General features: G+C 52.3%; 53 protein-coding genes. 15 read left to right on the top strand and 38 right to left on the bottom strand.

Annotated features, from left to right (window positions below):
- Positions 1 to 71 precede the first annotated feature (71 nt).
- Together QZQ08_RS03090 and QZQ08_RS03085 are read right to left on the bottom strand one after the other, a co-directional pair.
- Entirely contained in the window at positions 72 to 884 is an 813-nt protein-coding gene (locus QZQ08_RS03090) for a hypothetical protein (protein ID WP_296327700.1), read from the bottom strand.
- A complete protein-coding gene (locus QZQ08_RS03085; RefSeq protein WP_296327686.1) occupies positions 884 to 2,383 on the bottom strand; it encodes a class I adenylate-forming enzyme family protein in 1,500 nt (499 codons plus the stop codon). The genes QZQ08_RS03090 and QZQ08_RS03085 overlap by 1 nt, the downstream gene beginning before the upstream one ends.
- Before the next feature lie 154 nt (positions 2,384 to 2,537).
- Between QZQ08_RS03085 and QZQ08_RS03080 the strand changes: the two genes are divergently transcribed.
- The gene (locus QZQ08_RS03080) at positions 2,538 to 2,933 is read left to right on the top strand and encodes a thioesterase family protein (protein ID WP_296327683.1); all 396 of its coding nucleotides are present in this window, start codon (positions 2,538 to 2,540) and stop codon (positions 2,931 to 2,933) included.
- Here the strand turns inward: QZQ08_RS03080 and QZQ08_RS03075 are convergent, their stop codons facing one another.
- The 7 genes from QZQ08_RS03075 to QZQ08_RS03045 all read right to left on the bottom strand — a co-directional run bounded on the left by QZQ08_RS03075 (position 2,934) and on the right by QZQ08_RS03045 (position 11,689).
- Positions 2,934 to 3,755, bottom strand: coding sequence for a bifunctional 5,10-methylenetetrahydrofolate dehydrogenase/5,10-methenyltetrahydrofolate cyclohydrolase (locus QZQ08_RS03075; protein ID WP_296327680.1), 822 nt, complete (start codon positions 3,753 to 3,755; stop codon positions 2,934 to 2,936).
- A gap of 147 nt (positions 3,756 to 3,902) precedes the next feature.
- Positions 3,903 to 5,921, bottom strand: a complete 2,019-nt coding sequence (locus tag QZQ08_RS03070) for a penicillin-binding protein (protein WP_296327677.1) — start codon at positions 5,919 to 5,921, stop codon at positions 3,903 to 3,905.
- 167 nt (positions 5,922 to 6,088) lie between these two features.
- Positions 6,089 to 7,297 carry an FtsW/RodA/SpoVE family cell cycle protein gene (locus tag QZQ08_RS03065; RefSeq protein ID WP_296327674.1) on the bottom strand — a complete coding sequence of 403 codons (1,209 nt, stop codon included), beginning with the start codon at positions 7,295 to 7,297 and terminating at the stop codon, positions 6,089 to 6,091.
- Between the two features lie 15 nt (positions 7,298 to 7,312).
- Positions 7,313 to 7,951 carry a tRNA (guanosine(46)-N7)-methyltransferase TrmB gene (trmB, locus tag QZQ08_RS03060; RefSeq protein WP_296327672.1) on the bottom strand — a complete coding sequence of 213 codons (639 nt, stop codon included), beginning with the start codon at positions 7,949 to 7,951 and terminating at the stop codon, positions 7,313 to 7,315.
- A 145-nt stretch (positions 7,952 to 8,096) separates the two neighbouring features.
- The gene (locus QZQ08_RS03055) at positions 8,097 to 9,977 is read right to left on the bottom strand and encodes a sigma-54-dependent Fis family transcriptional regulator (protein WP_296327669.1); all 1,881 of its coding nucleotides are present in this window, start codon (positions 9,975 to 9,977) and stop codon (positions 8,097 to 8,099) included.
- A gap of 20 nt (positions 9,978 to 9,997) precedes the next feature.
- Positions 9,998 to 10,696 (bottom strand): C40 family peptidase, encoded by a 699-nt coding sequence (locus tag QZQ08_RS03050; protein WP_296327666.1) that lies wholly within the window; start codon positions 10,694 to 10,696, stop codon positions 9,998 to 10,000.
- An 84-nt stretch (positions 10,697 to 10,780) separates the two neighbouring features.
- Positions 10,781 to 11,689, bottom strand: a complete 909-nt coding sequence (locus QZQ08_RS03045) for a radical SAM protein (protein WP_296327662.1) — start codon at positions 11,687 to 11,689, stop codon at positions 10,781 to 10,783.
- Between the two features lie 283 nt (positions 11,690 to 11,972).
- On the opposite strand from QZQ08_RS03045, the gene rsxC reads away from it, so the two are divergent.
- The 12 genes from rsxC to amrS all read left to right on the top strand — a co-directional run bounded on the left by rsxC (position 11,973) and on the right by amrS (position 22,227).
- Positions 11,973 to 13,340: an electron transport complex subunit RsxC gene (gene rsxC / locus QZQ08_RS03040; RefSeq protein ID WP_296327660.1), complete on the top strand. Its 1,368-nt coding sequence runs from the start codon at positions 11,973 to 11,975 to the stop codon at positions 13,338 to 13,340.
- A 26-nt stretch (positions 13,341 to 13,366) separates the two neighbouring features.
- Positions 13,367 to 14,377, top strand: a complete 1,011-nt coding sequence (locus tag QZQ08_RS03035) for an RnfABCDGE type electron transport complex subunit D (protein ID WP_296327656.1) — start codon at positions 13,367 to 13,369, stop codon at positions 14,375 to 14,377.
- Positions 14,374 to 14,943 carry an RnfABCDGE type electron transport complex subunit G gene (locus QZQ08_RS03030; protein WP_296327653.1) on the top strand — a complete coding sequence of 190 codons (570 nt, stop codon included), beginning with the start codon at positions 14,374 to 14,376 and terminating at the stop codon, positions 14,941 to 14,943. The genes QZQ08_RS03035 and QZQ08_RS03030 overlap by 4 nt, the downstream gene beginning before the upstream one ends.
- A gap of 5 nt (positions 14,944 to 14,948) precedes the next feature.
- A complete protein-coding gene (gene rsxE, locus QZQ08_RS03025; RefSeq protein WP_014128056.1) occupies positions 14,949 to 15,542 on the top strand; it encodes an electron transport complex subunit RsxE in 594 nt (197 codons plus the stop codon).
- Positions 15,542 to 16,120 (top strand): electron transport complex protein RnfA, encoded by a 579-nt coding sequence (locus QZQ08_RS03020; protein ID WP_009015078.1) that lies wholly within the window; start codon positions 15,542 to 15,544, stop codon positions 16,118 to 16,120. The genes rsxE and QZQ08_RS03020 overlap by 1 nt, the downstream gene beginning before the upstream one ends.
- A 17-nt stretch (positions 16,121 to 16,137) precedes the next feature.
- Positions 16,138 to 17,043: an RnfABCDGE type electron transport complex subunit B gene (locus QZQ08_RS03015; RefSeq protein ID WP_296327645.1), complete on the top strand. Its 906-nt coding sequence runs from the start codon at positions 16,138 to 16,140 to the stop codon at positions 17,041 to 17,043.
- A 48-nt stretch (positions 17,044 to 17,091) separates the two neighbouring features.
- Positions 17,092 to 18,084 (top strand): FAD:protein FMN transferase, encoded by a 993-nt coding sequence (locus QZQ08_RS03010; protein ID WP_296327641.1) that lies wholly within the window; start codon positions 17,092 to 17,094, stop codon positions 18,082 to 18,084.
- Positions 18,085 to 18,095: 11 nt separating this feature from the next.
- The gene (locus QZQ08_RS03005) at positions 18,096 to 18,473 is read left to right on the top strand and encodes a NusG domain II-containing protein (RefSeq protein WP_296327638.1); all 378 of its coding nucleotides are present in this window, start codon (positions 18,096 to 18,098) and stop codon (positions 18,471 to 18,473) included.
- The gene (locus tag QZQ08_RS03000; RefSeq protein WP_296327636.1) at positions 18,454 to 18,987 is read left to right on the top strand and encodes a Gx transporter family protein; all 534 of its coding nucleotides are present in this window, start codon (positions 18,454 to 18,456) and stop codon (positions 18,985 to 18,987) included. The genes QZQ08_RS03005 and QZQ08_RS03000 overlap by 20 nt, the downstream gene beginning before the upstream one ends.
- A 13-nt stretch (positions 18,988 to 19,000) precedes the next feature.
- Complete coding sequence (locus QZQ08_RS02995; protein WP_296360042.1) at positions 19,001 to 19,639, top strand: uracil-DNA glycosylase family protein; 639 nt, start codon at positions 19,001 to 19,003, stop codon at positions 19,637 to 19,639.
- Between the two features lie 206 nt (positions 19,640 to 19,845).
- Positions 19,846 to 21,240, top strand: a complete 1,395-nt coding sequence (gene amrA / locus QZQ08_RS02990) for an AmmeMemoRadiSam system protein A (protein ID WP_296327630.1) — start codon at positions 19,846 to 19,848, stop codon at positions 21,238 to 21,240.
- A 150-nt stretch (positions 21,241 to 21,390) separates the two neighbouring features.
- A complete protein-coding gene (gene amrS, locus QZQ08_RS02985) occupies positions 21,391 to 22,227 on the top strand; it encodes an AmmeMemoRadiSam system radical SAM enzyme (protein WP_296327627.1) in 837 nt (278 codons plus the stop codon).
- Positions 22,228 to 22,286: 59 nt separating this feature from the next.
- On the opposite strand, the gene QZQ08_RS02980 is transcribed toward amrS, so the two are convergent.
- The 21 genes from QZQ08_RS02980 to QZQ08_RS02880 all read right to left on the bottom strand — a co-directional run bounded on the left by QZQ08_RS02980 (position 22,287) and on the right by QZQ08_RS02880 (position 45,939).
- Complete coding sequence (locus tag QZQ08_RS02980) at positions 22,287 to 23,708, bottom strand: HAMP domain-containing sensor histidine kinase (RefSeq protein ID WP_296327624.1); 1,422 nt, start codon at positions 23,706 to 23,708, stop codon at positions 22,287 to 22,289.
- 25 nt (positions 23,709 to 23,733) lie between these two features.
- Complete coding sequence (locus QZQ08_RS02975; protein WP_296327621.1) at positions 23,734 to 24,408, bottom strand: response regulator transcription factor; 675 nt, start codon at positions 24,406 to 24,408, stop codon at positions 23,734 to 23,736.
- A 451-nt stretch (positions 24,409 to 24,859) separates the two neighbouring features.
- On the bottom strand, positions 24,860 to 26,320 hold the full coding sequence (locus tag QZQ08_RS02970; protein ID WP_296327696.1) for a GDSL-type esterase/lipase family protein: 1,461 nt from the start codon (positions 26,318 to 26,320) through the stop codon (positions 24,860 to 24,862).
- A gap of 451 nt (positions 26,321 to 26,771) precedes the next feature.
- The gene (locus tag QZQ08_RS02965; protein ID WP_009015089.1) at positions 26,772 to 27,401 is read right to left on the bottom strand and encodes a V-type ATP synthase subunit D; all 630 of its coding nucleotides are present in this window, start codon (positions 27,399 to 27,401) and stop codon (positions 26,772 to 26,774) included.
- Positions 27,402 to 27,404: 3 nt separating this feature from the next.
- The gene (locus QZQ08_RS02960) at positions 27,405 to 28,796 is read right to left on the bottom strand and encodes a V-type ATP synthase subunit B (RefSeq protein WP_009015090.1); all 1,392 of its coding nucleotides are present in this window, start codon (positions 28,794 to 28,796) and stop codon (positions 27,405 to 27,407) included.
- Complete coding sequence (locus tag QZQ08_RS02955; protein ID WP_296327608.1) at positions 28,789 to 30,561, bottom strand: V-type ATP synthase subunit A; 1,773 nt, start codon at positions 30,559 to 30,561, stop codon at positions 28,789 to 28,791. The genes QZQ08_RS02960 and QZQ08_RS02955 overlap by 8 nt, the downstream gene beginning before the upstream one ends.
- Positions 30,562 to 30,572: 11 nt before the next feature.
- Entirely contained in the window at positions 30,573 to 30,899 is a 327-nt protein-coding gene (locus tag QZQ08_RS02950; RefSeq protein WP_009015092.1) for a V-type ATP synthase subunit F, read from the bottom strand.
- Between the two features lie 25 nt (positions 30,900 to 30,924).
- Positions 30,925 to 31,920, bottom strand: a complete 996-nt coding sequence (locus tag QZQ08_RS02945; RefSeq protein WP_296327597.1) for a V-type ATPase subunit — start codon at positions 31,918 to 31,920, stop codon at positions 30,925 to 30,927.
- A gap of 1 nt (position 31,921) precedes the next feature.
- Entirely contained in the window at positions 31,922 to 32,530 is a 609-nt protein-coding gene (locus tag QZQ08_RS02940) for a V-type ATP synthase subunit E (protein WP_296327594.1), read from the bottom strand.
- Between the two features lie 17 nt (positions 32,531 to 32,547).
- Positions 32,548 to 33,024: a V-type ATP synthase subunit K gene (locus tag QZQ08_RS02935; protein WP_296327591.1), complete on the bottom strand. Its 477-nt coding sequence runs from the start codon at positions 33,022 to 33,024 to the stop codon at positions 32,548 to 32,550.
- A 24-nt stretch (positions 33,025 to 33,048) separates the two neighbouring features.
- Positions 33,049 to 34,893 carry a V-type ATP synthase subunit I gene (locus tag QZQ08_RS02930; protein ID WP_296327588.1) on the bottom strand — a complete coding sequence of 615 codons (1,845 nt, stop codon included), beginning with the start codon at positions 34,891 to 34,893 and terminating at the stop codon, positions 33,049 to 33,051.
- 5 nt (positions 34,894 to 34,898) lie between these two features.
- Positions 34,899 to 35,210 (bottom strand): hypothetical protein, encoded by a 312-nt coding sequence (locus QZQ08_RS02925; RefSeq protein WP_296327585.1) that lies wholly within the window; start codon positions 35,208 to 35,210, stop codon positions 34,899 to 34,901.
- A 351-nt stretch (positions 35,211 to 35,561) separates the two neighbouring features.
- On the bottom strand, positions 35,562 to 36,236 hold the full coding sequence (locus QZQ08_RS02920) for an energy-coupling factor transporter transmembrane component T (protein WP_296327583.1): 675 nt from the start codon (positions 36,234 to 36,236) through the stop codon (positions 35,562 to 35,564).
- The gene (locus tag QZQ08_RS02915; RefSeq protein ID WP_296327580.1) at positions 36,233 to 37,045 is read right to left on the bottom strand and encodes an energy-coupling factor ABC transporter ATP-binding protein; all 813 of its coding nucleotides are present in this window, start codon (positions 37,043 to 37,045) and stop codon (positions 36,233 to 36,235) included. Before QZQ08_RS02915 ends, QZQ08_RS02920 begins: the two co-directional genes overlap by 4 nt.
- Entirely contained in the window at positions 37,038 to 37,904 is an 867-nt protein-coding gene (locus QZQ08_RS02910) for an energy-coupling factor ABC transporter ATP-binding protein (RefSeq protein WP_296327577.1), read from the bottom strand. The genes QZQ08_RS02915 and QZQ08_RS02910 overlap by 8 nt, the downstream gene beginning before the upstream one ends.
- Entirely contained in the window at positions 37,897 to 38,466 is a 570-nt protein-coding gene (locus QZQ08_RS02905) for a tryptophan transporter (RefSeq protein WP_296327574.1), read from the bottom strand. The genes QZQ08_RS02910 and QZQ08_RS02905 overlap by 8 nt, the downstream gene beginning before the upstream one ends.
- A gap of 172 nt (positions 38,467 to 38,638) precedes the next feature.
- Positions 38,639 to 39,979 carry a pyruvate carboxylase subunit B gene (locus QZQ08_RS02900; protein ID WP_296327571.1) on the bottom strand — a complete coding sequence of 447 codons (1,341 nt, stop codon included), beginning with the start codon at positions 39,977 to 39,979 and terminating at the stop codon, positions 38,639 to 38,641.
- Between the two features lie 87 nt (positions 39,980 to 40,066).
- Complete coding sequence (locus QZQ08_RS02895) at positions 40,067 to 41,107, bottom strand: lactonase family protein (RefSeq protein ID WP_296327568.1); 1,041 nt, start codon at positions 41,105 to 41,107, stop codon at positions 40,067 to 40,069.
- Between the two features lie 25 nt (positions 41,108 to 41,132).
- On the bottom strand, positions 41,133 to 42,386 hold the full coding sequence (locus QZQ08_RS02890) for an SLC13 family permease (RefSeq protein WP_296327565.1): 1,254 nt from the start codon (positions 42,384 to 42,386) through the stop codon (positions 41,133 to 41,135).
- Positions 42,387 to 42,503: 117 nt separating this feature from the next.
- The gene (locus tag QZQ08_RS02885) at positions 42,504 to 44,777 is read right to left on the bottom strand and encodes a hydratase (RefSeq protein WP_296327562.1); all 2,274 of its coding nucleotides are present in this window, start codon (positions 44,775 to 44,777) and stop codon (positions 42,504 to 42,506) included.
- Positions 44,778 to 44,817: 40 nt separating this feature from the next.
- Positions 44,818 to 45,939, bottom strand: a complete 1,122-nt coding sequence (locus QZQ08_RS02880) for a 2-methylaconitate cis-trans isomerase PrpF family protein (protein ID WP_296327559.1) — start codon at positions 45,937 to 45,939, stop codon at positions 44,818 to 44,820.
- 88 nt (positions 45,940 to 46,027) lie between these two features.
- Between QZQ08_RS02880 and QZQ08_RS02875 the strand changes: the two genes are divergently transcribed.
- The gene (locus tag QZQ08_RS02875; RefSeq protein ID WP_296327557.1) at positions 46,028 to 46,891 is read left to right on the top strand and encodes a LysR family transcriptional regulator; all 864 of its coding nucleotides are present in this window, start codon (positions 46,028 to 46,030) and stop codon (positions 46,889 to 46,891) included.
- Positions 46,892 to 47,150: 259 nt separating this feature from the next.
- A complete protein-coding gene (locus QZQ08_RS02870; RefSeq protein ID WP_296327555.1) occupies positions 47,151 to 48,494 on the top strand; it encodes an MATE family efflux transporter in 1,344 nt (447 codons plus the stop codon).
- Between the two features lie 46 nt (positions 48,495 to 48,540).
- Here QZQ08_RS02870 and QZQ08_RS02865 read toward each other — a convergent pair whose 3' ends face one another.
- The 8 genes from QZQ08_RS02865 to rpsF all read right to left on the bottom strand — a co-directional run bounded on the left by QZQ08_RS02865 (position 48,541) and on the right by rpsF (position 56,309).
- Entirely contained in the window at positions 48,541 to 49,656 is a 1,116-nt protein-coding gene (locus tag QZQ08_RS02865) for an ABC transporter permease (protein WP_296327552.1), read from the bottom strand.
- Positions 49,653 to 50,762 (bottom strand): ABC transporter permease, encoded by a 1,110-nt coding sequence (locus tag QZQ08_RS02860; protein WP_296327693.1) that lies wholly within the window; start codon positions 50,760 to 50,762, stop codon positions 49,653 to 49,655. Before QZQ08_RS02860 ends, QZQ08_RS02865 begins: the two co-directional genes overlap by 4 nt.
- Complete coding sequence (locus tag QZQ08_RS02855; RefSeq protein WP_296327550.1) at positions 50,762 to 52,510, bottom strand: ATP-binding cassette domain-containing protein; 1,749 nt, start codon at positions 52,508 to 52,510, stop codon at positions 50,762 to 50,764. Before QZQ08_RS02855 ends, QZQ08_RS02860 begins: the two co-directional genes overlap by 1 nt.
- Positions 52,511 to 52,523: 13 nt before the next feature.
- Positions 52,524 to 53,552: an efflux RND transporter periplasmic adaptor subunit gene (locus QZQ08_RS02850; protein ID WP_296327546.1), complete on the bottom strand. Its 1,029-nt coding sequence runs from the start codon at positions 53,550 to 53,552 to the stop codon at positions 52,524 to 52,526.
- Entirely contained in the window at positions 53,533 to 55,140 is a 1,608-nt protein-coding gene (locus tag QZQ08_RS02845) for an efflux transporter outer membrane subunit (protein ID WP_296327544.1), read from the bottom strand. The genes QZQ08_RS02850 and QZQ08_RS02845 overlap by 20 nt, the downstream gene beginning before the upstream one ends.
- 171 nt (positions 55,141 to 55,311) lie before the next feature.
- Positions 55,312 to 55,548 carry a 30S ribosomal protein S18 gene (gene rpsR, locus QZQ08_RS02840; RefSeq protein ID WP_026385409.1) on the bottom strand — a complete coding sequence of 79 codons (237 nt, stop codon included), beginning with the start codon at positions 55,546 to 55,548 and terminating at the stop codon, positions 55,312 to 55,314.
- A 17-nt stretch (positions 55,549 to 55,565) separates the two neighbouring features.
- Positions 55,566 to 56,006 (bottom strand): single-stranded DNA-binding protein, encoded by a 441-nt coding sequence (locus QZQ08_RS02835; RefSeq protein WP_296327541.1) that lies wholly within the window; start codon positions 56,004 to 56,006, stop codon positions 55,566 to 55,568.
- A gap of 18 nt (positions 56,007 to 56,024) precedes the next feature.
- The gene (gene rpsF / locus QZQ08_RS02830) at positions 56,025 to 56,309 is read right to left on the bottom strand and encodes a 30S ribosomal protein S6 (RefSeq protein ID WP_009015739.1); all 285 of its coding nucleotides are present in this window, start codon (positions 56,307 to 56,309) and stop codon (positions 56,025 to 56,027) included.
- Positions 56,310 to 56,520 lie beyond the last annotated feature (211 nt).

The following is a 56,520-nucleotide window of genomic DNA, read 5'->3' as shown; positions in this document are numbered from 1 at the left end:
CCCCTTTATTTTGCAAGGACTATTTTTCCCTACCGAGAAACATTTTACGCTTAGGGTGGGCAGTGAATTTTTCAGGACAAGTTGGTCTCATCGCTTTGTTTCTTTTCTAACGCTTCGAGGGCTTTTTCCCTGCGTCGTTTCCGGAAGTAAACAGATCCTAACCCACCTAAGACCCCAATCAGGACAATCCATCCTGCCGCTTTCATGGGATTTAGATAGGTCACGGAGGCATCAAGATCGGAATCTTCACCCAAGGGCAGACGCCACATAAGGACCCTGCCGTCCTCACTGACGCTCGTTGCGTTGGCACTGTCGACACGGGTCGGCAGCTTCAGGATGAAGCGCAGGTCAAACTGACTCATGATGCTGCGCAGGATTCCCGCCGTACGGGGGTCTTTCATCGCCTCACGGGGGCTGAGCTGGACGGTTCTGTGAACGCTCACTGTATCAAAAAGAAATCCCCCATGATAGGTCACAACAGGCGCATGCCGTTCTGCTGGAAGGGCAGGGCGCAGGCCCTTATCCTCGGGCCCCGATTCAGCAGCCCCGTTATTTTTCACGGCATACTGAGCCGCATGGGACCACGTTTCAAAGTCATAGGTCCGCAGCAGCTTGGATTCCTTGATGTCCGAAAGCTGATTGTAGTGACGATGGGCGACAAACCCCTTATATTCACCTTCATCGACTTTTTGGACTGTATAACCATCTTTTTTGAAGTCCTCTTCAAAGGTCTCCGCCGTTGGCTGAAGGATGGGAAGCGTGACGAGCTTGGCCGTAAGATCCGCCGCTCCTAAGCGGGAAAGTTCTACCGTAATCTCTCCACGGGCACATCCTGTCAGGAGAAGGGACGCGGCGAGCGCCATGAGGACAAGGAACCGTTTCATCACAGGGCCCTCCCGGCAAACTTGTTTTTCGACAGGATGGCCACGGTCTCATCGCGCAGGACATTCTTGCGAACCTTGCCCAAAGCTGTTTTGGGAAGGGACTCAACAAGAAAATACTCCCGCGGCACCTTATAAGGGGCAATGCGGCCAATTAGGTACTGGCGCAGGGCCTTCTTATCAATGGTCTCTCCTTCCCGCGAAACCACATAAAGACAGATGGACTGACCCCGCAGGGCATCAGGGATGCCAATGACGGAACACTCCTCCACGCCAGGATAGGCACTTACAACCTCTTCAATTTCCCGCGGGTACACATTTTCACCGCTTGAAATAATCATATCTTTGACGCGATCGACAAGGAAGATAAAACCATCTTCATCCATGTACCCTACGTCACCGGTATGAAGCCAGCCATCCTTTTCAATGGCCTTAGCCGTCGCTTCCGGTAGATTGAGATAGCCAAGCATGACATTGGGACCCTTAACAAGAAGTTCCCCCCGTTCAAAATGAGGGATTTCCTCCCCATGGGCATTGATGATCTTTGCCTCAACATGGGCAATGGTCGGGCCAATAGAACCGGCCTTGACCTTATGGGGCAGGTTGACGGAGACAACCGGGGAGGCTTCAGAAAGGCCATATCCCTCAAGGACGGGACGGCCGAACTTAAGGGCAAAACTGCGGGCGAGGTCGAGCCCCAAAGGAGCCCCGCCGCTGATGAAATAACGGACAGAATCGACAGAATCAAGATCACGGCTCTCATGAAGAAGACGGTACACGGCTGGCACGCCAGTAAACATCGTTACACCGTACTGCTTTACAAGCCGCATGGCCGCCTTGAACTGGTAGACTGCCTGGATGACGATCCGTCCGCCGCGAAGCAGGGGACCGGCCACGCATACAGTCCAGGCAAAACAGTGATACATAGGAAGGACGCACAAGGCCGTATCATCTGCTGTCAAAGGAATCGATTCCATAAAATCACGGGCATTGGCGTAAAGGTTCCCGTGGCTGAGCATGGCCCCTTTAGGTTTGCCCGTCGTTCCCGATGTATAGATGATGGTCGACGGATCGTGTTCCGTAAGGGATACGGGCACAAATTCCCGGTCGGGCGCATGAAGCAGCTCATCAAAGGTAAGCTGCTTCAAAGGCGGGGCAGAAAGCTCCTGCAGCGGTTCCTCAAGAGGCAGCTTTTCCTTTACGACAAGAAGCTTCATTGCTGTATCCTTGACGATATAGGCAATCTCCCTCGGCACCAGCTGAAAATTAATGGGAACGATGACGCCGCCAGCCTTGATGACAGCAAAATAGGTGACAACGAATTCCAGGCAGTTCTTGCTGACAAGGCCGACACGGTCCCCCTTTTTTACACCCAGGGCTTCAAAATAAGCGGCCCAGCGCTCCACCAGGTCCTGAAACTCACCATAGGTAACGCTGCGATCCTGGTCAATGATGGCTTCCCGCTCCTTGGGATGATGGGCAAAAATATCGTGGAACAACATGGTTCTCCCTCCTTATGGCATAAAGGCAGGCCCCTATCTCCATGCCTTGCGGAAACAGGGGGGAATGCTCCCCCCTCCCTTGCCTAAACACCTAAAAATGAATACAATGATAACGAATGGATTTTAAAAATATTGCAGAAAGAAGTGGATCATTATGACAGAATTTCGGATTGGTGCCGCTGCTGAAGCAACGGTCATGGTCATGCACACAAACACAGCAAAAGCCATGAAGAGCGGCAGTCTCGATGTCTTTGCTACACCGGCCCTGGTTGCCCTTATGGAACAGGCTGCCTGCAACTTGGTGGAACCCCTTCTCGATGAGGATACGACAAGTGTCGGCATCAGTCTCAACATCTCCCATGACGCGGCAACCGCTGTTGGCCGCAGGGTAACAGCCAAGGCCGTTCTTGTCGGTGTCGACGGGCGCAAGCTTTCCTTTAAGCTCACGGCTTCCGACGAACACGGCATCATTGGACAAGGATCCCATGAACGCTTCCTGGTCAAAAAGGAAAAATTCATGAATAAGCTCAAGACAAGATACGACAGCTGATCAAAGGTTCCGCGTCAGGGTCTCCATGACCATGAGATTGCTGAGGACCCCGACCCCACCAGGAACAGGCGTATAAGCAGCCGCCTTCTTGAGCTTTGCCCCTTCAGAAATATCGCCCACCATTTTCCCATCAAGGGAAGAGAGCCCAATATCGACAAGGACGCAGTTTTCACGAACCATATCTTCGGTGATAAAGTTTGGTTTGCCAACGGCGCTCAAAATCACATCTGCCTGACTGAGAATGTTAGGCAGATTTTTCGTTTTGGAACGGCATACGGTGACTGTCGCATGGCGATCGACGAGCATGAGCGTGAGCGGACGGCCAACCACATCACCGTACCCCACCATGACGACCCGTTTGCCCACAAGGGGGATATGATAATAGTCAAGCAGGGCAATACAGGCCCGCGGCGTACAGGGGCCCCAAGGACTGATGCCCAGATAAAATTCTCCACTGTTCAGGGGATGGAGGCAGTCCATATCCTTTTTGGGATCAAGGCAGCTCATGAGAGCCATCTGCTTGATTTGAGGCGGTACCGGCATAAGGGGCAGGATTCCCGTCACAGCCGGATCATCGCTGAGGGCCCGAAGGGCGGCCTCAGCCTCCTGTTGAGTCACGCTCTCGGGCAATTCCACATCCCGCGTCCTAACGCCCAGGCTTTCAGCGCATTTCAAGAGACTCCGCTTATAGACATGGGCCGGTGCATTGTTTCCTATGATAAAAGTGGCCAAGGTTGCTTCGCATTCGGAAAACCGGGAGACCAGTTTTTCTCGAATCGCGTCAGCCACGGGCTTACCTTTAAGGACAAGCTGTCGTTTCACGTTGATTCATCCTTTCTTCGGGAATGAGGAGAGCAGCCCTCTCCCCATAAAAAAGACTGCAACAGTTTCCTCTAAGAAGACTGTTGCAGTCTGATAAGAATCCACCTGATTTTATTCTACTACAAGGAGCCCCACTGTGACAACGCTTTACCGGAACCAAACCGTTACAGCATCCCCTTCATGGAGAGTTGTCCCCGGCGGCGGGGATTGCTTGAAGCTGGTTCCGCTGCCAATGGGCAGGAGCTTGAGGCCGCCCTTTTGAAGGATCTCCATCGTCTCCCGCAGGGACCAGCCGGCAAGGTTGGGCAGGCGAACTGCCTTTTCCCCGCTGGGAACAAGACTGGGCAGGGCCCCTTCCTTTCCGTCATCCTTTTCTGCAAGTGAATCCATGGTCTTAAGATTGGCCTTATTGCTCGGCTGGACACCTTGAGCCACAAGAATCTGCTGCAGCGTATCACGGAAAATCGGTGCTGAGACCTGGGCCCCATAATAGGCACCTTTTGGAGAGTCGATCATGATGATCATGGCATAGCGAGGATTGTCACTGGGAACAAAGCCCACAAAGGAAGCAATATAGACACCGGGGATATACCCTCCTTTGGGAGAAAGCTTTTCTGCGGTTCCCGTCTTGCCTGCAATCTTGTAGCCTTTGATCTGGGCCGATTTGCCGCCCCCTTCAGAAACAACCTTTTCCATCATGGCCCGCATCTGGGAGGCCACTTCCGGCGTAATGACCTGACGGTCTACTTGGGTCTTGTTTTCCTTGATGACCTTGCCATCAGGGCTGGTCACTTTCTTTACGACATAAGGGCGGACGAGGTTTCCACCGTTTGCAATGGCGCAGATGGCCCGTAGCATCTGAAGCGGTGTGACAGCAATCCCCTGACCGATTCCCATGGTAGCGACATCAGAGGGAACCATGTCCTTTGGATTATAAAGGATTCCCACTTCTTCGCCCGGTACATCCGTTCCCGTAGCCTCACCAAAGCCAAAGCGCTTGGCATACTCGGTTTCCTTTTCTCCGCCGAGCTTGAGTCCCAGGGAAGCCATGCCCGTATTGACAGAAAACTTGATGATATCCTCGAACTTGATATTGCCCAATCCACGGCCGTCCCAGTTACGGATGCGCCGTCCGCCGACATCGATGGATCCTTCATCATGAAAGGGTGTCTCCGGCGTAATGATTTTTTCCATAAGGCCGGCGGAACCCATAATGGGTTTAAAGACGGACCCAGGCTCATAAATGATTCCTACGCCGCGGTTCATATAGGCCTCACTGGACGCGTCGTCAAAGTGATTGGGATCGAAAGTCGGCCGGCTTGCCATTCCCAAGATTTCTCCCGTATTGGGATCCATAAGGATTGCCGCGGCGCTTGCCGCCTTTGTCTTTTTGATGGCTTCGTCAAGTCCGCGCTCCAAGATGAACTGCATGCGTGCGTCAATGGTCAGCTGTACGGTATTCTTTCGCTGGATCTGGACCTCATTCAGGCCGGACGGTCCAATGAGGTTGCCCTTGGCATCCGTGTAATTGGTCTGCTTTTCCTTGACGCCGCGCAGATACGTATCCATGGAAGCTTCCACGCCTTCAAGCCCTTTATCATCGATTCCGACAAATCCGATGACTTGAGCGGCAAGGTTATCCTTGGGATAATACCGCTTGCTTTCCTCCTTGAAGTGAAATCCAGGGATTTTTTCTTCATCCAGTACCTCAGAAACTTCCTGGGCAACGCGGGGATCCAAGGTTCGTTTCACCCATAAGAACATTTTCTGCTTATCAGTAAAAAGTTCCATGAGCTCTGAAGCAGGCATCTGCAGAATGGGGGAAAGACGATTAGCAGCCACCTGCCGCACATCCCGAACCGGCATCTTGCCCTTTGGCCAGCGGTCAGGATCGTCAACCAGTTCCTGGGGATTGACGTAAAGTGACCGAGAAGCCACACTCACGGCCAGTTCTTCACCATTACGGTCTACAATGCTCCCGCGGGGCACAATTTCAAGGTTTTCTCCACTGATCTGATTCAGGGCCCAGTGGGCAAGAAAATCCTTTTGGACAAACTGCAGGTTCACAAGCTGCAGGATAATGGCACCGACAAACAAGACCATGGCAAGGCTCAAGATGCGGCTGCGTTCCTGTCCCTGCTTCAAGGTCCCGCGATCCCTTTCCAATGTTAGGATCCGGCGGCTGCGTTCATGCGCGGCAGACGCTGAAAAAGCACGGTCAGTTTCCGAGGGCTGCCTTCTTCGTCCCGAAGGACGGTTCCACTGAGGGAAGGAAGGACCCTCAGGCGCCTTTTTCTGCTTCTTTTTGCGGAAAAAATTGAAAAATGGGTGCTTCATTTTTTCCACCTGTCTTTCTGATAGCGCGGCGTTCCCACAAAGGGAGGCCGATGCGAATGACGGAGGGGAAAGGTCGGCGGGGCTTCCTTTTCTTCCCGGCGCACTTCGTCATGATAGACAGAGAAAACAAGCCCCATAGCAAGGAGTGTCGTGACAAGACTCGTTCCCCCATAACTGATAAAGGACAGCGGCACCCCAATGACTGGCAGGATCCCACAGACCATGGCCATATTGGCAAAGGCCTGTCCAACGACAAGGAAATTGACGCCCATAACAAGGAGAAATCCTTGATGGTCGTGCGTCCGGCGCGCTACCGTATAGATTACATAACCAAGCATGAGAAAAAGGACAATGAGGACGAACGCCCCTAAAAAACCGTGTTCCTGACAAAATACGGAAAAAGCAAAATCCGTGTGGGCTTCAGGAAGATAAAAATATTTTCCCAGTCCCTGGCCAGGCCCAAGACCGCCAAGTCCACCGCTGCCAATAGCGACTTTGGACTGGACCATTTGGTACCCGAGACCTTGGGGGTCACGAAAAGGATCGAGCCAGACATAAATGCGGTTCAGCCGGTAGGGAGCTATAACGACGCCGACAACGGCGCCCACTGCACCGATAAGGATCGTCCCAATGACCATGAGGGTTGGCAGCCCAGCAAGAACATAGAGGAAAAAGGCAATGGCAATCAAAATGGCACTGGTTCCCATATCAGGCTGCTTGAAAACAAGGAGGCCAATGATGGCTACAGCAAAGGAAAAACGATTCACAAGAGAAGGTTTTTTCCCTTGTTCCATGACCTTTCCGAGGTAAGCGGCACCTAAAAGGATGATGGCAAGCTTAGCCAATTCCGAAGGCTGGAAACTGACGGGACCAAGGGACAGCCAGCGCTGGGCCCCCTTAGCCGTATGACCGGCCAAATCAACGGCGACGAGCAAAACGATATTGATAAAGGCAATCACCATTTCCGCCCGCCGTCCCAGGAGTCGATGATAGTCCATTTTCCAGCCCAACCATCCCATTAAAAACAGGCCGATGACCCCAAAGAGAAGATATCTTGCGATATAGCCGCTGAAATACCCTTTTCCATAGCCCATCATAGCAAAGCTGGCACTATAGACATTGAGGGCGCCGGCTATCATCAAGGCCATGATGAGGATCACCATCGCGATCTTGGGATTTTTGAAGATGCATTTCTCCTTCATCATCCAATTCCTTTCCCACTAAAAAACAACTTCGCAGAAATTGATATTCTTTCCCAAGGCACTGAAGCGCTGTTCATACTCTGTCTGTGCTTCGTTAAGGATCTCCGTATGGTGGAGGTCCCTGCTTACGGTGAGAAGGGGAAGGCCAAATTCCTTGAATTCTTCCAAGGAAAACTCAAAAAGCGCATCGTTATCGGTCTTGAACCGCAGATGCCCAGCAGGTTTGAGGATGGTCTTATAAAGAGCAAGGAAACTGCGGTAAGTAAGGCGCCGTTTTGCATGACGGGCCTTGGGCCAGGGATCGCTGAAGTTAAGGTAGAGCCCCTCTACTTCCCCTTTTTCGAACCAGTCAAGCAGATGGGCTGCGTCAGCCCGCAGGATACGGGCATTATCAAGTTCCAGGTCCCGCAGTTTTTTCACGGCATAGTAACAGACATCCCGCTGGGTTTCAATGCCAAGGTAGGCATTTTCCGGATGAAGTTGGGCCATTTGACTGATAAACTGCCCCTTTCCACAGCCAATTTCAAGGAAAAGGGGTTTATCGCCCAGAAGGACACGCCATTTCCCCTTGTATGCCTCGAGACCGTCCTCGAGCAGTTCTTTTCCTTTATAGTCTTCCAGGGCCTGGGATATCCAGGGCTTTTTTCGTAAACGCATGGGTTTGGGCTCCTCCTTAGGGTGATCTTATCCTGGCTTTTTGCAGCCATTTACAAGGCATTCACAAAAAGCACGAAAAGATGCGTTTTGTTGATCGCAAAGCGCACCTTTCCCGGGACAGATGCGTCCCTATACTGTCCTTGATTTATTTTTTGGGACCTAGGTCGTATTTTTTCAAGTAGCGGTAAAGTGTCACGCGGCTGACCCCAAGCATAATGGCCAGTTTGCTGATGTTGCCGCCGGCCTGTTTCCAGCTTGCGACAAAGGCATCCTTATCATGCTTCCAGGATTTTTCAATGCGGTGTTCCCCAGGCAGCTTGATATGGCTGGCGTCGATGACACTGCCTGCCGTATGGAAGAAGGCCTGTTCAATGACCCCTTGGAGCTGCTTGATGTTGCCCGGCCAGTGGCAGCTATTGAGGAGTTCCATGGCCTCGTGGGAAAGCGTCTTGGTAGGCATGCTGTGACGAGCCGCCATTTCTGTTAGGATATGGTTGGCAATGACTTCCACATCTTCCACCCGTTCCCTCAGGGGCGGTACCCGGACGACGGTGCCAATGACCAGCTCGTAGAGACTCTTGGAAAAGAGTCCTTTATCGGTCAGACGTTTCAAGTTCGAATCGCAGGCCGCAATGATGCGGACATTGAATTTCCGGCGAACGCCTGTCTCCTTATTGAGAACACCGTTTTTCAAGGCATCGGCCAAGACATCTCCCAGCTTAGTCGGGAACTTTTCCACTTCATCAAGGAAGAGCGTTCCTCCATTGGCCAATTCCAAACTGCCGGCTGCCAGATGGCCCGTACCATCGGTCTTACCAAAAAATTCCTCTTCCAGTTCCTCTTCCGGTCCCTCGTGACCGCGCACCGTAATGAGCGGAGCCGCAGCGCGGGGACTTGCCTGATGGATGCCGTGGGCAAGGCGCTGCTTGCCCGTACCTGGTTCGCCTTGGAGGAGGATATTATTATCCCCGCGAGCGACACGGGCAGCCTTATGCTGCAAGGCTTGGAACTCGCTGGAATTGCCGACCATGCTGTAAAGGCTGTAGCGGGAGCTGTAACCCGTGGCGTGGGCAATGGTGGTCTTTAGATCCTCGATGGACATGGTGATGACAACGACACTGTCGACACGGCCGCCGTTATAGACGGGCAAGACGCTCGTCACATCTTCATAGGTGCGGTCCTGGGTAATCCACGTGATTTCCTTACGGATCGTCTTCTTGCCATCAAAACCTTTTTGTACAGGAATATGTTCATAGTTCAGGAAGACATCTTCCATGCGGGCCCCTTCATCCATACGCAGACGGGCCCGGTCATTGGCATAGCGCAGGGAGCCATCCCGATTGACCCAGAAAATGGCTGCAGGGATGTCTTCGGAGATGATGTTGCAGACCTTCCAATATTCAATCATCCTGAGGTAGTTTTCGACAGAATACTTCATGGTCATGAGCAGGCTGAGCAGGATGTCATAAGGCAGATCATTCTGGTCCAGGCTGAACATGGACAAAAAGTACCGGTTCTGTCCATCCACACTGATTGGCGCAGAGCAGGCATCACCGGAATGGCATTCGCGGACCCACATTTCCGGTCCGAACATCAGGAAGGGAACATTGTGGCTGCGGGCCACGGAAAGGCTCGACGTACCGCAGTCCTCTTCGAGGACGCGCATACCCTGGATATCATCAATGCTCCGCTGGAAAAACGGCAGGGCATAGTTCTTGAGGACATAGCCCTTTTCATCAACGATGATCATGGACAGATTATGGGAGTTGAAATACTGCTTATTCTGTTCAAAAAGTCCATCCACATAGGTCAGGACATCTTTGTGCAGCTCCAGCTGCCGGGCTAATTCATTTGCCGAAAGGCGCACACCATTTGCCGGCATCGTCTCATGGTTCTGTTTGCGGGCATCGCAGCGGCGCCACGATTCAGCGACCCACGGATGGACGTTGGGGTCAATGATGCCTTCTTCAATGAACTTATTATAATAACTCGTCAATTTTTCCTTATTGCGTCGTTCCCTAATCATGAACTTCCTCCCTCAACTTGTTAACGATAAGACCGATTCCCAGAAACAAGGACCCGTTTGGCACCATAGTAACGGGACCGCCAATATGGCTCGGAAAGGCTGCACAGACGGACCCCTTTCGACGAGGTTGCGCTCCAGAAGAGCCCATTGCCTGCATAGATCCCTACGTGGGAAGCCCCCGGTTCGTAAGTCGTAAAGAACACCAGGTCGCCGGGCTTTAGCTGCCGCATGGTCACGAAAAGTCCTTTTTCATACTGAAGGTCCGCCGTCCTCGGCAAGGCAGCCTTATGCTTTTTGAAGACATACTGAACAAACCCTGAACAGTCAAAGGCGCGCGGCGTGGTTCCTCCGAAACTGTAAGGAACGCCCTTATATTTGGAAGCAGTCTTTACCACATCCTTGCCCTTGACGCCATGGATTCCCTCTTTTTCAAAAGCAGCTTCATTGATGCGGAAATAGGTCTTGTCATCCACCTTTCCCGTAACAGGCAGCTTATGGGTCTTTTGGAAGACCCGCACCTGTTTTTCCAGGTCCCGGGAATATTTCCCCGTCAGCGGTGTCTTAAGGCCAAGGGTGTTCAGCTTGATTTGGACGGTCTTGACCTTCCATCCCTTATCCCCGATTTTGAGGGGGGCATTCTTCTTTGCAGCAAAGCCCAGCGACATCGGCAGGGCAATCATAGCAACGAGGAATGCAGCTAACAGTCTTCGCATTTTCATTTATAGACGCCTCTTTCCTAAAAGCTAGCTGAAAGGGGAACCTCTCCCCTATGGTAAAAAGGCCAACTGCCTCTTGAAATCTCCTTAATACTCCATATTAGTATAAACTTCCCAATCCGTCAATTTCGAAAGCTTTCCGATGGAAACATCAAGTTCCTGGATCAAGCGGTCCCGGTCTTTGGGAAGCGTGCCCTTGAGGGGGACATAATTGGAAATATGGTTGCTCCTAAATAGACAGTGACGGTCCGGCGGCAGCTCAATATGGCTGAGGAACGTCCTCACCTCTTCAGCCAAGCCACAAGGCGACAGCAGCTCAAACTTGCCTTCTTCAAACTCCCTTAACATCTGCGTTCCTTTATATAGGCGCAGGGTCAGGACGCTCAGCATGTCGGGCTGGATCTGGGATACTGCATATGCGGTCTTAAGGGCATGACGCGCAGATCCTGCCGCACCGCCGAGACCAGCGATGACCATCATGGACAGCTTCATACCGCTTCGTACGACTTTCTGTCCGGCCGCGATGGATTCTTCGGCGGTTACCCCCTTTTGAATCTGCTTCAGGAGCTGCGAGTCCCCTGTTTCAAGGCCAAAATAAAGCATCTTGAGCCCGGCCTTTCGGAGACGCAGCAGCTCTTCATCGCTCTTGCGGAGGATATCCTTTGGCCCCGCGTAGCTTGTGACGCGCTGGAGATTGGGAAACGTCGCATAAAGGCGGGCCAAAAGAGCAAGGAGCTTTTCCGTCGGAAGGACAAGGGCATCCCCATCAGCAAGGAAGATGCGCCGCACCTGCTCACCGGCATAGTGGGCGGCCATGGCAATCTGTCGCTCCACAGCCTCGTCCATATAGACCGAGAAGGGAACATCCTTATACATGGCACAGAACGTGCAGCGATTGTGGGCACAGCCCCGGGTGACACGAAGGATGAAACTGTTTGCTTCACTAGGGGGCCGGAAAACCGGCGTCTCATAATCATCAAAGTACAGTCCAAACATGAAGATTTCCTTTCTCACACAAAAAGTCTTCCAATAAATATAGTCAGTATATTCAAAGCATTATCGCAATTCTTACAGTTGTACAAGTCCACCTGTATCGTGTTCATTATTATAAACTATTTTACACTTTTTTACATTACGTTTTGTAAACTTTTTGAGAAAAATTTTCCGTCATAAGGGATATCTTATCCACAGGAGACTTCCTCCTTCTACTTGTAATTTACTTCTTAACCATATATAATTTTGTTTTGAAGTTGAACATGAAAGGTTAGAGGTGAACTACATGTCTACACAAGAAGCAACTTTTATGGGTGGTGTCCATGTACCTCCCAGCAAGTCCTTGACTGACAAAGTGGCCATCGAAAGATGTCCCGCACCTGACATGGTCTACATTCCTCTCTCCCAGCATATCGGCGCACCGGCCAAGCCGGTCGTCAAAGCAGGAGATAAGGTAACCCTAGGTCAGGTCATCGGTGAGGCAGGCGGTTTCGTCAGCACCAACATCCATGCCAGCGTCAGCGGCACGGTCCTGCGCATTGAAAATCGCTACATGCCCCAAGGGACGATTTCTCAGTGCGTCGTCATCAAGAACGACAAACTCGATACGCCCTGCGAAACCATCAAGGAACGCAGCGACGAGGAAATCACGCCGGATGTCATCCGCACGGCCTTGCGGGAAGGCGGTTCTGCCGGTCTTGGCGGGGCAACGTTCCCGACAGCTGTCAAGTACGCGCCGCCGAAAGAAGGGGCCCGTCCCATCGACACGATCCTGTTAAACGGCATCGAATGCGAACCCTTCATTACGGGTGACCATCGCATCATGCTCGAATGGGCTGATGAAATGATCCAAGGCCTGAAATATTTCATGATGGCCTCCGGTGCCCAAAAAGGCATTATCGGTATCGAAGACAATAAACCCGATGCCATCGCTCTTGTTAAGGAAAAAGTCGCTTCCGAACCGAACATCGAAGTCTGCGTCTGTGCAGAAAAGTATCCGGAAGGTTCCGAAAAACACCTGATCTACGCAGCTACTGGCCGTACGGTTCCTGACCGCGGACTGCCTGCCGATGTAGGCGTCATCGTCGATAATGTTGGTACTGCAGTTGCCTGCTACCGCATGGTGAAAAAGAACATCCCTCTTTATGAACGTGTCACGACCATCAGCGGTGACGGCGTCAATAAACCGGGCAACTACATCTGCCGCTTGGGCACGCTCTACAGCGATGCTGTAGAACTGGCTGCCGGCGGTCTCAAAGGCACTCCGGGCAAACTCATTTCCGGCGGGATGATGATGGGCTTTTCCACGCCAAGCCTCGATTACCCCATTGCTAAATGGTCCGGTGCAGTCCTTATCTTCAATTCCGAATCTCCTTTTGCTCAATATGTCGAACCCAGCCCCTGCGTCCATTGCGCTCGCTGCGTCGACGCCTGCCCCATGAAACTGGAACCGACGGAAATCGTTCAAGCTGTCAAGCGCCAGAACTGGGAAGAAGCAGAACGGTTCTCCTGCCATGCCTGCGTCGAATGCGGGTCCTGCGCCTTTGTCTGCCCTGCCCATATTCCTCTGGTCCAGTACATCCGCATGGGCAAACAGTTCATCAGGGGAAAAGGCCATGGCGGCCACAACCCGTTCTATAAACTGGATAAATAATTACGCGAAAGGACTGGATATTGATTATGGAACCTATTAAAGAGCCTACGCCATTGGTTCTTGTCACCTCCTCCCCGCATATGCACTGCGGGCTGACCATCGGCAAGTCCATGAGAGAAGTCATGTTGGCCCTTGTACCGGCTATCATTGCTTCTGTTTATTACTTCCGCATGAGCGCCGCCATTGTCATGGTGACTTGTGTTGTTTCTGCCATTGTCTTTGAAACCATCTGCAATAAAGTCATGCACAAGCCCAACACCGTACAGGACGGCAGTGCAGCCCTGACGGGCCTGCTCCTTGCAATGTGCCTGCCGGCCTCCATGCCGCCCCTGTTTGCGGCCATGGGCAGCATGTTCGCCATTGTTGTCGGCAAGGCTGTCTTCGGCGGCCTGGGCTGCAACATCTTCAACCCGGCCCACATCGGCCGTGCTATCCTGCTGGCTTCCTTCCCGCAGCAGATGACAAACTGGGTCCTTCCGGCTACGGCAGCTGCTTCCGACGCAGTCAGCACAGCCACCCCGCTTGCTGTCATGCGCGCCACGGAAAAAATCTGGCAGGCCGGCGGTGCAGCCAGTGCAGTCAAGCTTCCTGACCTCATGAACCTTTTCTGGGGCAATGTCGGCGGATCCCTTGGTGAAACCTGTGTACCGGCCCTCGTGCTTGGCGGTCTTTACCTCATCTACAAGAAACTCATTGATTGGCGTATCCCTGTCTTCTATCTCGTCACAGTTGCCATCCTGACGGGTGTGTACGGTGCCGTTATGGGCTACCCCAGCACCTTCCCCCTGTATCATCTGTTTGCCGGCGGTCTCATGATTGGCGCCTTCTTCATGGCAACTGACTGGGTCACGAGCCCGATTACCAAAAAAGGCAAGATCATCTATGCCATTGGCCTAGGCGTCCTGACCTCCCTGATCCGTCTGCGTGGCAGCTACACCGAAGGCGTCTGCTACTCCATCCTGATGATGAACATGGTTACCCCGATGATTGACCGGTTCGTCCGGAACGTATCCTTCGGAGGAGGTCTCAAAAAATGAGTAATTTCTTCGTAAAACTGACATCCACCCTTCTCATCACCTGCGCTGCCAGTGTTGCCCTCGTTGCTGGCGCCCATGAAGGGACCAAGGAAATCATTGCCAAAAAACACGAAGCTGATACGAAAGCAGCTTACAAGCAGGTCCTCCCTGACCTGGGTGACCTCCAAAAGGAAAAGGCCCCGGGAGACCTCATCAGCGACATTCAAAAATCCAGTAAAGGCGGCAAAGCCAACGGTTATATCTACACTGTCGATCCCAGCGGGTACGGCGGCAAGATCAAACTCATGGTCGGCATCGATGCCGAGAAAGGGACCATTACAGGCATCAAGGTCCTGAGCCATGCAGAAACCCCGGGTCTGGGTGCCCGCAGCACCGAACCGGAATGGCAGGCTCAGTTCAAAGGCAAATCCCTGAAAAATGACCTTGTTGTTACCAAACAAGATCCCACGAAGGACAATGACATCCGTGCCATCACGGCTGCCACCATCACTTCGAGAGCGGTCGTTACGGGCGTTAACGCGGCACGCGACCACTACATGAAGAATTTTGCTAACGGAAAGGGCTGATCGGCATGCTGTCAGATTTGACAAAAGGTATCATTAAAGAAAACCCGCTGTTTGTCCAGCTCCTGGGTGTTTGTCCCTCCCTGGCAACAAGCGGATCGTTGGAGAACGCGGTCGGTATGGGCTGTGCCTTTACCTTTGTCCTGTTCTTCTCCAACATCATCATTTCCCTGATCCGGAAACTCATTCCTGATCAGGTCCATATCCCGGCTTACATCGTCGTCATCGCATCCCTCGTAACCATCCTGGAAATGCTGATGAACGCCTTTGTTCCGGCCCTGTATGAATCCCTGGGCGTCTTCGTTCCCCTGATTGTAGTTAACTGCATCGTTTTGGGCCGTGCAGAAGCTTTTGCCTGCAAACACGGCGTTGTTTCCTCCGCCCTCGATGCCATCGGCATGGGCATTGGCTTTACTTTCGCCCTGAGCCTCATTGCCCTCTTCCGTGAACTCATCGGTTCCGGCAAACTCTTTGGTCATGTCGTGCTTGGCAGCGCCTACACCCCGGTCCTCATCTTCATCCTGCCGGCAGGTGCCTTCCTGACCATGGGCTTCGTCTTTGCTATGGTTAACTACTTCCGTCAGAAAGGAGATGCTCGTTAATGGGAGACAGTATCTTTGGAATCTTATTCAGTTCCATCTTCGTCAGCAACATCATCTTGTCCCGGTTCCTGGGCATGTGCTCCTTCTTGGGCGTTTCCAAGAACTTCAACAACTCCCTTGGCATGGGTGCAGCCGTAACCTTCGTTATGCTGCTTGCCACTATGCTTTCCTATGCCCTGTACCACCTCATCCTGGTGCCCTTCGACCTGACCTATTTGAAGACCCTCGTCTTCATCCTGTCCATTGCGACCTTGGTCCAGCTCGTTGAAATGTTCATGAAAAAGACGATGCCCGCCCTTCATAAGGCCATGGGGATTTACCTGCCCCTGATCACCACGAACTGCGCCATCTTGGGTATCGCCCTCATCAACGTTGAATCCAACTACAACTTCCTGCAGTCTGTTGCCAACTCCATCGGCACGTCCCTGGGTTACACCATGGCCATCCTGCTCTTCTCCTGCATCCGCGAAAAGCTCAATGAGGATATGATCCCCAGCTGCTTGAGAAACCTGCCGATTGCCTTGATTACGGCCGCCTGCATGTCCATCGCCATGATGGGAATGAGCGGTATTCATTGAGTTAGGAGCTGAAAGATATGGAAACTGCTGTTATTATCATTGCCATCCTGGGCGGCGTCTTCGGTGCCATCCTTGCCATCGCCGGCAAGAAACTGGCCGTTGAAGAAGATCCCCGTAAGGATGAAATCCTGGCCCTCCTGCCGGGCGCCAACTGCGGCGGCTGCGGCTATGCTGGCTGCGCTGCCATGGCAGATGCCATTGTCGCTGGCCAAGAAGAAGGTGCCATGAAGTGTGCAGCCTGTGCTGCTGAAAACAAAAAGGCCATCAAAGCGGTTATGGGCCTTGCAGCTGACGACGACGAAAACGCCGTCCGCATGATTCCCCGTCTCCACTGCAATGGCTGCAAAGAAAACCGCCCTGCCAAATACAAACGGGAAGGCGTTAAGAACTGCTTCCTCGCTGCGGCTACCGCCGGCGGCCCTGGCCAGTGCAACTTTGGCTGCTTTGGCTGCGGTGCCTGCGTCGACGCCTGCAGCTTCGGTGCCCTGTCCATGGGCGAAAATGGCCTGCCCCAATTCGACTATGATAAATGCGTTGGCTGCGGTGCCTGCGCCAGCACGTGCCCGCAGTTCCTCATCGAAATGATGAAAGCCTCGAACAAGGTCCTCGTCCAGTGCAACAACCGTGAAAAAGGCAAAGCCGCTATGACGGACTGCGGCGTTTCCTGCATCAGCTGCGGCCTGTGCGCCAAGAACTGCCCGAAACAAGCCATCACCATGGAAGACGGCGTCAATGGCAGTATCCCTGTCATCGATTACGACAAATGCGTTGGCTGCGGTCTGTGCGTACAGAAATGCCCACGCAAGTGCCTGGTCAAGGTTACGCCGCTTGAAGCTCCCCAGCCCTCAGCAAAAAGACCGGATCCGGTGGGCTGCGTTGCCTGCCAGACGGCAGAAAACCTCAACCAAGAAGCCCAGCAGTAAGCTAGGCACCATTTCAAAAAGAATGGATCTATGATGAGAAAAATATGGATGATTCTTTTAAGCAGCCTGTTTCTTCAAGGCTGCTTTTTTCAAGACCAAAACAGCATCATCCATCATGAGGACACGCGCTTCATGATGGATACCATCGTCACCATTGAAACAGCAGGGAAAAGTGAGGCCACCCTCAAAAGCGCAACCGACAAAGCTTTTGCCGCCTTCCAAGAAATTGCTGATGAAACGGATTCCTATGCGTCCCATGGTCCCGATGACCTTTATGCCATCAATGAAAAGGCAGGGATGGGTCCCCAAAAAGCGGCCCCCCACCTCCTTGCCATCCTAAAAAGCGCAGCTAGCCATCCCCATCAGGAACTTTCCCTCACCTTAGGTCCTGTCATCAAGATCTGGAATGACAGCCGCGAGAAAAAAATCGTGCCGTCCAAAGCTGAAATTGCTGAAGCCCTCACCCTGACCAAAGGCACCCGCGTCAGCATCGATGAAAAAGCGGGAACCCTTACCCTCATGCCAGGAACCCAGCTCGATCTGGGGGCCGTAGCAAAGGGGTACGCCGTAGAAGAAGCGGCCAAGGTCCTCCAGAAAGAAGGCGGCTTTCAAACCGCCCTCATCAACGCCGGCGGCAATATCAAGGTCCTTGGGGAAAAGCCTGATCATAAACCTTGGCGCATTGGCATCCAGGACCCGAAAGATCCGGAAAAGGTCCTGGGAACCCTTTCAGTTCCTCCCGGTACGGCCATTGCAACAAGCGGCGACTATCAGCGCTATTATGAAGTCAACGGCATCCGCTACCATCATATTCTCGATCCCCGGACAGGCTGGCCCAGCCGCAATGCCCATTCAGTCACGGTCGTCACCCAATCGGCCTTTTGGGCGGATTTTTATTCCACCCTGCTCTTTGTCATGACGCCCAAGGACGCCATGGCCCTTGTTGAAAACAATTTGTCCCTTGAAATGGTCTATCAAGACCTGGACGGAACGCTCTACATTTCCAGCGGACTCAAGGACCGCTTTGTCCAAGATCAATAAAGGAGGTTTTCATGCGCAAAAATGACGGACGGCTCATTGCCGTCATGGCTCTTGCAGCCGTACTCAGCTTTCTCTTCATCAATATGGCCCAGAAGGGAACCCATAAGGAACTGGTCATCCAAAAAGATCGGGCCGTCATCAAGCGCGTGGACCTGGGAAAAGTTACGGCTGATACGAAACTGACCATCGATGTGGATGACGGACAGATGATCATCGTCTATAATAAGGAGGGAGCTTGGGTTGAATCATCACCCTGCCCCGATAAAATCTGCATCAAGGAAGGCCGGATCCAGAAACCGGGAGAAACCATTGCCTGCGTCCCGGAAAAAGTGCTTCTGACCCTCCAAAGTACTGCAAAGGAGCGTGAACATGATGCCATCCTCCGCTAAGAGGTTCAGTGCCCACGACCTGACCCAGCTTGGGATCCTTTTGGCAGCGGCCATTGCCCTGCGCTTTGCCGAATCAACCGTAGCCTACCTGCTGCCTTTGCCGGGAGCCCATTTGGGCCTTGCCAATGCCGTGACCATCATCGTCCTCTACCTCTACGGAACGGAACGGACGGCCCTTTTTCTGGCAGCGAGGATCCTTTTGACAGGCCTCCTTTTTACCGGCCTTTTTTCCCCAGGCTTCAGCATTGGCCTTGCCGGTGCGGTCCTAAGTTTTCTTTTCATGGCCCTTGCCGTCCAGAAGGATTGGTTTTCCACCGTCGGCGTTGGCGTCCTCGGTGCCTTCACCCATAATTGCGGTCAAATCCTTGCGGCCATGGTGCTCATGCAGAGCACGGCCCTAGTGAGCTACCTGCCCTTTCTCATCGGAATTGGAATTCCTACGGGCATCTTTACGGGACTTGTTGCGGGCATTTTCCTGAAGCGGGTCCCACCCAACGAATGCCTGCGCAAATAAGGAGGTCTTTTTGATGGAGGAACTGGACGTACTCCAAAGAAAAATGGAAGATTGTACAGCCTGTCCCCTGCGCGGTGACTGTATTGCTCCGGTTGGCTGGTTTGGGGATCCCCACAGTCCCCTTGTCATTGTCGGCGAAGGACCGGGCGGCGTCGAGGATGACTATGGCTGTCCCCTTATCGGCCCCAGCGGGCAGCTCCTGGATAAGGCGCTCTGGTCCGTCAAGATTACGCGGGACCATGTCCTTACAACCAACGTCATCAAGTGCCGGCCCAGGAACAACCGGACACCGACGCCGGAAGAAGCTGCCTTCTGTGCCCATCGTATCCTTGACGAAGAGCTGCGCCTTGTTGCACCCAAAGTCATCATCGCCTTGGGCGGCGTAGCCCTCAAATACTTCAAGGGGCCCGAAGCCCGCATCACGAGGGAGCGAGGTCAATGGTTCCGAACAAACCAAGGCTTTGACGCCATTGCCACCTTCCATCCGTCCTACCTCCTGCGCCTATCGGGGAAAGCCCAGATTGACGCCAAGTGGCAGGTCTTCCATGACCTTGAAGCGGCAAAGGCCAAAGTCCTCGAAGCCGTCCCCGATTATCCCTTTTGTTCCGAACATCCAATCAATCTCTTTGCCCGCTTCCGCAAGCGGGAATAAATGTAGAAGAGGCAGGAAATCCGTAAAGATTTCCTGCCTCTTTTTCACACTTTATGCCATCTTTCTTGAATACTCATTCCCCCCTTGGTCCGTCTCCTTCATCTGTTCAAAAGGCCTTTCGCTCTTTCTAAAGCGAAAGGGCCTTTTTTCGTGCTACAATAAAAAAAAGCGCCTTCCGGCGCCCACAGGAAAGGAAGGGTATTGCTATGATTATTGCAGCCTACGCGGTTCCCCATCCGCCCATCATTATCCCTGAAATCGGGAAAGGGGAAGAAAAGAAGATTGCCCGTACGAGTGCCGCCTATGATGCGATCATGGAGGAAGCTGCATCCTTTCATGCCGATACGCTCGTCATCACAAGTCCTCATGCCGATGCCTATATGGAATACTTTGCCATTTCCCCAGGAACGGAGGCCGAAGGAAGTTTTGGGCAGTTTGGCGCTCCTCAAGTCCGCATCAACGTGAGCTATGACAAAGCCCTGGCGGCTGCAATCAGTGACAGGGCAGAACGCAAGGGCCTTGCCGCAGGGCTCCTGGGAACGCGTCACCCGGAGCTTGATCATGGGACCCTCCTGCCGCTTTACTTTTACCAAAAACATGGCGATGTAAACGCCCTGAAGATTGTCCGTATTGGCCTATCCGGCCTTTCTCCGGAAGCCCACTATACCTTGGGAAAGACCATCGCCGAAGCCGCGTCCGCCCTGAAACGCCGGGTCATTTTCATTGCCAGCGGGGATCTATCCCACAAGCTCCGGGAAGATGGCCCTTACGGCTATGCCCCGGAAGGCCCCCTTTGGGACAAGGCCTGCCTGGCTTTTCTTGAAAAAGCGGATTTTCTCTCCCTGCTCACCATGGACCCCACCTTTTCAAAGAAAGCTGCCGAATGCGGGCTCCGTTCTTTTTGGATCATGGCAGGCGTCTTGGACGGCCTTGCCGTTTCCCCGACACGTCACTCCTACGAGGGCATTTTTGGTGTCGGCTACGGTGTTGTGGGCTTTTCCGTCACAGGGGTCAATCCCGAGCGCCAGCTGGCAGGAGTCCTGCAGCAGCGGCTTGCAGAAAAGCGAAAAGCCCAAAAGCAGCGGGAAGACCCTTATATGACCCTTGCCCGCAGGAGCGTTGAAACAATTGTCACAACGGGGCATCCCCTGCCTTTGCCGGATCACCTCCCAGAAGCACTGACAGGTACCCGTCACGGTGTTTTTGTGTCCCTCCACCTTTATGGAAACCTTAGGGGATGCATTGGGACCATTGCTCCGACGAAGGAAAACACGGCCCTTGAAATCATAGCAAATAGCATCAGCGCTGCCCTAGATGATCCCCGCTTTCCTGCAGTACGCAAAGAGGAACTGCCGGACCTTGTCTATTCCGTCGATATTCTTGGCGTCCCAGAACGAGCAGCAGATGAATCCGCCCTTGACCCCAAACGCTATGGCATCATCACCGAAAGCCTCGATGGAACGCGCCGGGGGCTCCTTCTTCCCAATCTTGACGGTGTGGAAAGTGTTTCCCAACAGGTCCAGATTGCCCGGCAAAAAGGCGGCATCAGCGCCGCAGAACCCATCTCCCTCTACCGCTTCACGGTGACGCGCCACGCCTAGGCACCCGTCCTTCAGGAAAAGGAGATTGCCTCTTTAAAATGCCTTTTAAGTCTTTTTTCTTTTTGTACGACCCATTTGTCATATTTTCTCATTTCGCTCCTCAGAAATGAAATATGAGCCTTTAGGAGGCTTTACAAAGGAGGTGTTTTCGTGAAGTCTGCCATCCTTACCTGTTCCCTTTGTCATCATCACTGCCGCCTTGCTGATGGTGAGATTGGCTTTTGCCGCGCACGGCAGCACCAACAGGGGCGCCTGATCAGCCTGTCCTATGGAAGGCTCACCAGTCTTGCCCTTGATCCCATCGAGAAAAAACCCCTCTATCACTTCCACCCGGGAACGCCCATCCTTTCTGCCGGCAGTTTTGGCTGCAATCTTGCCTGCCCGTTCTGCCAGAACCACGAAATCTCCCAACATGGCAGGGAAACCACCCGTCTTGTCCTGGCCCCAGAAGAACTTGCTGCCCTTGCTGAAAAAATGCATAAAGAAAGAGGCAGTATCGGCCTTGCTTTTACCTATAACGAACCGCTCATGAACCTGGAATATGTAATGGATACCTTTCGGCTCATCAAGGAAAAAGACCTTGCAACAGTCCTTGTTACAAATGGCAGTCTTGACCCTGCTCACTTTCATGATCTGCTGCCTCTTACAGACGCCATGAACATCGATCTCAAATGCTTTACCGAAGAAGGCTGCCGCAGTCTTTCGGGAAACCTTGCGGAAACGAAAGAAAACATTGCTCAGGCCGTCCGTTTCGGGACCCATGTGGAGCTGACGACCCTCATTGTTCCCGGATTAAACGATCAGCGCCTTGAGATGAAAGAAGAAGCCCAATGGATTGCCTCCCTTTCCCCAGAGATTCCCCTCCATCTGACCCGTTATTTTCCCCGCTATCATGCCTGCCGCCCGGAGACCTCCCTATCCTGTCTTGAAGCGCTTTCCTATGAGGCAAAACAATTCCTCACATGGGTCCACCTTGGAAATGTATAGCCGCTCCCTTAATCAAAAAGACTGCACAGGAACTTTCCTGTACAGTCTTTTTTACTGCTTTATCTCTTAAAAACAAGATAAAAAGTGCTCCCCACACCAGGCGTGCTTTCGGCATAGGTCCGGCAGTCCAGGAGCTTTGCGGCCGCAGCCACAAAGGATAGGCCCAGGCCCAATCCGGCATTCAGCTTCCGACTGCGTGACGCATCCGCTTGATAGAGACGGTCCCAGATTTTTTTCAAGGTAGATTCATCCATCCCCACCCCATCATCGGATACGGTCAAAAAAACCTCGTTTCCTTTTCCATACAAGCAGACCTTGATCCGCGAGCGGGTAAACTTCATGGCATTATCCAGATAATTGATGAAAATCCTCATAAAAAGCGATTGATCCGTAGGCACCGTAATATTCGGCTCGATATGGACATCCCATGTAATATCCCTGCTTTCCGGAAGTTTCTGGTAGTCAGTTACGATATCGGTCACATAGGCTGAGATATTAAGGGGCGAGAGGGGAACGGACCGCCTGTTGCCAAGTCGGGTCAGTTCGAGGAGCTGGCCAATCATACGGTTCATATGACGAGCCTGATCAAAGATCCTGCCCATTTCCTTTTTTGCTTCTTCCACGTTTTCCGCGTAATCCTTGCCGAATTCACTTTCCGCCATAATGACAGCAATGGGCGTCCTGAGCTCATGGGAAACATCGGAAGTGAAGCGTTTTTCCCTGCCCATGAGATCCTCGATCTGATCAAGCATGTGGTTCATGGTGCGTCCCATCTGATGGATTTCGTCACTGCCTTCACCAACAGGAAGCCGCTGAGATAGATCCCCCGTTTCCCCGATGGCCCGGGCTGCCCTGCTCATAGAGGCAACAGGCGCAAAAGAACGGCGGACAATCCGGTAGCCCCCTACGATGACAAAAAGTAAAAAGAGGGGAAAGAAAACCAGATAGGTCATAATCAGGTTCTGCCACCTGCTGGAAGCGGCTTCTCCGGACATGATGCCCCGGACCCACAAATGATGCCCATATTTTTCTCCCGGCACAAAGGGTCCCTGACGCGGCTGCTGGAGATCAAGCCCCATGCCCGTCAAGGAGTTATCCGTCCGATCATCCCGTCCCTCCCGCGGAGGCCGGACCGGAATATCCACATACCGGTATTCCACATCTCCAACCTTGATGGATTGGGGCCCTTCCCCAAAATGAGGGTGCTCCTGAGGAAACCCTTCCGGCATGCCGCCATAGACAATCTTATCTTCATGGTTATGGATGGACAGATAGACATTCCGCTCATAGACATCGAAAGCTTTTTCGTTGCGCGAGGCCCGGACCGTCACGTCCAGGAGCACTTTATCCATCTCCTTGATTTCAAGGTACTTGGCCATCTGAAACCCGCTCATGGTCACAAGCAGGAGCAGCAACCCTAAAAATAGGGTATAGTAGGCCGTAACCTTGATGGAAACGGGCATATCCTTTAAAAAATGCATGACAGAAGCCGAAAAGGAAACAATCTTATTCCTTAAGGACATAACCGGCACCTCGTACGGTGTGAAGGAGCTTAGGTTCAAAATCATGGTCGATTTTCTTCCGTAAAGTCTTGATGTACACATCAACCATGTTGGAAGCCCCTTCATAGGAAAAATCCCATGCATGTTCCAGGATCTTATCCCGAGACAGTACAATCCCTTGGTTCCGAAGCAGGTACTCGAGCACGGAAAATTCCTTAGGCGTCAGCGCAATCGGTTTTCCGCCGCGGGTAACCGTATGGGCACTCTCTGATAGGACAAGATCGGACAGCTGCAATTCATTCTTGGGAACCGCCGTCCCTCCAGAGCGGCGCAGGAGGGCTCGAACCCGGGCAAGAAGCTCTGAAAATTCAAAGGGTTTGACCAAATAATCATCCCCTCCGGCGTCAAGGCCCTTGACCTTATCTTCCGTCCCATCAAGGGCGGTAAGGAAAAGGACCGGCACGGTCACGTCTTTTTCCCGCAGCGTGCGGACAAAGGTCAGGCCATCCATTTCGGGCATGAGGATGTCCACAATGAGCAGGTCGTATTCGGCCAGTGCTACGAACTCCAGGGCATCACGGCCATTTTCCGCTTGATCGACGGAATAGCCTTCAATCTTGAGCCGCTTGGCAATGATCTGATTTAAAGAAGGTTCATCTTCTATAACAAGGATTTTCATGGGATTCCTCCTTTCCGAGATTGGGGATCTGCAAAAAGAAATCTGCTATGATAGGATAAAACACTTGAATAATGTCTTATTCTACACCCTTTTCGTGAAAAAAAGATGAAAATCATCGCGATGATATCAGTTGCACAAAAAAATGAGCCCCCAACATGGGGACTCCGGATATGGGGATGGTAATCCGAGCGGGGAAGCTCCGGACTACCGGGGAAAAATAGAGGCTTATATGACAAGAAAAAGAAACGCCGGAGAGGAGTCACCAACGGATCCATGCTGCAGGGTCTGGAGTCACCCTGCTTTCTTGCCTTCCTCTGGAATCTATTATAAAAGAGAAAAATGAAAGTTTCATGAATAGACGGATAAAAATAGGAAAAAATAGGAAATAACATAAACAATCGACATAATCTCTCCTATGCGGGAAATCCCCGCGTCAGTGCTCCACCAGCGGCTATTCTTCTCCAAATTGGGCCAGGACCTTTTCCCACTGTTCATTGACCGCCTCTGCCATTAATTTCTTTCCGGGCGGATCGAGGTGAATGCCATCAAGGCCGAGTTCCGTCGGAAGGTCCGCCCCTTCAGGGATCTTTCCTGCAAGATCGATATGGATCTGGGTCCTAATATAAGCGTTGACAGCAGCAAAGCGTTCCTTCCAATCCTCAGCCGTCGGCTCATTGAAGGCCCGGGCAATATTCTGAGGATTGATAGGCGGCAAGGTCATGAAAATGGGATGGATCCCGTTTTGTTCACATTTTCCCTTGATGGCGGCAAGATCGGAAATGACATCATCTGGATCCATCCCGGCCCGCAGGCTGTTGGTTCCGGTCATGATGATGAGATAGCGGGGATGGAAAGGCAGGACATCATCATCAAAGCGGGCCAAAGTGGCCGCGCTTGTATCCCCGCTTTGGGCCAAGTTGATGGAATCAAACTTCAAATAGTGCTGGAAGCTGTATTCCCAATCGCTCGGCGAATAGGAAAGGTTCCCACCGCCATGGTAGATACTGTCGCCCAAAGTCGCAACCTCCCAATGGGCAGAGGGATCTGTCTCCATTTTCTGGGGTTCAGAAAACACACCAAGGGGCTGACCGTTGTCATCAAGGGCACGGACCCGCCAGTAAAGGGGGTAGGAAGCCATGCGCTTTGTATCGTCATACCAATCAAAGCCTGTCGCCTTGCCCCGCCCTAGGGTAATCGCCGCGTCTGCCCGCTGATCTGGACGCTCCGGCAAGCGGCTGAGGATCTCCACTTCGTAGTTTCGGGCCCCTTGGACAGGAATCCAGTTATAAACGGGATAAAGGAGGGTTGTCCCTATGCCTTCATTGAAACGGTTGGTCGGGACTGGCCGCTGGAGGGAAGGCGTTCGGGGATCCACATAGACCGTTTCCCACGCGGAAAATGGAGTAATCGGGACACGGTCCAAATTAAGGGCACGGACCCGAAATTCAAAATGGTCAGCCGTATAGTCGTCAGGAAGGACGGCATTATAGCCATTAATAAAGACATATCCATCAGTCTGGAACACAGTACCATCCTTGGCAAGCTGAACCTCATAAACCACGGCATCATCCGCCTTTTCCCATCGCAGGACCGGTTTTAATGAACTGGGATGGTCCTTGGGAAAATGGCTCAGGATATAGGGGGCTTCGCCGTAGGGCGTGGTCACTTGGTTTGACACAGCAATCTCTCCCGTACCTGAACTCCGGATGGTTTCTGGGCTTGGCAGGACGACAAGTGTTGCTGAGGCCTCCTTGATGGCGCCTTTGGGTTCACTCCCGGCTTCTGCACAATTTTCATAAAGTTCTTTTCCAGAGAAAGAAATCTCCTTGAAGCAAGGCAGATACCGGTAGACACCCGATACGACGATAAACATCATGATGATGACTAGTAGGATCTGCTGGGTTCGTTTCATCACAAATACGAGCTGGCATTCCCCTTCATAGGGAAAAGATGGCTCGCCTCACCTCTCTTTCCAAAATGATTGTCAAGGGCAATCAAGCCCACAGGATGAATTTGCTTTCTTGCTCCAACCGGCCTCCTATTTCTGTCGTGGTGAAGCGGCTCTGCAAAATAACGCTGCGCTTCCAGGAAGGCGGGAAAAGGCCGTTGCCTTCCTCAGCAACCCCTTCATCTTTACACCGGTGCAAAAAGGAACATGATAGATTGGGCAAAAAAGCGCCTGCATCAAATATCTAGGGTACCAGCAAGGTGACAGGCAGCCCCGCTTTCCTTCAGATTCCCTAGATTGGATGATTCCATTGTAACGGTTCCCCTAGGTTCCGTCCAATACTTCCTCCTGCCGAACATCCATACGAGTAAGGCATAAAAAAAGAAGGGCCCCTGCTGCCTGCAGGGGGCCCTCCTTATTTAGCCATGATTTCCTTGGCTTTCATGAGGCGTACCGTACTGGCACGTTCGTTTTCCGAAAGCTTCATGGTAATATACTTGATATTTTCCTGCATTTCCGGAATCATGACATATTCCAGGGCATTGACGCGCCGCCGAGTCTTTTCTATTTCATCGGCGAGCATATTGCAGGTCTTTTCCACCTCAGCAAGCTCTAACAGATCAGGCAGGTACGAGGTAAGATTCACGACGGCATTATCAAGTTCTGCCGACGTAAAGGTGAAGGCATAGGGCACGCGGGTCTCATCATCCGTTGTTGCGCCCGTATATTTGATGGTCGGGACGTCAACGCTCATGACGTTTTTCGTCCCCACTTCAAATTCAGCGCTCCGTGCCGGATAAAGAAGGGCTTCACTCATATAGAGAGAACCCATTTGGGCCTTTGCCTGGACAAAATGCTGGGAGACATCGGACAGGGCTTTTTCCATCTTCTGTCTGAGTTCATGATTGCGCCGGATGTAAAGCATGAACTGACGCACCATTTCGTCCCGTTTGTCCTTTAGGAGCTTATGCCCCCGCACTGCCGTCGCGAGCCGCTTCTTGAGGCGGGTCAGCTCCATTCGTGTCGGGTTCACAGTTGTAGCCATGGGTTATTCCCCCTCAGAGCCATCCGCAGGTTTATAGTACTTATCCAAGTATTCGTCACGGATACGTTTCAGTTCGCCCTTCGGCAGGATGCCCAGAAGCTTCCAGCCAATGTCGAGGGTTTCCTCGATGGAGCGGTTGGTTTCATATCCCTGGGAAACGTATTCTCGTTCAAAAGCGTCGGCAAACTTTGCATAAAGCTTATCTACGCGGCTCAGGGCAGAATCACCAAGGATCGTGGCCAGTTCCTTTGCCGATTTCCCACGGGAATAGGCGGCAAAAAGCTGGTTCATTGTATCCGCATGATCTTCACGGGTCTTACCCTTGCCAACGCCCTTATCCTTCAGTCGGGACAGGGACGGCAGGACGTCAATCGGCGGTTTGAGTCCTTTCCGATACAATTCTCGGGAAAGGATGATCTGACCTTCCGTAATATAACCCGTAAGGTCAGGGATTGGATGGGTCTTGTCGTCTTCCGGCATGGACAGGATCGGAATCATCGTAATGGACCCCTTCTTGCCGCGGATCTTACCAGCCCGTTCGTACATGGTGGCAAGGTCCGTATAAAGGTAGCCCGGATAGCCGCGGCGGCCCGGAACTTCCTTACGGGCAGCAGAGACTTCACGCAGGGCATCGGCATAGTTGGTAATGTCCGTAATGATGACAAGCACATGCATGTCCATCTCAAAAGCCAGATATTCAGCTGCCGTAATGGCCATACGCGGCGTGGAAATACGTTCGACAGCCGGGTCATTGGCAAGGTTGATGAACATAACGGCACGACTCAGGGCACCGGTACGGTTGAAGTCTTCCATGAAGAAGTTGGCTTCTTCGAAGGTAATCCCGACGGCCGCAAAGACAACGGCGAATTTTTCATCCTTGCCGAGGACCTTGGCCTGACGGGCAATCTGGGCAGCCAGCTGGGCATGGGGCAGACCGGAACCGGAGAAAACCGGCAGTTTCTGACCGCGTACCAACGTGTTCAGGCCGTCGATGGCACTGACGCCAGTCTGGATAAATTCGGCCGGATAGTCACGGGCAGCGGGGTTCATCGGAGCCCCGTTGATATCGAGATATTCCTGGGGAATGATCTTGGGCCCACCATCAATAGGGTTACCCATACCGTCGAAGACGCGGCCCAGCATATCCGGCGAAACGCCGAGCTGGATCCCGTGTCCTACGAAACGAGCCTTGGCCGTGGAAGCCTGCAGACCCTGAGAGCTTTCAAACAGCTGGACCAAGGCACGGTCTCCGTCAATCACAAGGACACGGCCGCTGCGGACTTCGCCGTTTGCCTGATGGATTTCCACCAGTTCGTCATACTTGACGCCGGCTACATGGTCCACGGTCATCAGGGGGCCGACGACTTCCCGGATCGTCTTATAATCTTTACGCATTGTCGCCACCCTCTTCCGTCAGATCGGCAAAGGCCTGATCCAAATCTTTGAACAGCTGGGCAAACTTCTCATCCCGTTCGCTTTCAGGAATATACTTGGCACGGCCAATCTGTTCCCGGACGGGCATATCGATGATACGGTCCAGCGCAATATGTTTGCCAGAAAGGTCCAAGGCCTTCTGGTACCACGTAATGATCAGTTTCAGCATATCATACTGTTTTTCCAAGGAAGTGTAGGTATCCACTTCATGGAAAGAGTTCTGGTGAAGGAAGTCTTCACGGATGGAACGCGCACATTCCATGGTGATGCGGTCCTTGAAGCCCAAGGCATCGATACCGACCAAGCGGACGATTTCATTGAGGTTGGCTTCTTCCTGAAGGATTTCCATGGTTGTTCCGACAAGCTTTGACCAGTCGGGAGCCACTTTGGCATCGTAATACTTGCGCAGGCGGTCCGAATAAAGGGAATAGCTCTGCAGCCAGTCAATGGCCGGGAAGTGGCGCGCATAGGCAAGGGCCGAAGACAGGCACCAGAAGACCTTGACAATACGGAGCGTCGCCTGGGAAACAGGTTCAGAAATATCACCGCCCGGAGGCGATACAGCGCCGATGGCCGATACAGCCCCAACACGCTCATCTTTACCCATGCATTCCACTTCGCCTGCCCGTTCATAGAACTCAGCCAAACGGGAAGCAAGGTAAGCCGGGTAGCCTTCTTCACCTGGCATTTCTTCCAGACGGGAGGACATTTCACGGAGGGCTTCTGCCCACCGAGACGTGGAGTCAGCCATAATGGCGACCTTATAGCCCATGTCACGGAAATATTCCGCCAGCGTAATGCCCGTGTAGATGGAAGCTTCACGCGCGGCAACCGGCATATCGGATGTGTTGGCAATAAGGACCGTCCGTTTCATCAAGGGAAGGCCCGTTCTCGGGTCATTCAGTTCCGGGAATTCGTTCAGTACGTCCGTCATTTCGTTGCCCCGTTCACCGCAGCCGACGTAAACGATGATATCGGCGTCAGCCCACTTGGCAAGCTGGTGCTGCGTAACGGTCTTGCCCGAACCAAAAGGTCCCGGAATGGCTGCCACACCGCCTTTGGCAATCGGGAACAGCGTATCGATAACGCGCTGACCTGTGACCATCGGTTCATCAGGAGCCAGTTTCGATTTGTAAGGACGGGCCTTACGGACAGGCCAGGTCTGGAGCATAGGATATTCCTTGACGGTTCCATCAGCTTCCTTTAATTTATAGACCGGTTCCGTAATGGTTGCTTCACCGCTAAAGACCCATTCCACAACGCCGCTCTTACCAGGCGGCACCATGATTTTATGAAGGACGGCCGGGGTTTCCTGGACCGTACCGATGACATCACCGCCGGAAACTTCGTCGCCTGCTTTGGCCACAGGGACAAACGCCCATTTCTTTTCCCGATTCAGTTTCGGTACATCGATGCCGCGGGTAATGCGGTCGCCTTCTGATTGATAAATGACTTCCAGCGGGCGCTGGATGCCGTCAAAAATACTTTCGATCAAGCCTGGGGCCAGTTCCACGGACAGCGGGGAACCTGTCGATTCCACCGGTTCACCCGGGCCAAGGCCGGCCGTTTCTTCATAGACTTCGATGGAAGCCTTATCGTCTCTTAATTCGATGACCTCGCCGATCAGTCGCTTTTCACTGACGCGGACCACATCATACAGTTCCACGTCCTTCATGCCTTCAGCAACGATCAACGGGCCGGATACTTTCACGATCCTTCCGCTCATCGGTTATCTCCCTACCCTTCTTTGAATAGAATATCGGCACCAACGGCTTTTTCCACATTTTCCTTGACCCGCTTCATGCCAAGCCCCAAGGACTTGCTGCCAGCAGGAATCGGAATGATGGCCGGGAAGGTCGCCGTAGCATATTCATCAATGACATCGGCCGCAAGACTTGCTGCCATTTCTGTAATGTAAATGACGACGTACCCTTCATCTGCCAGTGTGTGGAGCCGCCGTTTGATCTGGTCCGGCTCTTGTTCATAAAATACATCAAAGCCTACTGCCTTGAAGATCATAACGGAGCTGGGATCACCGACAACAGCAATCTTATTCTTATCCATATCTTTCCTCCCAAGCTTCGCGATCTTATGCGTAGATTTCAGGCAGCTCTGCTTCAAAGCCGCCGGCAAGAGCCCCAAAAATCAGGCGCAGGGCCTCGGCTTCAGCCTCGCGGGCAAATAGATACCCCACAATAGGCCCCAAGGAGTCCGTCTCCCATTTAGCGAGCCGGATGATCTGCATCTTGCCTTCCTGCATACGGCGGGCAATGATGCCGAGTTCTCCCGTCTGGGCAAATTCGTTGATGGCCTGGACGAGGTCCGCGCCATGGGCGCCCTGATTGAGGCGTGCCCCAAGCTGTTCAGGCGGCGTATCAAGGCACTCTTCAAATACAGTCCGGGGAATCTCACCGGCGTCGACAAGGACGAGACGGAGCTGGCTGAACTCCCAATGGAGATTCTGGGCCCGGATCAGGCTCAGTGTATTTTGGAAATCGGCCCACAGGGAGAAATATGCCCGAATGAATCCTTTTTCGTGCTTTTCGTCCATGACCGCCTTGGCATGGCGGAACATAGCCCCATCCACCATAGCACTGAAGACAAGGGGATCGGCCTCACGGCCAAGTTCCGCCTCGATTTCATTCAGCGTATCGCAGTAAACTGGGGGCAGATCCTCGTAGTACTTGGTCTGGATCATGTCCTTTAGCGTATCAAGAGGGAAGTTTCCCCCGTCACGAAGGATCTCGTCGGCACTTATCCCCAAAAGGCGGGCCTTCAAAAGGGCCTTGATATTATGGGTATCGACGGGCAGGAGGAAAAGTCCTGTCAGCTCCGGATCAGGCGTCAGTTCCTTGATTCGTTTCCGCGTCAGCTGAAGCTGACCGCGGATAATGAAATCGATCTCGCCCGTGGCCAGTTCCTGCTCCGTTGCCGCGTTTTCACCGTAACCGGTTTCCAAAAGAAGTTTCTGTGCTTCCTTCGTAGAACCGGCTTCAGCAATGCGGCGCAGCTGGGATGCCGATAACAAATGAGTGGAAAGGACACTGATCCGGCCCAGGGCAAATTCAAAACTGGGCTGGGCCATGTTACTTCACCTCCGCGTCAAACAGGATTCCTGCTACGCGATATTCCTCCTCGCTGCGTACATCTCTCAGGAGCGTGGCGAAAGAACCATCGTAGTCACAATCCTTCCCTCGGATGAGGACCCCTTCCTTAAAGGAAGCAGCCTCGCTGTCCAAGGTCATTTCACCTTTCTTTCCCTGGTCCACAAGGGTCTTGTTGATCTTGGAAAGAAAACCATTTTCATAGACTGCGCGGTCCTTAGCGGGTACAACCAGCGTTTCCGTTCCTTCCACATCACTTTGGGTGACGATGGCAAGGATCAGCTTTTCCCAGGCTTCTTGGGGAAGCTGGGACAAGCGAAGCGCTGCTTGGTCAAAGGCTTCCTGGATGACGGCCCGATGAGCGGCAAGACTGTCCTTGCGGCTCTTGAGGTCAGCAATCAGCATGAGACGGCCGGCCGCTTCCTTGGCATCTGCCTGGGCCTTTACTTCAATCTCCGCTGCGGATTCCTTTGCTTTCCCGAGGATACGGCTCTTTTCCGCTTCTGCTTTTTGCTTTGCTTCCGCTTCAATCGCCGCCGCGCCCTGTCTAGCTTCTTCTTCTATCTTTTCAATGATTTTGTTGCCTGCCACGACGCGTCCACCTCTCTTTACAGTTTTACACCGTTGACCATGATGAAGGAAATCAGAAGGCTCAATACGGCATACGTTTCAACCATAGCGGTCAGGATGATGCCTTTACCAGTTTCTTCCGGACGTTTTGCCGTCAGGTAGATACCGGAAGCGGCAACCTTGCCCTGATAGATTCCGGAAAGCAGGCCGCCAATGCCCATCGGCAGACCAGCAAAGAGAAGGGACAGTCCCTGATAAAGGGTGAGGTCCTTCGGAGTTCCGCTGACAAGACCAATATTCATGATGATGACAAACCCAATCAACAGACCATAAATGCCCTGCGTACCAGGAAGAGCCTGGAGTACGAGGACCTTACCGAACTTATCCGGGTCTTCACTGACAACACCGCTGGCAGCCTGGCCGGCAATCCCGACACCCATGGCGCTGCCAACGCCGGCAAGAGCAGCCGCAATGGCGGCACCGCAGATGGCAAGAGCTGTTCCTAAACTAATCATGATTCATATCCTCCTTAAATTGGCTTATTTCACGATATCCGTGTATTTGGTGCGAAGCGCCAGCGGGACAAACGCGCGGCCGCCTGCTTCATAGAACTTACCAAAGAATTCAATGTACTGCAGCCGGGAGCTGTGAACAAAAGCACCCAGGATGTTGATGATGATATTGAAGAAATGACCGCCTACAAGGACGACCACGGCTGCCGCCGTTCCCACAGGTCCAGCTGCAATGAGCATCTGGGCGACCGTATTGATGACCATAGCAATGACGCCCGTTGCAAGGCCTAAGGCAAAAATACGGGAATAGCTCAAGAGGTCACTGAGGTAGCCGCTGATGTTATAAAGGCTCAGGACACCGCCAATAAGACGGCTCACGATACCCTTCTTATCCCGCCCCCCAAATAGGACGATGATGGCAGCGCCCAGAAGGGCGATATCCTTTCCGATACTGCCCGGTACGAACGGCATGAGGAAAAGACCTGTAAAGAGGATGAGCCAGCTGAACTGGTCACAGACAGCCCCCATGATATCGCCATCGCGAATCAGGAGATATGCCTTGGTCAGCATTCCCAGTGCCAGATGAAGGATGCCAAGGCCAAAGCAGAGGGCAAGCATCTTCAGGGGTTCATTCATAGGAACAAAAAGCAGCGGATGCCATTCCAGGCCAAACCAGCCGCCAAAAAGAGCCCCCCAGATAATGGTCGAAATACTGCCAAAAAGGCAGACCATAACGAGCTGACCGCCCAATCCCTGAGGTTTCACTTTCTTCATGACAAGATAAAGCAAGATCGTCAGGACAAGACCGTAGCCTGCATCAGAAAGCATCATTCCAAAGAAGATGAAATGGAACGGTGCCATAAGAAAATCAGGGTCGAGGGTTCCGGCCTTAGGAAGGGAATAAAGCCCAATGACGGATTCATAAGGCGCCACAAGCTTATTGTTTTCAAGGACCGTCGGCGGAATTTCACCTTCTTCAGGATCCCGGAAGGCCAGCTGGTAAGCATCCGTTACCCCACTGATGACCTTTTCCACATGAGATTGCCTGTCCCCGCGGATCCAGCCCGTCAGTACAAAGGCACGTTCTGTTTCGATACCGCCATCGGCAAGGCGGTCCTTTTCCGCGCTCAGCTGATCATAATAAAGCTCAACGGAGGCTTTTTCCTTGGCCGCTTCCTTGGCTTCAAACCGCAGTTTTTCGGCTTCAATTTCCCGGCCCTTTGCCTCTTCCGCCAGCTCGTTTGCCACATCCCGGGCAAGGCCGCTGCGCTTAGGAAGAACGGCTTCCGTAAATTCATGGTCCTTGAGGAGATGTTTGACCCCTTCTTCCGCATCCTTGTGAGCAAGGACAACGAGGGCCTGTCCATCGGGGGCAAGGCCATAGGCCTTCATTTCCGCAAGAAGCGGTGCGAGACCTTCCCGAACAGCGTCCACTTCCTTATCGGGCACAAACCCCACAAATAGGCGAGTATCTTCCGTAAAGCTCAGCTGTTCCAAGGGAATATCAAGATCCAGCCAAGGATTCAGGCTCTCTATTTGGGTACGGAGGGCGGCCGCTTCACTGTCAAGGGAGGCCACCCGGTTAGCCAAAGTATCCACCCGTTCCGTGACCTTCTCACCCGTTTGACTGGGCTTTAGGAAAGCGTCATAGGATAGCTCCGCCCGCTTGGGAAAAAGACCTCCTTTGGCCCCGTTCTGCGCCATAAAACGCAGGACCTGACCGGTCTTTTCCAATTGGGCGCTCACCTCTTCAGCGCCTTCAAGGCCTTTTTTCTCACCTTCGGATTCAATCATGACACTGCCGTCTTTCTGCAGAGCCATGAGCAGAGCGTCGCGATCTTGCTTGAGCGCATAAAGCGTCCATTTTTTCATTTTGACTAGCATTCGATCACGACCTTTTCCATAATGTACTTCACCGCTTTATCAAGACGGGCACGGGCAGCCTCTGCCTTCTGCCGGTCTTCTTCGGCCTTTTGGGCGACAAAGGCATCGGCCTGCTCATGGGCCTTTGCTTCTGCTTCCGAAACGGTCTTCTGCGCAGCTTCACGGGCCTTTGCCACCAGGGTGTCAGCTTCCTTCCGGGCTTCCTCCTGGGCTTCGCGCAAAAGAACACGGGCAGCTGCCGTCTTTTCCTTCTTCAGTTCATCAGCAGCCTTTTCCGCGGCTTTGATATCTTCTAACATGGACATGGTCTCACCACCTTTGCTCCATTAATGTGCAGATAAAAACTGTACATTTTCCCCCACTTCCTCGCAAAAAGAAGATGAAAAACATAACAGCTTATTCCATTATACAATATTTCAGTCAAGAATTGTCAAAAATTCTTTGGATTTTTTAAAATAATTCTGTTTTAAGAACTTGTATCAAATTCCAAGATTCCTATCCATCGCGATAAGGTCCGAAAGACAGTGGAAAAAACGTTACGACCTCGCACTCCATCTTATTTTTTTAAGCCAATTGTTCACAAAAAATCCATAAAAAAACTGCCGCTTCACGCAGCAGTTTTTGATCCATAAAGAAATGATCCCGTTTCGGCAGGGTCAAAGACCTACACGGTGACTCCACAGCGGATAGGCACACAGGAACACGGTCACAAGGAGCATGAGATAATCCCATACGCCCAGTTTCATGGGCCGACGATTCCGGTACGTATTGGGGCCAAAGCCCTTGAGTTCCATGGAAAGGGCAAGCGTATCCGACTTGGCAACAGCTCGCATGACAAGAGGTTTGACAACAGCCAGGTAGGCAAAAAGACGTTTCAAGGCATTGCCGCGATTGGAATAACCCCGGCAGGACTGGGCATCAAGGGTGATGGCACTGTCTGACAGGAAATCCGGTACAAAGCGCAGGGCGGTCGTAAGCATGAAAGCATACTCATAGGGCATGTGGAACTTTTCTACAAGGGCCTGGGCAATATCCTGGATCTTTGTTGATGCCAAAAGGCAGAGGAAAGCCGTTGTCATAACAAACATCCGCAGGCCGCCCGTCAAGGCCACTTCAAGGCTCGAGCCAAAAAGCATCTGGAAGATGATCATGAGAGCCGTAAAGACCGTCAAGGTTCCGATGGCCGCCATGGTAGCGCGGTCCCGTTTGATATAAAGAAGGATGACAAGTTCCAGGGCAAGGATCATGGCAACAGCCGGGATGGGAAGCAAAAAGACCCAGGCTGTGACAGCAAGGACGAGGATGAGGCGCGTAAATGCGGTCAGTTTCATTTTCCCTCGCCTCCTTTCAGCGCAAGCTTGCTGCAGAGTTCCTCCGGCGTCGTCACGCCCGTCACTTTCATTTGCGCACAGATGCGGGAAAGAATGGGCTGTTTCAGTCCCCAAGCCTCAATGGGGCGTTTGCCGTCAAAAAGCTCCTCTGTATGGCCGTCATAGACGAGGTCCCCGTGGGACAGGACAAGGGCCCGTGTCGTATAGGTCCGAGCAATATCCATATCGTGGGTAATGAGGATAAGTGTCATATGGCGCTCCTGCTGAAGTCTGCCAAGATAGGCCATCATGTGGCGCTTTTCCTGTTCATCCTGTCCGTTGGTGATTTCATCAAGAATCAAAGTCTTAGGCTGGAGCGCAAGGGCCGTTGCAACGCCAAGGCGGCGTTTCTGACCAAAGGAAAGGGCCCGCGGATAACGATCCAAAAACGGCGTCAGTCCCATGGCTTCCACGGCCTCCCGCACCTGACGGTCAACAGTGGATTGAGGAAGCTTTTTATTGGCAAGTCCATAGGCCACTTCTTCATAGACCGTATCCCCCAAGATCTGCAGGTCAGGGTTCTGGAATACATAGCCAATCTGATCGGCCAAATCGGCCGGTTCAAAATTGACAATATCCCGGCCATCGATGAGGATCTGTCCGCTGCGAGGATGATTGAGGGCCATGAATAGACGGCTCAAGGTCGTTTTGCCGCTTCCATTATGCCCTAAAAGGGCCACAGCCTCCCCATCATGGATGGTGCAGCTGATATCGTTCAAGACGGGGATACCCCGCCGATAGGCAAAGGTTACGGTTTTTGCTTCAATCATGGTCTTTCTCCTTTTCAAACCGTTCCGCAAGTTCCTGCACGGCTGCCGCTTCACTGCGCCAATCCTGCAGTGTTACGGGGTACTTTGCTTCAAGGCCCAGTTTGATGCGCCACAGTTCAGGGAGATTGGCCCGAAGCGATTCCTGGGAAAAGGCCTGGCGGGCAGCTTCCTCAAAGGGACCCTGGACCTTGATCTCACCTTTTTCCATAAGCACCATATGGGTCATGTAGGGCAGCAGATAATTAAGGTCATGTTCCACAACGACCACAGTCATCCCATGGTCCTTATGGATCCGGTCCACAAGGGCATACAGGGAACGGGCCCCATCAGGATCCATGGCCGAAACCGGTTCATCAAGGATGAGGATGTCCGGACGCGTCGCAAGGACGGATGCCAAAAGCAAGCGCTGCCGCTGTCCGCCCGACAGCTCGTCGAGCTGGTAGTTTTCCCGATCCGGCAATCCGACGTCATTTAAGGCCTCTTTGACGCGGGCATCGACTGCATCAGGACTGAAACCATGGTTCAAAAGGCTGAAACTGATTTCCTCGCCTGCCGTGAGGGAGACCATTTGACTTTCGTAATCATCAAGCATAATGCCAACGCGCATGGCAAGATCCGAAATCTTTTTATCGCGGATATCCTCGCCGAGCACTTCCACTTTCCCGGCATAACGGCCGCCATAGTAGGTCGGAACGATACCCGTCATGGCCCGGCAGAGGGTCGTCTTGCCGGCGCCGCTGGGTCCCGCGATGGCCGTAAAGGAACCTTTTGCAACGGAAAGATTGATTTCCTTCAAAAGAACGTCGTTCTGGGGATAGGCGTAATAAAAACCCGAAAGACGGATGACACTGTCACTCATGGTCCCCACCTCCTGTCGTATGGAATACCTTTTCTACCGGCTTATAGAGGGCCTGTGTGATGAGCGCGTTGAGGACGGCAACGACAAGCACGACAGGCAGCATGACCTTGAGCCACGTGGAAAAGGGAAGGCCCAGGACAACGCAGAGGATGTTCGTAAAAACAGAACCACTCACAAGGGTTGCAAAAAAACCGATGATGAGGGGGGCCAACCGGAATTTTCCCAGATGAAGGGAAACAAACGCCTTCACAAGAAGGCAGGCGGTCAGGGACCCTGCAATTTCACTGGCAATGTTGCCCAAAGGAAATGCCGATTTGGAAGAAGGCACAATGGTAAGGCCTGCCACAAACCCCGTCCCTAAGGCGCGCAAAAGACCAGGATGAGTCAAATTGGTGGTTATGGAATACATGGCAATGGTCCAGTTGGGCGTCACCCCGCCCACATTAGGACTGATGGTATGCAAAATGACACCAATGGCAAGCAGCAGGGCTGTAATGGCCACCCAGCGATGGCTGTCCCTCGCAGCTTCCACGGTGATGAGTTCCGGTACTTTTTTTTCCATCTCCTGTCCTTCCTTTCTTCCGTTGTAATGGATTATTCTCCTAGTGTATTTTTTTAAGATGGCAATGTCAATGGGATTTCCCCCATATTGGCAAAAATCCACGCAAAAAGGAAGCTGTCTGAAAAAGACAGCTTCCCGTAGCCGCACAAACGGTCTTTCCTGAGTGTCCCGCTTATTTTGCATATTTTCTTTTAAGGAAATCCCCACCCACTTGCGGGAAAAGAAGATACGTAAGGATATCTTCCTCGCTTTTTGCAATATCTCGGCTTGCGGAAACGCCCGCCTGCCAGCCCGGTGCAATCATGTCAGCCGGACGACAGGAAAGCGGTTCCGACTCCTTACGAAGGACGAGTTTCTTAAGAACTTCCGCAACAGGTCCAGGCGCTTTACCATATTTCCCGAGGACGTAATCCTTCACTTCCTTTAAAAGGACCTTGTAGCGGCCCCCGCTCATGACATTCATCGTGGCCTGGGCGCCGCACATTTGAGAAAAAGGTGTCCCCAACGGGGGATAGCCCAGATCACGGCGAACATTGACCACTTCCTCAAGGACCTCCGGCAAGCGGGTTTCCGCATTGAGCTGGGCAAGCTGGAATTCCAGGTTGCTCCGCATCCCGCCAGGGATCTGATGACGCACTACGTTGATGTCAACCCCGCGCAGCTTTGATTCATATTCATGATGGGCCTGCCGCACCTTTTGGAGGTGAGCCGTAATGGGCGCCAGCTTCGTATAGTCAAGTCCTGTATCGCGCTCCGTGCCGGCAAGGACGGCAATCAAGCTTTCCGCGCAAGGATGCCCGGTTCCCAAGGCAAAAGCAGCCGTATCGACATCTACCACATCGACACCGGCGCGGATAACTTCCCAGTAGGTAATATCCGTCATCCCGCCTACACAGTGCGCGTGATAGTGGACCGGCACATCAAAGGTTTCCTTCAAGGCCTTGACGGTCTCTACCGCTTCCCGGGGCGTCTTCATCCCGCCCATGTCTTCGAGATGAAGGGCCGTGGCACCAATGTCAAGATAGTCCTGCGCCGTCTTTATGAAGGATTCCACCGTGTGGACAGGGCTTGACGTAAACTGAATATTGGCTTCCACCTTCTTCCCGGCTTTAAGGGCAGCTTCGGCAGCGCGGCGCACATTGCGCACATCGTTGAGGCCGTCAAAGATGAGGAAAATGTCAATGCCGTCACGGGCTGCGGCAGCAACAAAATGATCGACCACATCATCCGGATAAGGAGCATAGCCCAAAAGATTCTGTCCCCGCAGAAGCATACGCAGGGGCGTCTTCTTCACATGAGCCTTGATTGTGCGCAGACGCTCCCAGGGATCTTCTCCCAAAAAGCGGATGCACGCGTCAAAGGTCGCACCACCCCACACTTCCAGGGCATCAAAGCCAAATTCATCAAGCGGTTCCAGGACGGGAAGCATTTCCTCCGTCGTCATGCGGGTCGCGATGGCAGCCTGCTGGCCATCACGAAGGTCACAGGACACAAGGCGTACAGGACATAACATGTTCATTCTCCTTTTTACATCAAAAGCTGCGCGGACAGCCAGTTCATTGGGTATAAGCAGCCGGCCTTTCTCCCAAGGCCGGCTGCCTTAGAGGGCAAAGGTCACGCAAACGGGGCTATGCGTCTTAATGACATGTTCACCATCATGGAGGCGGCCCGTTTGGGGATCGACATCAAAGACGCGGATGGACGCGCCCAGTTCATTGGCCACAACGAGCATGGACCCATCAGGCACCATACCGATGAAGCGGGGCTGTTTGCCTTTTGTAGGAATCCACTGAACCAGGGAAAGTTCTCCCGTTGCAGGGTCTGCAGCAAAAACACTCACCAAATCTGCCTTGCGATTCGACACATAGACAAAACGGCCGCCAGGAGCAGACACGATACCGCTTGCCCAGCCATCATCAGTGAAGGTATCAGGCAGGGTCGGCACAATCTGGAAGGGGGATAGGGTCCCTTTTTTTGCGTCAAAATGATAGGCCGTGACGGTATAATCCTTTTCATTGGAACCATAGCAGCAGCCCTTGGGGCCAGCAAAAGTCAGATGGCGGGGTTCCGCAATCTCGCGGCTGGGCACCCGATCTGTCGGGGTCAGCGTGCCGTCATGGTTGATCTTGAAAACGTCAACCTGTCCAAAGCCATGTTCCCGACCCTGGCAGGAAACAAGCAGATATTCCCGGGACGGATCCTGAAGGACCTGATGGGGATGGGAAAAATGGCCAGCCTCTTTGCCAGGAATGACGTACTGATTGACACAGCTACCCACCGTTCCATCTTCCCGGCGTTCAATGACAGAAACTGTGCCCGTTGCAAGGTTTGCCACATAGATCCACTTGTTGCAGCGGTCCATGGACAGGTGGACCGGGTTCTTTCCTTCTGTACTTGCCGTTTGGAGATAGGTCAGGCAACCCGTCTTCCGTTCCCGTTTGAAAGCACTGATTTCGCTGAAGTCACCGTGGACGGAATAGAGGAAATCCCCGGTTTCGTCAAAGCATTGGAAAGAAGGGTTCACCAAATCCTCCACGACTTGAATGAGCTTCCAGTCATAACCATGTACTTCGTAAACGGAAATTCCTTTTCCCGTGGCATTGCGTTCCTTTGTCGTTCTCGATCCAACGTAAGCAAACATGAGCATTCTCCTTTTCAGCAGTAAATCAGTACACAATCAGTTTGGTCACACCTACAAGGGAAAAGACCACAACAAGCATAACAGCACAGAAAGACAGGAGGAAAAGTTTCAGGAACATCTTCGACGAATCTTCCGACGAAGCCGCTTCGTTCTGGGCTACCGTCGCCATGATGAGGCTACCGCCTGTAGAAAGAGGGCTGATGCCGGCTACCGTTGCGGCCCCAACCACGCCAACAAGCATATCGACAAGGCGTAGCTCGCCGCCTACCTTGGCAATGATTTCAGGCAGGGTCGGAATGAGGGTTGGAAAGACAACGCCGTTGGCCGAGCTGAACCAGCTCATAAAACCGGCCGTAGCAGCAATCAGTCCGGCCGCCGTACCTTCCGTCATAAGGGAAGCCAAGAGGTCTGCCAAAAGTTTGATTCCGCCTGCTTTTTTGATGACGCTCATAAGAACGCTGATGCCGCAGATAAGGATCAGGACATTCCAAGGAACAAGCTTTATAGGACGCTTTTTGTCCGCCGCTCCGACAAACATGAGAAGAAACGCAAGGAAGAAAGAGACAAACCCCACATCCATACGGAAGATGACAACCATGACAACAAGGGCAGCAAGGCCGGCAAGGCAGATCTTCTGTTCCCACGTAAAGGCTTCACCGCCCGCGTTCTGAAGATCCGCGTCAAGGGTCATCCGATAACCGCCCAAGACCACATAAAAGACAGCGGCAATGAAGACGTTTGCTGCCGTGACGCCGTAAAAGACAGGAACCGCAATGCCTGGCACATGGAGGGAAGCCGTGAGGTCTGTTACGATGATTCCCGTCAGGGCAATGGGGGATGCCGTCCCACCAACAGCCCCCAAGATGGCCATGACAGCCATAAGGATAGGGTCTGCCTTCATCTGGACCGCAAGGCTGACAGCAAAGATGATCATGACAGACTGGACAGAAATGGCGCCCGGCCCGGCGGCACTCATGACATAGGAAACCACATAGATCACGACAGGCATGAGAAAGGGCCTCATTTTAAATAAACTGATAATTTTTCTCGAAAGAAGTTCCAAGGTCCGGTTGTCCTGCAGGAGGGCAAAAAAGTACATCGTTCCCAAAAGGGTCAGAAAAAGCTTGGTCGGAAAACCAGCGACAAGGACTTTGACGCTTATCCCCATTGCGGCCGTCAAGATAAAGCCCAGGGCCAGGGATACGATTCCCACATTGATGTTTTTCCAAAAGCCAATGGCAATGGCTGCAATCAGGACCAGCAGTGAAATGGTTTGCATCAGTTCTCCTCCTTTCCATCAAATCATGAAGAAAGAGGAAACAGGGCCTTTATCTGGCCTGTTCTATCCCCGTTTCCTCTTTATGGCGCGTTTAAGGTTTCTTCCTGATAGCTGGGTTTATTTCCCCAGTTTGTAGAAGTTGATGAGACTGCCGGCAAGAAGGACTTCCTTTTCTGCTTCCGTCACATCAGGAAGGTTCAGCTTCAGCACTCTCGTCTTCCCGTCTTCAGAAATGACCGTAGCCTCCACTTCTGTCAGACCTTTTTCCACAGCATTGCGTATGTTCGGCAGGTAGATGTATTCACCGGGCTGAAGGTCGATGGGATCGGTCCCGCAGGTGAAAGGCAGGATGCCCCAGTTGACACAGTTGGAGCGATACCGTTTCGTTGCGTATTCGATACAGATATTAGCAAAGCCGCCTAGAACTTTTTGGCAGCTTGCCGCATATTCACGGGCGCTGCCGTCACCAGGCCGTTTTGCATAAAGAACGCTGCCAATGCCCGTATGGTTCATGAGGCGGTCCTTAGGCACGAAAATGCCGGCCTTTTCCAAGATGGAGAAGTATTCCATGGCCGTTTTCTCATCACCCTTAAGCCGAGCCCGTTCAAATTCGCGAACTGTCTTGGCACGGCCCACGTATTTCGGATCCTTGCGGATTAAGGTGAATGCGGAAATTTTTTCCGGATTGGAACGATAGGATGCCGTTTCACCGGAAGGAATGAGTTCATCCGTCGTCGTGACTTCATCATGGATGACGCTTGCCACCTTAAGGAGAAGGTCATCTGCCAGTTCTGTCATATCAGGCCAGTCGCGGATATCCGGACCATAGACCATTTCCACATCCTTTTCGGCTTTCTTGAAGCCGTTATAGACCGTATGTTCATAAATCTGGCTGTTGAAGTGGTACTTTGGATAGGTAATATCCTGCCATACTTCTTCCGCACTCGTCAGTTTACCGCCGTTAAAGCTCGTTGCAGCAATGCTGCGGGAATCCATGAGGGCAACACAGGAGAACTGGTTCATGGCTGGGTTAGAACCTTCGCGGTTCGGAAAGTTGCGCGTTGTGTGGCGAATGGAGAATTCGTTGTTGGCAGGTGTATCGCCGGCGCCAAAGCAAGGTCCGCAAAAAGCACTCTTTACGCGGACCCCGTAGTCCATGAGTGTCTTGATGGTCCCGGCTTCCATGAGGGCTGTCATGATGGGCTGGCTGGCAGGATAAACATTGAAGTTGAAGCTGCCGACGCCGTGATTCATATATTCAGCCATCTTTCCGACGGCATAGAGGTTTTCAAAGGAACCAGAACAGCAGCCTGCGATGACGCCCTGGTCAACATAGAGCTTGCCGTCGTCATGGATCTTTCCGGCAAGGTTCCAATGGACGTTAGGGTTATTTTCAAAGGTGCGCTTGGCATTTTTGTCGATGATGGAAAGGGCTTCCTTCGGATCAGCAATGATTTCCTTCAGGCTGTAGACATTGCTCGGATGGAACGGAAGGGCAATGACCGGTTCAATCATATCGAGGTTGACTTCGATGACCTTATCATAAAGTGCGGTATCGTCCGGTTTCATTTCCTTGTAATCTTCAGGACGGCCGTGGATGGCAAAGTATTCTTCCGTCTTTGCGTCCGTCGTCCACAGAGAGGACAGACACGTCGATTCCGTCGTCATCGTATCGATGCCATTGCGGAAATCCATGGACAGGTTCTTGACGCCAGGACCAACGAATTCGAGAACGCAGTTCTTGACAAAACCATTTTTGAAGACTTCGCCGATAATGGAAAGGATAACGTCCATGGGCCCAACCCAAGGTTTCGGCGTTCCTGTCATGAATACGGCAACGACTTTCGGGTACTTCAGGGCATAGAACTTACCCAGCATGGCTTTGGCAAGTTCCGGCCCGCCTTCGCCAATGGACAGGGAGCCCAGGGATCCATACCGCGTATGGCTGTCGGAAACGATGGCCATATCGCCGGCACTCACGATCATTTCCCGCATATACTGATGGATGACCGCTTCATGGGGCGGAACAAAGATGCCGCCGTATTTCTTGCACGCCGAAAGGGCGTATTTATGAACGTCTTCATTGATCGTACCGCCGACAGCATTCAGACAATTGTGGCAGTTCGTGAAGACGCAGGGCATAGGAAATTCCTTGAGCCCGCTGGCAATGGCCGTCTGCAGGATGCCAACATAGGTGTTGTCATAGACCCCCATGGAATCAAACTTAATGCTGAGGTTTTCCCTATCGTTCGTCTGACAGTGGGCCTTCAGCACCTTGTAGGTCATGGTTCCCTTCCGCGCGGTTTCAGGGGTCGTGCCAACCTTCTCCTTCCCGCTGCGGATTACTTTATTTCTCATGACATAGGTCGGTTCGCCGTATAACTTGATCATGTTCCCTCTCCTTTTTTCAAGAATCTTTTTTTAGCTGCCCTTACCGGATGTAGACCGTGCCATCCATGATGCGGCGGGCTGTTCGGAGGACGCCGCCCTTGACGACGCGTTCACCATCCATTTCCATATCCACATCCGTAACACCGCTGGCGTGTCCCAGCATGAACTGATGCTGGCCTTCCTTCGGCTTTACAATTTCGTTCACAAGGGTTCCCGGAATAAGTGCCGCAGCCCCCGTGCAGACCGTCACTGTCATGGGATAGGCCTTATGGAGAGCACCGACGGAAATACCGCGGACACATAGGTCCATAGATTCCTTCTTGACCGTCTCCCCATCCATGTTCACATAATCCTGTGGTTCGGATACGATGGAAACCTTCGGGATGGACGTGCATTTTGTGCGGGCGTCTTCCCAGTTGTCTACAAGACCGCAAGCCTTGGCAGCAAGGCAGCGAACACGTTCAATATGTTCCATAACAGACTTATTGGCGTTTAGTTCCGTAAGTTCCGTTCCTTTGATGCCAAGGTCCTTGGCCCGGATGAAGACAACTGGGTTAGAGCAATCCATGATGGTTACTTCGATAGGGCCATAGTCCGGCACATCAAGGATATCCCGATTACTGCCCGTGGGCAGGAGTTTTCCCGTTGCCGCACCGGCAGGATCCATGAAGTACATATCGATTGGGGATCCCGTTCCCGGAACCCCTTTGATGGCAGCGTCACCATAGACATCGGCGTGACCATCCTTGACGCGGACATGTTCTTCGATGATTTTTTTCGTGTTCGTGTTGTAGACCTTGACAACCGTAATCGGTTCGACCGCTTCCACAAGCCCTTCATCAATCGCATAGGGCCCTACCGCTGAGGATATATTGCCGCAGTTGGCATTCCAGCCCAACGTTGGTTGTTTGATATCAACCTGGCAGAATGTATAATCTACGTCCGCATCGGGCCTTGTCGATTTGGCAATAATGGCGACCTTACTCGTCGAAGACACAGTGCCTCCCATACCGTCAATCTGTTTGACGTCTGGTGTGCCCATGACTTTCAGAAAAATTTCATCCCAGGCTTTGGGCTCTTCCGGAAGATCCTCTTTATGGAAAAACACCGCTTTGCTCGTCCCGCCCCGCATATAGACACAGGGGAATTTTCTTACTGCCATGATTTTGCCTCCTTAGTACTTGCTTTGTGATACAATATTCTCAATACGATTTTATATAATAAATTTCCATTCCAGAAAGGAATTGAAAATGGATACGAAAAAACTCGCTTATTTTCTCCGCCTCCACGAAAATGGGAACATCACCCACACAGCCAAAGAAGTCTTTCTAACCCAATCGGCCCTGACAAAGATGATCCAAGGCTGGGAAGAGGAATTCCACTGCAAACTGCTTACCCGTTCCCGCAAAGGAGTCCGCTTTACACGGGAAGGAGACCTGTTTGTCACCTTGTGCCAGCAGATTCTTGCTCTCGAAAAAACATTCCGAGAAGATGTATCATCAGCGACCGATGAACTCACCGGATCCATCACCATTGGGGTCTCCTTAAACTACATGAGCCGCCATTTTCCGACCATCCTGCGCCGCTTTACCCAGACGTATCCCCGCATCCATCTGACCGTCATGGATTCCCACAGTGAAAAACTCTACAGCGATCTATTGAACCACAAACTTGATATTGCCATCGTCCGCGGCGATTACAAATGGTCCGATACGAAAATTCTCCTTGATTCGGAGCCCTTCTGCCTCGTGAGCTGCCACCCCCTCACGGAAGAAACCCTCTGCCAAGAACCTTATGTGGGACACCGGACCGATATGAACACCAAGTTCAGCATTGACCGCTGGTTCTTTGAAAAAAAGCTCACCGTTCCTGACGCCGCTCTGTGGCTTGGCAGTATCGACGCCTGCCGCGATGTCATCCAAGAAGGTTTTGGCTGGTCCATCCTGCCCAAGATTTGTCTCACGGGGTTTCAAGGAAACCTGACACCCATGACCTTCCAAGACGGAACCCCGTTCCTGCGCCACACCTATGCCCTCGTCTCTCATGGAGAATCAACTGCACCCCATGTCCAGGCCTTTCTGGAAGCCTTGATGGCTTATCACAAGATTCTGTAATTTTCTTCCTCTCGATTGTACTGCCCCATTTTCATTCTGTAAAATGATTGTTAATGATTATTAACATTCTTAATTGGAATTTTAATTTCAAAGGCACAACGCCTTGACAACCAGGATGGTCTCCCGTATAATGAGTTCACTCATCAGAGGGTACGCTGTTCAAAAGAAACAGTACGCCGGATAAGATGACAGGCTGAAATGCCTGTTTTCTTATCCGGCGTTTTTTGTTGCAGCACCCGTCTAGAAAGGAGCTTTTCCCATGCCTTCGCAAATCGATTTTACCTCGGGGAGCGTTTCTCGCACACTCATCCACTTTGCCCTTCCCGTCATGTTTGCCCTCTTTCTCCAAGCCATGTACGGCACCGTCGATCTTCTTATCGTCGGTCAGTTTGCTTCCAGCACGGACGTTTCCGCTGTTGCTACAGGCGCCCAGATCATGCAGACTGTGACAAATCTCATCAGTTCCCTTGCCACAGGAACGACAGTCCTTTTGGGGCAAAAGATCGGCGAAAAAAAGCCTTCAGAAGGCGGTGAGATTGCAGGCGCCTCCCTCGTTCTTTTTGCCTTCATCGGCATCGCCTTCAGCCTCTTATTGACTTTGGGTGCGGCCCCCTTGAGCCGTGCCATGAATGCTCCGGAAGCCGCTTTTTTGAAGACGGTCCATTATCTATCCATCTGCGGCGGCGGTACCCTCATCATAATCTTCTATAACCTCATTGGCGGACTCTTTCGCGGTATGGGAGATTCCCACACGCCCTTTATTGCCGCAGCCATTGCCTGCGTGTCAAACGTCGTCCTTGACCTCCTTATGGTCGCGGTCTTTTCTTTTGGTGCCGCAGGCGCGGCCCTGGCAACCGTCCTTTCCCAATGCATCAGCGTTCTCCTCTCCTACCAGTTCATCCGTCAGAAGAAGCTGCCCTTTACGCTGACACTCGCCCATATCAGGTTTCAAAAAAAGACCATCAAGCGGATCTTGATCTTGGGGGTTCCGCTTGCTGTGCAGGATTTTTTTGTAGGCCTGTCCTTTCTCATCATCCTCGCCATTGCTAACAGCCTCGGGGTTGATGCTTCGGCCGGGGTCGGCGTCTCAGAAAAGATCTGCGGCTTTATTATGCTGGTCTCAGCATCCTTCATGCAGTCCATGGCGGCCTTCACGGCCCAAAACAAAGGAGCTGGCCGCATGGACCGTGCCGTCAAAGCTCTTCACTGCGCCATGGGTCTTTCCTGCGGCTGCGGCCTTATCATGGGCTTTTTCACCTTTTTTCACGGTGACATCCTGGCCGGCCTTTTTACGTCCTCCCCATCCGTTATGGCAGCCGCAGCGGACTACCTAAAAGCCTACGCTTTTGATGCTTTCCTCACGAGTTTTCTCTTCTGCTTCATTGGCTTTTACAATGGGCTGGGCCTGACTACGTTTGTCATGGTTCAGGGGATTTTTGGCTCCTTTGGGGTCCGCGTTCCCCTCTCCTATCTCATGAGTCAATTCCAGCCAGTTTCCCTTTTCCATATTGGTCTGGCAACACCGGCCTCAACCCTCATCCAGATCGCTCTTTGCCTTGGCTGCTGGTCCTTCCTCAAAAAGCATCCCTCGCACCTACAGTAAAAGGGTCTGTGAAGAAAGCTACATTCATTTCTTCACAGACCCTTTTTCATGTATGATGGCGGAATAAATAGCCCGCAAGAATCAAGGTCACACCAGCGACGACAGTCAGCGGCAGCAAGTTCCACGAAAGACTGGTAAGGGGCAGTCCCTCCAGGTAAATGCGCCGGATGAGTTCCAGACCAAAGCGCAGGGGATCGATATAGGTCAAAGTCTGTAGGAAGACCGGCATGTTCTTAATTGGCGTAATGATCCCCGAAAGAAGAGCCATAGGGACCATCATGACAATGACATAAACAAGCACTTGCTGCATATTCTTTGAAATGGAAGAAACGCAGAGACCAATCCCGGTAGAACTGAGGACATAGAAGAAAACCGCGACATAAAAATCAAGAAAGGACCCCGCAAAAGGCACCTTAAACCAGAAAAGACTGATAAAAAGCAGGATCGTACACTGGATGATGCCGACGATCATGGGCGGAACGGCCTTGCCGATGAGGATGATGGGTTCTGAAATGGGCGCCACCAAGATCTGCTCGAACGTCCCTTCCTCCCGTTCCCGGGCAACGGAAAGGCCTGAGAGCAGGAAGACCTGGGAAAAGCTCAAGAGCCCAATGATGCCAGGCAGAAAGAACCACCGCGTAATCTGGTTGGGATTGAACCAAGTCCGCGTTTCCAAGGACACCGGACTTTTGATTCCGCTCCTTTCCAGATTGTACCGGCTGATGATCTGCCCCATATGGCCAATGACCTGACCGGCAATCACCGTGTTGCGGCCATCGGCAATAACTTGCACGGGCGCTTCCTGATCTTGGTTCAGGCGTCTGGAAAAATCAGAAGGGATGGAAACAGCCATGACTACATCGCCCCGGTTGATATAATCATCAATTTCCCTGGCATTTTGAAGCGTCGCAGCCCGTTGGAAAAACCCTGTCCCATCAATATGGGAAATGAGGTCGGCCGATTCCTTGCTGTGGCTTAGGTCAATCACAGCATAAGGGGCTTTCTCCAAATTGTAGTTGGCCGCATAACCAAAGAGGAAGCCCAGGATGATACAGGGCACGACAATGATAAGGCGTGTCGCCTTATCCTGCCAAATGGCTAGGATTTCCTTGCGGCAGATGACGGCAAGCTGTTCCAAATAAAGCTGTATACCTTCCATCATTCCACCTTCTTTCTGGTCATCTCAAAGGCAGCGCCAATAAAGAAAAACCCGTATAAGAGCAATAGGCCGCCTTCCTTAAAGAGGATCCCCCAATGGGTACCGGATAGGAAAAGGGACCGGATGCAAGTCAAATAGTGACTGAAAGGAAGAATGGCCCCGATGAGCTGAACCCCAACCGGAGTGGACCGCAGATCAAAGATAAATCCTGAAAGGACAAAACAGGGAAGGAAGCTGATCAAGAGGGAGGACTGGCAGGCAAGAAACTGGTTCTTGGTCACTTCGGAGATGACAAGTCCGATGCCAAGGGCAACCATTAGATAGATCATGGAAATCAAGATTACCATAGCAAGAGAGCCCACAAGGGGCACCTCAAAGAGGACCCGAGAGAAGAAAAGACAAAGAAAAACCCCCACCATGGCTACACAAAAATACGGAATGATCTTGGCAAGGATCAGCTCCAAAGGGCGGACAGGCGTAACAAAAAGGGATTCAAAAGTCCCCCGTTCCCACTCCCGAGCCATAACAATGGCCGTCAGCATGATGCCCACAAGGGTCACAATCAGCATAATCAGACCGGGCAGGAAAAACCAGGTACTGGAATTGGCGTCATTGAACCACATACGGGACTCAAGGGCCACCTGCGCCGATCCTGCCATACCCTTCTGCCTCCTCAAAAAAGAAGCAATCCCGCTTTCAATATAGGTCTGGGTCGTCATGGCCGTAGCCGTTTCCACCCCATCAAGAGCGACAAAGATTTTTGCTCGGCCCTGGGCAAACTTGGATGTAAAATCTGGCGGAATATCGATGATCACACTGGCCTTTCGATCAAGCAAAAGGGCTTCGGCTTCCTTGAAAGATGTGACATAAGTGGGAGAAAAATAGCGGGACCCATTCAGGAAACTCACCGCATCCTGGGCCTTGGGAGAAGTGTCTTCCAAAACAACGGCCGTGGGAATGTCCCGGATATCAAGGGAAATGCCATACCCGATAATCAAAATCAGCGCAATGGGAAGGACAATCCCCAGCAAAAGGGAACTGGAATCGCGGGAGAGCTGGAGAAACTCTTTTTTGATCAAGGCGCTCATCCGCCGCAGGAATCCATTCATCACGAGTTCTCTCCTTTCCTTCGCGCCTGTTCAACAATCGTCATAAAGATTTCATCCATATCCGCCCCCTCCTTATGGAGGGTTTGCCGGATTTCCGCAGGACTTCCAATGGCCAACAGGTGTCCATTGTCCTGAATCATGAAACGATCACAGTATTCAGCCTCTTCCATGAAATGGGTCGTAATGATGATGGTGGTCCCCCGGGCCGCCAGAGCTGTGATCTGACGCCAAAAATTGCGCCGCGTAAGCGGATCGATTCCCGACGTTGGTTCATCAAGAAAAAGAATCTTAGGTTCATGAAGGAGCGCACAGGCCATGGAAAGCCGCTGCTTATATCCGCCCGGTAGGTCACCAGCCTTGCAGTCGAGACAATCGGACAAATAAAATTCATGGGAAACAGCCTCAATCCGCTGGGCCAATTTTTTAGGACCAAGCCCATAGACGCCCCCAAAAAAGAGCAGGTTTTCCTTGACGCTCATATGGCGATACAGCGAAAATTTCTGCGCGACATAACCAATATGGGCCCTTGCCTGTGTCCGGGCCTGCCGTAAGTTGACACCCGCCACGGAAAGAAAACCGCTTGTCGCGGGCAAAAGACCGCAAAGCATCTTGAAAGTTGTTGTCTTACCTGCCCCGTTGGGGCCCAAAAGTCCAAAGATTTCCCCCTCATGGACTTCGAAGGAAGTATTGGAAACCGCTGTAAAATCCCCAAATTTGCGGACCAGATTCTTGACAATGATATTCACGTTCCGAGGGCTGGGCAGCGCCTCCTCAGCAAGGGGGCCACCTTCTTGGAAAAAGGGGAGCGAAGCTTCTTCCGCTTTTTTCAAAAGGATCATGAAGCCATCTTCCAGCGTCGAAGGAACTGGCTCTGCCTTGATTCCGCGTTTTTCGAGATAAGGAACACCGGTCACACCTTCCTGGAGAATAAAATGAACCTTTCCGCCGCGGGGTACGGCATCGACCACATGATCCCGGTCATCGATGAGCTGGGCCTGAAGGAGCCGGGTCGGCTGCTTTTTAGGGGATTCAAGAGCATAGCAGCGGCCCCTAGCAACCTCCGCGAGACCGTCCGGGGTCCCGCTAAAAAGAAGCTGACCCTTGTTAAGGACATAGACCTTTTGACACAGCGCCGCTTCGTTCATATAAGCGGTACTGACAAGGACGGATAAATTTTCCTCATGGACAAATTCCTGAAGGATTTCCCACAACTCCCGCCGGCTGAGGGGATCGACACCGACCGTAGGTTCATCTAGGAGCAAAAGTTCCGGCGATCGAACCAAGGTGCAGGATAGGCCGAGTTTTTGTTTCATTCCGCCCGACAGATTGCCTGCAAGGCGATTGGTAAAACGTTCCAGGCCCATCATGGTCAGCAGCTTGTGAAACCGTTCCGGTCTTTTTTCTTTGGGCACGCCATGAAGATCGGCATATAGTTCCATGTTTTCCTGTATGGTCAGGTCCTCATAAAGGCCAAATTTTTGCGGCATGTAGGAAATATGGCGCTGGATCGTTTGCGCCTCTTTGACGCTGTCAAACCCCAATACGCTCAGCTTTCCTTTTGTAGGATCCATCAACCCCGCCGTAAGCCGCATGAAGGTGGTTTTCCCGGCCCCATCAGGACCAATGATGGCCGTCAGCTCCCCTTTTTTCACTATAAGATCAAGATCCTTAAGGGCTTCCACACGCTTTCCCCGCTTAAGGGAAAACGTCTTATTCAGTTCTTGGGCACGGATTATGACCTCATCCATGGCACTTCACCCTTTACAATTTGATTTTGACCGTAGCTGGCATTCCCATGCGGAGGAGATTGTCGGGATCTTCTACATAGACCCGGACTTCATAAAGAAGGGCCGGACGCAGGTCCTTTGTTTCCACATTCTTAGGCGTAAATTCGGCCGTTCCTGAAATATAGCCTACTTGTCCCTGAATCGCGTGATTAGGGAAACTATCAATATACACGCTTGCTTTGCTGCCTTCATGAAGTTTTCCCAAATCAGATTCCTTGACATAAACACGGACCCATTTTTTGGTGTTGAGAGAAATTCGAAAGACCGGTTTCTGTGGAGAAGCCATATCCCCCACTTCAAGGAGCCGTGAACGGACCACACCATCTTGAGGGGCCTTGAGTTCATATTGACCGAGGGTATACTGAAGTTCCTTCAATTCCTGGGTCAGGCTCTCCAGTTTGGCTTCTCCTGATGCAATGTCCTCTTTTCGAGGACCGGCCAGGGCAAGCTCATAATTGGCCTGGGCTTCATTGGCGCGGGCAGAAGCCGCGTCAAGCTTGCTTTTTACGTCATCGAGGGATTCATCACTGATGGAGCGGCCTTGGGAGACATCGTAAGCCGCTTGCTTGCGTTCATATTCACGCTGGAGAAAATCCCGATTCGCCGCTGTTTCCTGAGCCTTGGCAGCAGCCTGATCAAGTTCCTGCCTACGGGTCCCATTATGCAGCTTATCCACAACGGCTTGTTGGGCTGCCACTTGGGCTTCGGCAATTTTCACCTTATATTGAAGCGCATCCGAATCAAGGCGGGCAAGGACTTGGTCTTTCTTGACCGTATCGCCCTCCTCTGCCAGGATTTCAGCAATGCGGTCACTGTTCTTAAAGGCAAGGGAAACTTCCCGAAGATCGACATTTCCGTTGAGGGTCAGCGTCTGGGCAGCCAGCTTTGCTTCATGCCATTCATATAAGGCCATCCCACCGCCGATGATAAAAAGGGCGGCAAGGATGCCTAAGGCGGCCTTGCCAACCTTTTTTTGCCAAAGCCTATTGATGAATTCTTTCATGAGCCTCGTTTCCTTTCTCTTCATGCAAGCCGCCGTCTGTCAGCACCGTCTTGTGACGCCTAGCAGCGCCCCCATTTGCTTCCTCAAGCGGTCCCCAACCGCCTCCAAGGGCCTTGAAAAGGGAAACCAAGGAAGACAGCTCCTTTCCCTTTGAAACCGTATATTTCTGGTCGGCCTGCAGATAGGTCCGCTGCGCATCCAGCACATCCAGATAGGTTCCCAGCCCGCTGTGATAGTTATGACGGACCAGATCATAGGCCTCATGGGAAGCGTCCCGTCCTTTTTGGAGGGTCAGGGAAGCAGCATGATCTTCGGCAATGGCGGCCATGGACGCTCTGACTTCCCCTGCTGCCTTGAGGACCATCTTTTCATAAAGGGCCTTCTTTTCCTTTTCCGCAGCCTTCTGGACGGCTATATTCTTTTTGAGGGCCCCACCATGAAACAAAGGATAGGAAATCTGGGGAAGCACGGCAAAGCCCTGACTGCCAGCTGAGAAAAGACCCCCTCCAAGGGTCGCAAAACCAAGCAGCCCCAGGATGGAGAATCTTGGTTTCAGCGCGGCCCGCGCTTCATCGGTCCGGGCCATCTGGGCCGCCCAAGCGCGTTCAGCGGCGTGGATATCCGGCCGCTGCCTCAGGAGGTCCGCCGGAATGGCTCCATAAAGGCGGGCATCGATATCGGGAAGCGGCTGAGGTGTCTGCAGCTTCTGGTCAAGAAAGCCCGGGACAGTGCCGGTCAAAAGGGCAATCCGGGAAAGGGTCCTGGCAATGTCCTTATTAAGGGCAGGCAGCTGGGAACGGGCACTATACAGGGTATATTCCGACTGCTGAAGGGGCACATCGGAAAGGAGTCCCGCCTTGTGGTTGACCTGCAGCAGTTCCAAGGTTTCTTCCTGACTGGCAATATGGGATGCGGTTACCATCCGCTCTTGCTGCAAAGTCCGCAGGGTGATGTAGTTTAGGGCCAGTTCAGCCGATAGACTGACCCACACCTCGTACAGCTTGGCATTTTGGGCCTGAAGGGTATCGGAAGCTGTCCGCACCTTGGCTTTTGTCCGCCCAAAAACGTCCAGTTCCCAAGACGCGTCAATCCCGGCAAAGGAACCGTCTGACTGCGTGTCAAGCCCCATCTGGTCCCGTACCGGTCCTTCAGGAAGCACCCCATCAACCACATTGTCAGGCACGTTTCCCCGCATCCATCCCCCATGGAGATTGATCCAGGGAAGCCGGGCAGACTCCGCAATCCCGACTTGGGCCCGAGCTTCAGAAAGTCGGGAACGAGCGGCTTCAAGATCCTTGTTGTTCTCAAGGGCCAAAGAAATGAGTTCCGTCAGTGTGTCATCATGGAAAAGTTCCCACCAGCTAGACAGCTGCTGCAGCGATAACGAAGCATCCACGTCGTCCCGGACGTACGGATTCCCATAAGCCGTCGCCAAATCGATCCAAGAAGCATCCTTTTGCCCTGCCGCTCCGGAAAAAGTCTGCGGAGCGGATGCGGCCGCTGCGGCAAAGGCCGGGACAAAGGACCCCATGAGCAAAAAGAAGGACAGGCCAAGGGATGTCTGTTGAAGGAAGTTCAACCCATCCACCTCCCACCAAATAGAAATGATATATTATCAGCAATTATCTATTCAAAGTATAGGATTTTGTGTAAAGAAATTCAAGGAGGAGTCTCTTTCTTCTTCCATGGGTCAGGGCTTACGCACAAAAAAAGGGCTGTACAATAAAGCGATGCTTCATTGTACAGCCCTTTAGGCTCCTTATTCAGCCGTAAACGGCAGCAGAGCAACGTTTCTGGCGCGCTTGATAGCAATCGTCAGCTGACGCTGATGCTTTGCGCAGGTACCGGTAATGCGGCGCGGCAGGATCTTGCCACGTTCGGTGATGAACTTGCGCAGTTTTGCGACATCCTTGTAGTCGATTTCTTCGACTTTATCAACGCAGAAGGAGCAGACCTTTCTTCTCGGTCTTCTGTTTCCGCGGTCACGCTTGTTAATCATGTATTTCCCTCCTATCAGAATGGGATTTCTTCGTCAAAACCCATGGGAGAGCCAAAGCTTTCCATGCCCCCTTGATTCTGGGCATTTCCGCTCGGGGAAGGCGTGCTGCCTTGAGAAGAAGGAGCCGAGGAACCCGAACCCTTTCTTTCAATGAATTCAATCCGATCTGCGATGACTTCCGTGATCCAATGACGGTTCCCGTCCTTGTCATCGTAGGAACGGATCTGCAGGCGTCCTTCCACGAGGGCCCTTTGTCCCTTGAGTAAGCTGTTCCCACATAATTCAGCGGTTTTATTCCAAGTTACGATGTTGATAAAATCCGCTTCGCGCTGGCCGTTCTTCGCAGTGAAGGGGCGGTCCACCGCCAGAGTAAAGGTGCAGACGGTACGTTCCGTAGGAGTTACCCGTACTTCCGGATCGCGTACGAGCCGGCCTAACAAAAATATCCTATTCATACACCAAATCCTCCTTGCTTACTCGCCCTTGCGGATGATCATGTGACGCAGAATTTCGTCGGTAATCTTCATCACACGGTCCAATTCCTTAACGGCGGCAGGTTCAGCACTGAAAGTGGTCAATACATACAAGCCATCTTGGATGTCCTGGATGGGATAAGCCAGGTGCTTTTTGCCCCACTTATCGGTCTTTTCGATAGTGGCGCCGTTAGCCGTCAGAAGGTCGTCGAATTTTTTTACGACAGCGCTATAAGCTTCCTCTTCAACCGGCTTTACGATGTACATGACTTCGTAGTTATTCACGAAATCACCTCCTCCTTTGGATTTGCTTCCCTACGATGGGAGCAGAAGAAGTATATACTTTCATATATACAGCTTGACTATTTTACCATGCTTCATGAAACATTTCAAGAGCTTTTCTATAGCATTTTTCCTGGCGGATTGTATAATTAAGTTGAACTAAGCGTAAAATGTTTCTCGGTAGGGAAAAATAGTCCTTGCAAAATAAAGGGGA

The sequence above is a fragment of the uncultured Acidaminococcus sp. genome, assembly GCA_900538365.1.
Taxonomy (GTDB): Bacteria; Bacillota; Negativicutes; order Acidaminococcales; family Acidaminococcaceae; genus Acidaminococcus.
Note: the sequence above shows the minus strand (reverse complement) of the source record. Positions and strands in the feature narration are given on the sequence as shown.

Excerpts from the sequence above, each read along its gene's own strand:
- QZQ08_RS02910 (WP_296327577.1), bottom strand. The coding sequence starts at position 37,904 with ATGAGTGACAGTGTCATCCGTCTTTCGGGTTTTTATTACGCCTATCCC.
- QZQ08_RS03035 (WP_296327656.1), top strand. The coding sequence starts at position 13,367 with ATGGAACCTATTAAAGAGCCTACGCCATTGGTTCTTGTCACCTCCTCC.
- QZQ08_RS03015 (WP_296327645.1), top strand. The coding sequence starts at position 16,138 with ATGGAAACTGCTGTTATTATCATTGCCATCCTGGGCGGCGTCTTCGGT.
- QZQ08_RS03055 (WP_296327669.1), bottom strand. The coding sequence starts at position 9,977 with ATGATTAGGGAACGACGCAATAAGGAAAAATTGACGAGTTATTATAAT.
- QZQ08_RS02950 (WP_009015092.1), bottom strand. The coding sequence starts at position 30,899 with ATGGATAAGAATAAGATTGCTGTTGTCGGTGATCCCAGCTCCGTTATG.
- amrA (WP_296327630.1), top strand. The coding sequence starts at position 19,846 with ATGATTATTGCAGCCTACGCGGTTCCCCATCCGCCCATCATTATCCCT.
- QZQ08_RS02945 (WP_296327597.1), bottom strand. The coding sequence starts at position 31,920 with ATGGCCCAGCCCAGTTTTGAATTTGCCCTGGGCCGGATCAGTGTCCTT.
- QZQ08_RS03050 (WP_296327666.1), bottom strand. The coding sequence starts at position 10,696 with ATGAAAATGCGAAGACTGTTAGCTGCATTCCTCGTTGCTATGATTGCC.
- QZQ08_RS02895 (WP_296327568.1), bottom strand. The coding sequence starts at position 41,107 with ATGTTTGCTTACGTTGGATCGAGAACGACAAAGGAACGCAATGCCACG.
- QZQ08_RS02875 (WP_296327557.1), top strand. The coding sequence starts at position 46,028 with ATGGATACGAAAAAACTCGCTTATTTTCTCCGCCTCCACGAAAATGGG.
- QZQ08_RS02885 (WP_296327562.1), bottom strand. The coding sequence starts at position 44,777 with ATGATCAAGTTATACGGCGAACCGACCTATGTCATGAGAAATAAAGTA.
- QZQ08_RS02850 (WP_296327546.1), bottom strand. The coding sequence starts at position 53,552 with ATGAAAGAATTCATCAATAGGCTTTGGCAAAAAAAGGTTGGCAAGGCC.
- QZQ08_RS03010 (WP_296327641.1), top strand. The coding sequence starts at position 17,092 with ATGATTCTTTTAAGCAGCCTGTTTCTTCAAGGCTGCTTTTTTCAAGAC.
- QZQ08_RS03065 (WP_296327674.1), bottom strand. The coding sequence starts at position 7,297 with ATGATGAAGGAGAAATGCATCTTCAAAAATCCCAAGATCGCGATGGTG.
- QZQ08_RS03030 (WP_296327653.1), top strand. The coding sequence starts at position 14,374 with ATGAGTAATTTCTTCGTAAAACTGACATCCACCCTTCTCATCACCTGC.
- QZQ08_RS03000 (WP_296327636.1), top strand. The coding sequence starts at position 18,454 with ATGATGCCATCCTCCGCTAAGAGGTTCAGTGCCCACGACCTGACCCAG.
- QZQ08_RS02955 (WP_296327608.1), bottom strand. The coding sequence starts at position 30,561 with ATGAGCGGAAGGATCGTGAAAGTATCCGGCCCGTTGATCGTTGCTGAA.
- QZQ08_RS03045 (WP_296327662.1), bottom strand. The coding sequence starts at position 11,689 with ATGTTTGGACTGTACTTTGATGATTATGAGACGCCGGTTTTCCGGCCC.
- QZQ08_RS02905 (WP_296327574.1), bottom strand. The coding sequence starts at position 38,466 with ATGGAAAAAAAAGTACCGGAACTCATCACCGTGGAAGCTGCGAGGGAC.
- QZQ08_RS03080 (WP_296327683.1), top strand. The coding sequence starts at position 2,538 with ATGACAGAATTTCGGATTGGTGCCGCTGCTGAAGCAACGGTCATGGTC.
- QZQ08_RS02960 (WP_009015090.1), bottom strand. The coding sequence starts at position 28,796 with ATGCGTAAAGATTATAAGACGATCCGGGAAGTCGTCGGCCCCCTGATG.
- QZQ08_RS02835 (WP_296327541.1), bottom strand. The coding sequence starts at position 56,006 with ATGAATAGGATATTTTTGTTAGGCCGGCTCGTACGCGATCCGGAAGTA.
- trmB (WP_296327672.1), bottom strand. The coding sequence starts at position 7,951 with ATGCGTTTACGAAAAAAGCCCTGGATATCCCAGGCCCTGGAAGACTAT.
- QZQ08_RS02890 (WP_296327565.1), bottom strand. The coding sequence starts at position 42,386 with ATGCAAACCATTTCACTGCTGGTCCTGATTGCAGCCATTGCCATTGGC.
- QZQ08_RS02935 (WP_296327591.1), bottom strand. The coding sequence starts at position 33,024 with ATGATTAGTTTAGGAACAGCTCTTGCCATCTGCGGTGCCGCCATTGCG.
- QZQ08_RS02865 (WP_296327552.1), bottom strand. The coding sequence starts at position 49,656 with ATGATGGAAGGTATACAGCTTTATTTGGAACAGCTTGCCGTCATCTGC.
- QZQ08_RS03090 (WP_296327700.1), bottom strand. The coding sequence starts at position 884 with ATGAAACGGTTCCTTGTCCTCATGGCGCTCGCCGCGTCCCTTCTCCTG.
- QZQ08_RS02855 (WP_296327550.1), bottom strand. The coding sequence starts at position 52,510 with ATGGATGAGGTCATAATCCGTGCCCAAGAACTGAATAAGACGTTTTCC.
- QZQ08_RS02995 (WP_296360042.1), top strand. The coding sequence starts at position 19,001 with ATGGAGGAACTGGACGTACTCCAAAGAAAAATGGAAGATTGTACAGCC.
- QZQ08_RS03020 (WP_009015078.1), top strand. The coding sequence starts at position 15,542 with ATGGGAGACAGTATCTTTGGAATCTTATTCAGTTCCATCTTCGTCAGC.
- QZQ08_RS02930 (WP_296327588.1), bottom strand. The coding sequence starts at position 34,893 with ATGAAAAAATGGACGCTTTATGCGCTCAAGCAAGATCGCGACGCTCTG.
- QZQ08_RS02970 (WP_296327696.1), bottom strand. The coding sequence starts at position 26,320 with ATGAAACGAACCCAGCAGATCCTACTAGTCATCATCATGATGTTTATC.
- QZQ08_RS02980 (WP_296327624.1), bottom strand. The coding sequence starts at position 23,708 with ATGCATTTTTTAAAGGATATGCCCGTTTCCATCAAGGTTACGGCCTAC.
- QZQ08_RS02925 (WP_296327585.1), bottom strand. The coding sequence starts at position 35,210 with ATGTCCATGTTAGAAGATATCAAAGCCGCGGAAAAGGCTGCTGATGAA.
- QZQ08_RS02870 (WP_296327555.1), top strand. The coding sequence starts at position 47,151 with ATGCCTTCGCAAATCGATTTTACCTCGGGGAGCGTTTCTCGCACACTC.
- QZQ08_RS02915 (WP_296327580.1), bottom strand. The coding sequence starts at position 37,045 with ATGATTGAAGCAAAAACCGTAACCTTTGCCTATCGGCGGGGTATCCCC.
- QZQ08_RS02975 (WP_296327621.1), bottom strand. The coding sequence starts at position 24,408 with ATGAAAATCCTTGTTATAGAAGATGAACCTTCTTTAAATCAGATCATT.
- QZQ08_RS02965 (WP_009015089.1), bottom strand. The coding sequence starts at position 27,401 with ATGGCTACAACTGTGAACCCGACACGAATGGAGCTGACCCGCCTCAAG.
- rsxC (WP_296327660.1), top strand. The coding sequence starts at position 11,973 with ATGTCTACACAAGAAGCAACTTTTATGGGTGGTGTCCATGTACCTCCC.
- QZQ08_RS02900 (WP_296327571.1), bottom strand. The coding sequence starts at position 39,979 with ATGTTATGTCCTGTACGCCTTGTGTCCTGTGACCTTCGTGATGGCCAG.
- QZQ08_RS02860 (WP_296327693.1), bottom strand. The coding sequence starts at position 50,762 with ATGAATGGATTCCTGCGGCGGATGAGCGCCTTGATCAAAAAAGAGTTT.
- QZQ08_RS02920 (WP_296327583.1), bottom strand. The coding sequence starts at position 36,236 with ATGAAACTGACCGCATTTACGCGCCTCATCCTCGTCCTTGCTGTCACA.
- QZQ08_RS03085 (WP_296327686.1), bottom strand. The coding sequence starts at position 2,383 with ATGTTGTTCCACGATATTTTTGCCCATCATCCCAAGGAGCGGGAAGCC.
- rsxE (WP_014128056.1), top strand. The coding sequence starts at position 14,949 with ATGCTGTCAGATTTGACAAAAGGTATCATTAAAGAAAACCCGCTGTTT.
- QZQ08_RS02880 (WP_296327559.1), bottom strand. The coding sequence starts at position 45,939 with ATGGCAGTAAGAAAATTCCCCTGTGTCTATATGCGGGGCGGGACGAGC.
- QZQ08_RS03005 (WP_296327638.1), top strand. The coding sequence starts at position 18,096 with ATGCGCAAAAATGACGGACGGCTCATTGCCGTCATGGCTCTTGCAGCC.